General features: G+C 62.0%; 38 protein-coding genes and 1 tRNA gene. 25 read left to right on the forward strand and 14 right to left on the reverse strand.

Going from position 1 to position 44255, the window contains the following annotated elements; genetic code table 11:
- Nucleotides 1–399: 399 nt before the first annotated feature.
- A tRNA-Leu gene (locus C8N32_RS12750) sits at nt 400–486 on the reverse strand.
- Nucleotides 487–630: 144 nt separating this feature from the next.
- Here C8N32_RS12750 and C8N32_RS12755 point away from each other — a divergent pair.
- A complete protein-coding gene (locus C8N32_RS12755) occupies nt 631–1626 on the forward strand; it encodes a complex I NDUFA9 subunit family protein (protein ID WP_107893373.1) in 996 nt (331 codons plus the stop codon).
- Here C8N32_RS12755 and C8N32_RS12760 read toward each other — a convergent pair.
- Nucleotides 1617–2420, reverse strand: a complete 804-nt coding sequence (locus tag C8N32_RS12760) for an undecaprenyl-diphosphate phosphatase (RefSeq protein WP_107893374.1) — start codon at nt 2418–2420, stop codon at nt 1617–1619. The genes C8N32_RS12755 and C8N32_RS12760 overlap by 10 nt on opposite strands.
- A gap of 219 nt (nt 2421–2639) precedes the next feature.
- Here C8N32_RS12760 and C8N32_RS12765 point away from each other — a divergent pair, with 219 nt between their 5' ends.
- The 14 genes from C8N32_RS12765 to C8N32_RS12830 all read left to right on the forward strand — a co-directional run bounded on the left by C8N32_RS12765 (nt 2640) and on the right by C8N32_RS12830 (nt 18663).
- Nucleotides 2640–4073 carry an NAD(P)-dependent oxidoreductase gene (locus C8N32_RS12765; protein WP_107893375.1) on the forward strand — a complete coding sequence of 478 codons (1434 nt, stop codon included), beginning with the start codon at nt 2640–2642 and terminating at the stop codon, nt 4071–4073.
- A 34-nt stretch (nt 4074–4107) separates the two neighbouring features.
- Nucleotides 4108–8649, forward strand: a complete 4542-nt coding sequence (gene gltB, locus C8N32_RS12770; protein WP_107893376.1) for a glutamate synthase large subunit — start codon at nt 4108–4110, stop codon at nt 8647–8649.
- A gap of 66 nt (nt 8650–8715) precedes the next feature.
- Nucleotides 8716–9462, forward strand: a complete 747-nt coding sequence (mtgA, locus tag C8N32_RS12775; protein ID WP_107893377.1) for a monofunctional biosynthetic peptidoglycan transglycosylase — start codon at nt 8716–8718, stop codon at nt 9460–9462.
- A gap of 56 nt (nt 9463–9518) precedes the next feature.
- Nucleotides 9519–10184: an FtsZ-binding protein FzlA gene (gene fzlA, locus C8N32_RS12780; RefSeq protein ID WP_107893378.1), complete on the forward strand. Its 666-nt coding sequence runs from the start codon at nt 9519–9521 to the stop codon at nt 10182–10184.
- Nucleotides 10165–11274, forward strand: coding sequence for a tRNA epoxyqueuosine(34) reductase QueG (gene queG, locus C8N32_RS12785; RefSeq protein WP_107893379.1), 1110 nt, complete (start codon nt 10165–10167; stop codon nt 11272–11274). The genes fzlA and queG overlap by 20 nt, the downstream gene beginning before the upstream one ends.
- 227 nt (nt 11275–11501) lie before the next feature.
- Nucleotides 11502–12737 carry a hypothetical protein gene (locus C8N32_RS12790; protein ID WP_107893380.1) on the forward strand — a complete coding sequence of 412 codons (1236 nt, stop codon included), beginning with the start codon at nt 11502–11504 and terminating at the stop codon, nt 12735–12737.
- A 25-nt stretch (nt 12738–12762) separates the two neighbouring features.
- Nucleotides 12763–13374, forward strand: coding sequence for a ribonuclease D (locus C8N32_RS12795; RefSeq protein WP_107893381.1), 612 nt, complete (start codon nt 12763–12765; stop codon nt 13372–13374).
- A 7-nt stretch (nt 13375–13381) separates the two neighbouring features.
- Nucleotides 13382–14347, forward strand: a complete 966-nt coding sequence (locus C8N32_RS12800) for a KpsF/GutQ family sugar-phosphate isomerase (protein WP_107893382.1) — start codon at nt 13382–13384, stop codon at nt 14345–14347.
- A 3-nt stretch (nt 14348–14350) separates the two neighbouring features.
- A complete protein-coding gene (locus C8N32_RS12805; RefSeq protein ID WP_107893383.1) occupies nt 14351–14950 on the forward strand; it encodes a hypothetical protein in 600 nt (199 codons plus the stop codon).
- Nucleotides 14951–14953: 3 nt separating this feature from the next.
- Nucleotides 14954–15466, forward strand: a complete 513-nt coding sequence (gene lptA, locus C8N32_RS12810) for a lipopolysaccharide transport periplasmic protein LptA (RefSeq protein WP_107893384.1) — start codon at nt 14954–14956, stop codon at nt 15464–15466.
- Complete coding sequence (gene lptB, locus C8N32_RS12815) at nt 15463–16212, forward strand: LPS export ABC transporter ATP-binding protein (RefSeq protein ID WP_107893385.1); 750 nt, start codon at nt 15463–15465, stop codon at nt 16210–16212. Before lptA ends, lptB begins: the two co-directional genes overlap by 4 nt.
- 15 nt (nt 16213–16227) lie before the next feature.
- The gene (locus tag C8N32_RS12820; RefSeq protein ID WP_107893386.1) at nt 16228–17532 is read left to right on the forward strand and encodes an RNA polymerase factor sigma-54; all 1305 of its coding nucleotides are present in this window, start codon (nt 16228–16230) and stop codon (nt 17530–17532) included.
- A 47-nt stretch (nt 17533–17579) separates the two neighbouring features.
- Nucleotides 17580–18143: a ribosome hibernation-promoting factor, HPF/YfiA family gene (gene hpf / locus C8N32_RS12825; RefSeq protein WP_107893407.1), complete on the forward strand. Its 564-nt coding sequence runs from the start codon at nt 17580–17582 to the stop codon at nt 18141–18143.
- Between the two features lie 55 nt (nt 18144–18198).
- A complete protein-coding gene (locus tag C8N32_RS12830) occupies nt 18199–18663 on the forward strand; it encodes a PTS sugar transporter subunit IIA (RefSeq protein WP_107893387.1) in 465 nt (154 codons plus the stop codon).
- Nucleotide 18664: 1 nt separating this feature from the next.
- Here the strand turns inward: C8N32_RS12830 and C8N32_RS12835 are convergent, their stop codons facing one another.
- The 7 genes from C8N32_RS12835 to cysQ all read right to left on the reverse strand — a co-directional run bounded on the left by C8N32_RS12835 (nt 18665) and on the right by cysQ (nt 26750).
- Nucleotides 18665–20080: a sulfotransferase domain-containing protein gene (locus C8N32_RS12835; protein WP_107893388.1), complete on the reverse strand. Its 1416-nt coding sequence runs from the start codon at nt 20078–20080 to the stop codon at nt 18665–18667.
- A gap of 6 nt (nt 20081–20086) precedes the next feature.
- Nucleotides 20087–21778, reverse strand: coding sequence for a DUF5927 domain-containing protein (locus C8N32_RS12840; RefSeq protein WP_107893389.1), 1692 nt, complete (start codon nt 21776–21778; stop codon nt 20087–20089).
- Nucleotides 21775–22785: a glycosyltransferase family 2 protein gene (locus C8N32_RS12845; RefSeq protein ID WP_107893390.1), complete on the reverse strand. Its 1011-nt coding sequence runs from the start codon at nt 22783–22785 to the stop codon at nt 21775–21777. Before C8N32_RS12845 ends, C8N32_RS12840 begins: the two co-directional genes overlap by 4 nt.
- Before the next feature lie 86 nt (nt 22786–22871).
- Nucleotides 22872–23921 carry a glycosyltransferase family 2 protein gene (locus C8N32_RS12850; protein ID WP_107893391.1) on the reverse strand — a complete coding sequence of 350 codons (1050 nt, stop codon included), beginning with the start codon at nt 23919–23921 and terminating at the stop codon, nt 22872–22874.
- The gene (galE, locus tag C8N32_RS12855) at nt 23896–24879 is read right to left on the reverse strand and encodes a UDP-glucose 4-epimerase GalE (RefSeq protein WP_107893392.1); all 984 of its coding nucleotides are present in this window, start codon (nt 24877–24879) and stop codon (nt 23896–23898) included. Before galE ends, C8N32_RS12850 begins: the two co-directional genes overlap by 26 nt.
- A gap of 24 nt (nt 24880–24903) precedes the next feature.
- Complete coding sequence (gene galU, locus C8N32_RS12860) at nt 24904–25794, reverse strand: UTP--glucose-1-phosphate uridylyltransferase GalU (RefSeq protein WP_107893393.1); 891 nt, start codon at nt 25792–25794, stop codon at nt 24904–24906.
- 191 nt (nt 25795–25985) lie between these two features.
- Nucleotides 25986–26750, reverse strand: a complete 765-nt coding sequence (gene cysQ, locus C8N32_RS12865; RefSeq protein ID WP_107893408.1) for a 3'(2'),5'-bisphosphate nucleotidase CysQ — start codon at nt 26748–26750, stop codon at nt 25986–25988.
- Between the two features lie 134 nt (nt 26751–26884).
- On the opposite strand from cysQ, the gene C8N32_RS12870 reads away from it, so the two are divergent.
- Nucleotides 26885–27706 carry an ABC transporter permease gene (locus tag C8N32_RS12870; RefSeq protein WP_107893409.1) on the forward strand — a complete coding sequence of 274 codons (822 nt, stop codon included), beginning with the start codon at nt 26885–26887 and terminating at the stop codon, nt 27704–27706.
- Here the strand turns inward: C8N32_RS12870 and C8N32_RS12875 are convergent, their stop codons facing one another.
- Nucleotides 27707–28327, reverse strand: a complete 621-nt coding sequence (locus C8N32_RS12875) for an alpha-ketoglutarate-dependent dioxygenase AlkB family protein (protein ID WP_107893394.1) — start codon at nt 28325–28327, stop codon at nt 27707–27709.
- Between the two features lie 170 nt (nt 28328–28497).
- On the opposite strand from C8N32_RS12875, the gene dnaK reads away from it, so the two are divergent.
- The 8 genes from dnaK to C8N32_RS12915 all read left to right on the forward strand — a co-directional run bounded on the left by dnaK (nt 28498) and on the right by C8N32_RS12915 (nt 35994).
- Nucleotides 28498–30411 (forward strand): molecular chaperone DnaK, encoded by a 1914-nt coding sequence (gene dnaK / locus C8N32_RS12880; RefSeq protein WP_107893395.1) that lies wholly within the window; start codon nt 28498–28500, stop codon nt 30409–30411.
- A 72-nt stretch (nt 30412–30483) separates the two neighbouring features.
- The gene (dnaJ, locus tag C8N32_RS12885) at nt 30484–31629 is read left to right on the forward strand and encodes a molecular chaperone DnaJ (protein WP_107893396.1); all 1146 of its coding nucleotides are present in this window, start codon (nt 30484–30486) and stop codon (nt 31627–31629) included.
- 38 nt (nt 31630–31667) lie between these two features.
- A complete protein-coding gene (gene radC, locus C8N32_RS12890) occupies nt 31668–32438 on the forward strand; it encodes a RadC family protein (protein ID WP_107893397.1) in 771 nt (256 codons plus the stop codon).
- Between the two features lie 81 nt (nt 32439–32519).
- A complete protein-coding gene (locus C8N32_RS12895) occupies nt 32520–33305 on the forward strand; it encodes a 3-deoxy-manno-octulosonate cytidylyltransferase (protein ID WP_107893398.1) in 786 nt (261 codons plus the stop codon).
- A complete protein-coding gene (gene kdsA, locus C8N32_RS12900) occupies nt 33302–34126 on the forward strand; it encodes a 3-deoxy-8-phosphooctulonate synthase (protein ID WP_107893399.1) in 825 nt (274 codons plus the stop codon). The genes C8N32_RS12895 and kdsA overlap by 4 nt, the downstream gene beginning before the upstream one ends.
- Before the next feature lie 81 nt (nt 34127–34207).
- Nucleotides 34208–35266 carry a DUF2793 domain-containing protein gene (locus C8N32_RS15150; RefSeq protein ID WP_107893400.1) on the forward strand — a complete coding sequence of 353 codons (1059 nt, stop codon included), beginning with the start codon at nt 34208–34210 and terminating at the stop codon, nt 35264–35266.
- 1 nt (nt 35267) lies between these two features.
- Nucleotides 35268–35576, forward strand: coding sequence for a hypothetical protein (locus C8N32_RS12910; RefSeq protein WP_107893401.1), 309 nt, complete (start codon nt 35268–35270; stop codon nt 35574–35576).
- A complete protein-coding gene (locus C8N32_RS12915) occupies nt 35569–35994 on the forward strand; it encodes a hypothetical protein (protein WP_107893402.1) in 426 nt (141 codons plus the stop codon). The genes C8N32_RS12910 and C8N32_RS12915 overlap by 8 nt, the downstream gene beginning before the upstream one ends.
- Nucleotides 35995–35999: 5 nt before the next feature.
- Here C8N32_RS12915 and C8N32_RS15505 read toward each other — a convergent pair whose 3' ends face one another.
- The 3 genes from C8N32_RS15505 to C8N32_RS12930 form a co-directional block, all read right to left on the reverse strand.
- The gene (locus C8N32_RS15505) at nt 36000–38666 is read right to left on the reverse strand and encodes a DUF4214 domain-containing protein (RefSeq protein WP_107893403.1); all 2667 of its coding nucleotides are present in this window, start codon (nt 38664–38666) and stop codon (nt 36000–36002) included.
- A 109-nt stretch (nt 38667–38775) separates the two neighbouring features.
- Nucleotides 38776–39432, reverse strand: a complete 657-nt coding sequence (locus C8N32_RS12925) for an ABC transporter ATP-binding protein (protein WP_107893404.1) — start codon at nt 39430–39432, stop codon at nt 38776–38778.
- A gap of 6 nt (nt 39433–39438) precedes the next feature.
- On the reverse strand, nt 39439–40662 hold the full coding sequence (locus C8N32_RS12930; RefSeq protein WP_244905923.1) for a KpsE/RkpR family capsule polysaccharide export protein: 1224 nt from the start codon (nt 40660–40662) through the stop codon (nt 39439–39441).
- 114 nt (nt 40663–40776) lie between these two features.
- Here C8N32_RS12930 and C8N32_RS12935 point away from each other — a divergent pair, with 114 nt between their 5' ends.
- Entirely contained in the window at nt 40777–41592 is an 816-nt protein-coding gene (locus C8N32_RS12935; RefSeq protein ID WP_107893405.1) for an ABC transporter permease, read from the forward strand.
- Here the strand turns inward: C8N32_RS12935 and C8N32_RS12940 are convergent.
- Nucleotides 41514–43937 carry a glycosyltransferase gene (locus C8N32_RS12940; protein ID WP_107893406.1) on the reverse strand — a complete coding sequence of 808 codons (2424 nt, stop codon included), beginning with the start codon at nt 43935–43937 and terminating at the stop codon, nt 41514–41516. The two genes, C8N32_RS12935 and C8N32_RS12940, sit on opposite strands and share 79 nt — an antisense overlap.
- Between the last annotated feature and the right edge of the window lie 318 nt (nt 43938–44255).

Genomic DNA, 44255 nt, shown 5'->3' on the forward strand with positions numbered 1-44255 from the left:
TGGCTGAACCACTACAACACCGAGCGCCCGCATCTCGGCTACAGAAACCAGGGCAGACGGCCCGTCCAAACCGTCATGTCATTCGTAAGCCAAAAAGGTTAAGTGGACAGCCGACGGAATATGCGGTGTTCATTCATGCCGACGACGCCTCAGGCTTTGGTGTCAGCTTCCCTGACTTCCCCGGCTGCGTGACCAAGGGGATACGATTGACGACGCACTGCATCTGTCCCATAGGGCTTCCTTCCATTCCAGCGAAAGGATCACACCATCAAACCTTGGGATCAAACACCTAGCGTAGCCCAGGCGAAGGCCTCAAATGTTGTTCATGGGGCTGTCATGGGGTCAAACAAGGCGACACATCTACAACCATATGAATATCAAGGGAATTTTTTGGAAAAGTGGTGCCCAGGAGAGGACTCGAACCTCCACGTCCATACGGACACTAGCACCTGAAGCTAGCGCGTCTACCAATTCCGCCACCTGGGCAGGTGTCGTGAGGCGGGGATTTAACGGGGGCGGCGGGGAGTGTCAACGGCCTAATTCACGGAATCCGTGTGGCGCGGCTTCCGGGCTTGTTCACAAGGGGTCTGCGCGATATTTCAGGACAACAGCATTGAGGGGAGCGCAACCATGGTCAAACTTGTCACCATCTTCGGGGGGTCGGGATTTGTGGGGCGGTATGTCGCACGCCGCATGGCGCGGGAAGGTTGGCGCGTGCGCGTTGCGGTGCGCCGCCCGAACGAGGCGCTCTTTGTCCGCACCTATGGCGCCGTTGGGCAGGTGGAGCCGGTTCTGTGCAACGTGCGTGACGCGGAGTCTGTCCGGCAGGCCCTCAGGGGCGCGGATGTGGCGATCAATTGTGTGGGCATCCTCAACGAGGTCGGGCGCAACACCTTTGGCCTGACCCAGTATCACGGGGCGCGTCACATCGCCGAAGCTGCGCAGGAAATGGGGGTTCGCCGGGTCGTGCAAATCTCTGCCATCGGGGCCGACCCGCAGTCAGACAGCGAATACGCTGCCACGAAAGGCACGGCCGAGGAGGTGATCCTCAAGCACGTTCCGGAGGCTGTCATCTTGCGTCCGTCGATTATTTTCGGGCCCGAGGACCAGTTCTTCAACCGTTTTGCCGGTGTTGCCCGGTTTTCTCCGGTGTTGCCCCTGTTCGGGGCGGGGGTGCGGTTCCAGCCGGTCTATGTAGACGATGTCGCCCAGGCGGCCGTGCTGGCCGCGACCGGCAAGGCCGGGCCGGGGGTCTATGAGCTTGGCGGGCCGGAGGTCAAATCCTTCGCGGACATGATGTATGACATGCTGGACACGATCCATCGGCCGGGGCGGATAGTCGTCGGCCTGCCGCTGTGGTTCGGCTCTGTCATGGGGTGGGGGCTGGATCTTCTGCAAAAGCTGACCGGTTCGCTTTTCGTCAACAAGGTGATCACCCGTGACCAAGCGAAAAACCTTGCCCGCAACAATGTGGCGGGTGAAGACACGATGGGGTTTGCCGACCTCGGCATGACCCCTGTTGCACTGGGGGCGGTTCTGCCCGAGTACCTGTGGCGTTTCCGCCCGTCCGGCCAGTACGAGGATGTGCGCGAATCGGTGGGCAACCTGCGCCGCCCTCAACTGTAGGCGATTCCCAGAAGCGCAATGCCCAGGATCACGCGGTAAATCACGTATGGCGTAAAGCTGATGCGGCGTGCCAGCCGCATCATCACCGCCAGCGCCAGCAATGCCGAGACGAAGGCAAATACTGCCGCCAGCGCCCCGTCCCGCGCGGCGGCGGCGTTCGCGCCGACCACCACATCCGCACCCAGCAGAACGCCCGAGGCGAGGATCGTCGGAATCGACATCAGCATTGCCAGTTTTGCCGCGTCCTCACGCTTGTAGCCCAGCGCCCGCGCGCCGGTGATGGTGATACCGGAGCGCGAGGTGCCGGGAATCAGTGCGAGCGCCTGCCACAGCCCCATGAGCGCGGCGTGCCTGAGGCTCCATCGTGCGGCGATCCGCTCCTGCGGGGCGTTCAGGTCGAACCACCACAGCACGATTCCGAAAATCAGCATCGCCCAGCCGATCACGGTCACTGAGCGCAGCGCGTCATCAAGCCCGGTCAGATGCAGCACCGCACCAAGGATCACGACCGGCACCGTGGCAAGGACGAGGCAGAGCGCAAGGAAGGCCTCCTGGCTGTCGACCCGCCCCCGAAGCAGGCACCCCAGGCCGACCAGCGCACTGAAAGCATCCCGGCGAAAATATAGTATCACCGCGCCCAGGGTGCCCACATGCACGGCCACATCAATGACCTGGCCCTGGTCCTCCAGCCCGGTCAGATGTGGCAGCAGGATCAGGTGCCCCGATGACGAAACGGGCAGGAACTCCGTGATGCCCTGCAAAACGGCAACCAGAAGCAGGTGATAAAGGGCCATGGGGGTCTCCGCGGTGATGGAACAGCGGTCAGCATAAACAGGCGATTCGGAAAGAGAAGAGGGCATATATGGCAGTATTACTGACATTAATATGGCGCATGAGGCTGTAAATTCTCCGCCACCCCCGCAAAAAAGCATCTTTTATGTCAGTAATTCTTACTTTTATTCTTGTGGGCCTGCCGTTATACCCCGATCAAAGGCTTCACCCAGGAGGACGACATGGCGAAGCAAAAGATGCTTCAGTTCGTGACCACGGCGAAGGAGATGCCCCAAAAGCGGCAGGCCCGTGACCGTGCCCAGGATTTTAACGAAATCTATGCCGAATTCGCGGACCGAAAGGCAGTGGAGCAAGCCTCACGCTGTTCGCAATGCGGCGTCCCCTATTGCCAGTCGCACTGTCCGCTGCACAACAACATCCCCGATTGGCTGCGCCTGACCGCCGAAGGTCGTTTGCAGGAGGCCTACCAGCTCAGCCAGGCCACCAATACTTTTCCGGAAATTTGCGGCCGGATTTGCCCGCAGGACCGTCTGTGCGAAGGCAATTGCGTGATCGAACAGTCCGGCCACGGCACGGTGACCATTGGCGCGGTGGAAAAATATATCACCGACACCGCGTGGGAAAAAGGCTGGGTTCACCCGATCGAACCGGCTGCGGAGCGGGCCGAAAGCGTGGCCGTCATCGGTGCGGGCCCCGGCGGGCTGGCTGCCGCGGATGCGCTGCGCCGGGCGGGGGTTCAGGTCACCGTTTATGACCGGCACGACCGCGCGGGCGGCCTGCTGACCTATGGCATTCCCGGTTTCAAGCTGGAGAAGGATGTCGTTCTGCGCCGGGTCGCCCAGCTTGAGGACGCTGGCGTGGAGTTTGTTCTCAACTGCAATGTCGGGACCGATATCTCTTTCGATGCGATCCGGGGCAAATATGATGCGGTGCTGATCGCCACCGGCGTTTACAAGACCCGCGATCTGGCCGTCCCCGGCGCGGAAGCCGCCGGCATCGTTCGCGCGATCGACTATCTCACCGCTTCCAACCGCGTCAGCTTTGGCGACGAGGTGCCCGCGTATGAAAGCGGTGAACTGAACGCTTCGGGCAAGCGCGTCGTGGTCATCGGTGGCGGCGACACGGCAATGGATTGTGTACGCACCGCTATCCGGCAAGGCGCAACCAGCGTGAAGTGCCTTTATCGCCGCGATCGCGCGAACATGCCCGGCAGTCAGCGGGAAGTGCAGAACGCCGAGGAGGAAGGTGTCGAGTTTGTCTGGCTCTCTGCGCCCAAAGCGTTCTCCGGCGACCCGGTCGACGCGGTGACCGTCCAGAAGATGCGTCTTGGCCTGCCCGACGTTTCCGGCCGCCAAAGCCCCGAAGTGATCGAGGGGGCCGATTACGCGGAAGGTGCGGACCTCGTCGTCCAGGCGCTCGGCTTCGAACCCGAAGACCTGCCCGCCCAATGGGATGAGCCGGAACTGGAGGTCACCCGCTGGGGTACCGTCAAGACCGACTTTGCCCGCCACGCCACAAACCTGTCCGGCGTTTTCGCCGTGGGGGACATCGTGCGGGGGGCATCGCTGGTGGTGTGGGCCATCCGCGACGGTCGCGAAGCCGCAGACAGTATCCTCGAATACCTGACCCAGCCCGCGCAGGTCGCGGCCGAGTAACATCCGGGCACCGCCCCACCGAAAGGGTTAAGACATGACGAAGTATGATGCCGCCTGGGCGGCGGCCGAAGAAGCCAAGCGCGCATGGATCGCCGGGAACGGCCTTTATCGTGCCGATGATGAGCACGCTTCCTGTGGGGTGGGCTTGGTCGTTTCGATCGACGGGCAGCCTTCCCGCAAGGTTGTGGAAAACGGGATCGACGCGCTGAAGGCCGTCTGGCACCGCGGGGCCGTGGATGCCGACGGCAAGACGGGTGACGGGGCAGGAATTCATGTGCAGATTCCGGTTCCCTTCTTTTACGATCAGATCCGCCGCACCGGCCATGAACCCCACCCCGAACATCTGATTGCCGTGGGCCAGGTGTTTCTGCCCCGTACCGACCTTGGTGCGCAGGAAACCTGCCGGACCATCGTGGAAGCCGAGGTGCTGCGGATGGGATACTATATATATGGCTGGCGCCACGTTCCCGTGAATACCGTGGTTCTTGGCGAAAAGGCCAATGCCACCCGTCCCGAGATCGAGCAGATCATCCTGGCCAACACCAAAGGCGTGGATGAAGAAACCTTCGAACGTGAACTCTATGTCATCCGCCGCCGGATCGAAAAGGCTGCCGCCAGCGCCCATGTGCCGGGGCTTTACATCTGCTCCCTGTCCTGCCGCAGTGTCATCTACAAGGGTATGATGCTGGCCGAGCAGGTCGCGGAGTTTTATCCCGACCTTCAGGACGACCGCTTCGAAAGCGCCTTTGCCATCTATCATCAGCGGTATTCCACCAACACCTTCCCGCAGTGGTGGCTGGCCCAGCCTTTCCGAATGCTGGCCCATAACGGTGAGATCAACACCCTCAAGGGTAATGTGAACTGGTTGCGCAGCCATGAGATCCGCATGGCCTCCACCGCGTTCGGCGACCTGGCCGAAGACATCAAGCCGATCGTCGCGCAGGGGTCTTCGGACTCGGCGGCCCTGGATTCGGTTTTCGAGGTCCTGGTCCGCGCGGGCCGCAACGCGCCGATGGCGAAAACCATGCTGGTCCCCGAGGCATGGTCCAAGCAGGCGACGGAACTTCCGCAAAGCTGGCGCGACATGTATTCCTTCATCAACAGCGTGATGGAGCCGTGGGACGGCCCCGCCGCATTGGCGATGACCGATGGTCGCTGGGTCTGCGCCGGGCTGGACCGCAACGGTCTGCGCCCGATGCGCTATGTCGTCACCGGGGATGGGCTGCTGATCGCCGGGTCCGAGGCCGGGATGGTTCCCACCGATGAAGCGACCGTACGCGAGAAGGGTGCGCTTGGCCCGGGGCAAATGATCGCCGTGGACATGAAGGACGGCACCTTGTTCCACGATTCCGAGCTGAAGGATTTCCTTGCCGCCAGCCAGCCCTTCGGAGACTGGGTCGGCAAGATCGTCGAACTGGACGACAGGCTGGGTGCGTTGCCCGAAACGCCTCTGTTCACCGGGGACGACTTGCGCAGACGCCAGATTGCCGCCGGGTTCACCGTCGAGGAAATCGAACAGATTCTCTGTCCGATGGCCGAAGACGGCAAGGAGGCCATCGCCTCGATGGGCGACGATACGCCCAGCGCGGTACTCAGCACCAGGTACCGGCCGCTGTCGCATTTCTTCCGCCAGAATTTCAGCCAGGTGACGAACCCGCCGATCGATTCGTTGCGCGAATACCGGGTGATGAGTCTCAAGACCCGTTTCGGGAACCTGCGCAACGTGCTGGACGAGGATGGCAGCCAGTCTGAGATTTTTGTGCTGGAAAGCCCCTTTCTCGGCAACGCACAATTCGAGGAGATGCAGAAGAACTTTGCCGCGCCGACGGCCGAGATCGACTGCACCTTTCCTGCCGATGGTGGCAAGAATGCCTTGTACGAGGCTTTGGACCGTATCCGTGGCGAAGCCGAAGAGGCCGTGCGCTCGGGTGCGGGGCACCTTGTTCTGACCGACCAGCATCAGAACGCCGACAAGGTTGCCATGCCGATGATCCTGGCCACCAGTGCGATACACAGCTGGCTGACGCGGCAGGGGCTGAGGACGTTCTCTTCTCTGAACGTGCGCGCGGCCGAGTGTATCGATCCTCATTATTTCGCGGTTCTGATCGGGTGCGGTGCGACCACGGTCAACGCCTATCTCGCCGAAGACACGCTGGCCGACCGTATCGACCGCGGCCTGCTGGAAGGAACCCTGACCGAGGCCGTGGCCCGCTTTCGTACGGCGGTCGATCTGGGGCTGCTGAAGATCATGTCCAAGATGGGCATCTCGGTCATCTCGTCCTATCGCGGCGGGCTGAACTTCGAGGCCGTGGGTCTTTCCCGCGCCATGTGTGCCGAGTTCTTCCCCGGCATGCATTCACGCATTTCCGGAATCGGCATCAGCGGTATCCAGCGCAAGCTGGAGCAGGTCCACGCGCTGGGCTGGGCATCGGGCCCCCGGATCCTGCCCATCGGCGGTTTTTACAAGTTGCGCCGTTCGGGCGAGAAACATGCCTGGGAAGCCCAGACCATGAAGATGTTGCAGGAAGCCTGCACCAATGCCTCTTTCGAACTGTGGAAGAAATACTCCGCAGCGATGCAGGCCAACCCGCCGATTCATTTGCGTGACCTGCTCGACATCAAGCCCCTGGGCAAACCGGTTCCGATCGAAGAGGTCGAAAGCGTCACCGCGATCCGCAAGCGGTTTGTGACGCCGGGCATGTCTCTGGGGGCGCTCAGCCCCGAGGCGCACAAGACTCTCAACGTCGCCATGAACCGGATCGGCGCAAAGTCGGATTCCGGCGAAGGCGGCGAAGACCCGGCCCATTTTCATGCCGAACCCAACGGGGACAACCCCTCCGCCAAGATCAAGCAGGTGGCTTCCGGACGGTTCGGCGTGACGGCGGAATACCTAAATCAATGCGAGGAACTGGAAATCAAGGTCGCCCAGGGGGCAAAACCCGGCGAGGGCGGTCAGCTTCCCGGCATGAAGGTGACCAAGCTGATCGCACGGCTGCGCCACTCGACGCCGGGCGTGACGCTGATCTCGCCGCCGCCGCACCACGATATCTACTCGATCGAAGATCTGGCCCAGTTGATCTATGACCTCAAGCAGATCAATCCGCGCTGCAAGGTCACCGTCAAGCTGGTGGCGGCCTCGGGCGTTGGGACCATCGCTGCGGGCGTGGCCAAGGCCAAGGCCGACGTCATCCTGATTTCGGGCCACAACGGCGGCACCGGGGCCAGCCCGGCGACCAGCATCAAGTATGCCGGCCTGCCGTGGGAAATGGGCCTGACCGAGGCGCACCAGGTTCTGTCGATGAACCACCTGCGCGATCGCGTGACCTTGCGCACCGATGGCGGATTGCGGACCGGACGCGACATCGTCATGGCCGCGATGATGGGGGCCGAGGAATACGGTATCGGCACCGCTGCGCTGATTGCGATGGGGTGCATCATGGTGCGCCAGTGCCAGTCCAACACCTGTCCGGTGGGTGTCTGCACGCAGGATGAACGACTGCGCGCCAAGTTTACTGGAAATGCCGACAAGGTGGTCAACCTGATCACCTTCTATGCACAGGAAGTGCGGGAGATTCTGGCCGCCATCGGTGCCCGGTCTCTGGACGATGTGATCGGGCGCACCGACCTGCTGGGCCAGGTCAGCCGTGGCTCCGCACATCTGGACGATCTCGATCTCAACCCATTGCTGCTTCAGGTCAACGGGGCCGATAACCGCCCCGTTTATGACCGCACACGTGAGCGCAACGCGGTGCCCGACACGCTGGACGCGGAAATCGTCCGCGATGCCGCGCGCTTCCTTGAGGACGGCGAGAAGATGCAGCTGTCCTATGCCGTGCGCAACACCCATCGCACCATCGGCACGCGGGTTTCCAGCCATATCGTGCGCCGCTTCGGCATGCGCAACACGTTGCAGCCCGACCACCTGACGGTGAAGCTTGCGGGCAGCGCGGGGCAAAGCCTTGGCGCCTTCGCCGTGCACGGGCTGAAGCTGGTGGTCGCGGGCGATGCCAACGATTATGTCGGCAAGGGGCTTTCGGGGGGGACCATCGTCGTGCGCCCGACCTTGTCTTCGCCTCTGGAGGCATCTCAGAACACCATCATCGGCAATACGGTTCTTTATGGCGCGACCGATGGGTTTCTCTTTGCTCTTGGCCGGGCAGGCGAACGCTTCGCGGTGCGCAACTCGGGTGCGAAGGTGGTCGTGGAAGGCTGCGGGTCCAACGGGTGTGAGTATATGACTGGCGGGATCGCGGTGATCCTTGGCCAGATCGGGGCCAATTTCGGCGCCGGGATGACCGGCGGGATGGCCTATGTCTACGACCCGGAAGGCGTTGCCGAAACCTTGATGAACATGGAGACGCTTGTCACCTGCAAGGTCACCATTGCCCATTGGGAACGTGAGTTGAAGGACCTGGTTGCCCGTCATGCAGAGGAAACCGGCAGCCGCAAGGCGCGCGGAATCCTTGAACACTGGGATCTCGAAAAGGGGAACTTCCTGCAGGTTTGCCCGAAAGAGATGCTGCCTCATCTCAGCCATCCGCTGGGAGCCGAGGTCACGGCCATCCCGGCGCAATGAGTTTTTCGGGTGCGCCCTTCGGGGCGCGCCGTTCCAAATGCGTGCGCGCTGCGCTAAGACGGTGGCATGGCAAAACAGGCCCGCAAGACAACCACGCGAAAAAAAGCCCCGCCGCGCAGGGCGTCGAAAAAGCCGCCCCGCCAGTGGGGCATGCGGCTGCGGCGCGGGTTTGCGCGGGGGGCGCTGGGGTTGCTTGGCGCGGTTCTTCTGGCACTTTTCGTCATGCGGTTTTTCGGGCCGGTCACCACGCATACCATCTGGTCCGAATCCCGGCGGCTGGACGCGGTGGAGTGGGAATGGGTGCCGATCTCGGAAATTGCGCCGGTCGCGGCCCGGGCCGTGGTTGCTGCGGAAGATGCCAATTTCTGCGCCCATTGGGGCTTCGACATGGGCGCCATCCGCGCTGCGATCGACGCGGGCGCGCGCCGCGGCGCCTCGACCATCAGTCAGCAGACGGTCAAGAACGTGTTTCTTTGGCAGGGTCGAAGCTGGCCGCGCAAGGCGATGGAGGCCATTCTGACCCCGCTGGTGGAACTGGCCTGGCCCAAGCGGCGTATCCTGGAGGTCTACCTCAACGTTGCGGAGTGGGGGGAAGGCATTTTCGGCATCGAGGCGGCCGCGCGCAACCATTTCGGCGTTGCGGCCCGCGATCTCACGCCCGCGCAGGCTGCGGCACTTGCTGTTGTGCTTCCCAATCCGAAGGGACGTAACCCCACCGCCCTGCCGCCAGGGCTGCGTCGCCGGGCGGGGCAGGTGGAGGATGGGGCCGCGCTGATCCATGCGGATGGTCGCGCTCTTTGCTTCAGCGGTTGAAACTTTACATCCGACGCGGCAAGACAAGGTATCTCGTCAGCTTAGGGACAAGGTAGATGAACCGTCTGTTTCACGTTCCGCTTTCCCCGTTCTGCCGCAAAGTGCGCCTTGTGCTGGCGGAGAAGAAGATCGAAGTCGAACTGATCGAGGAGCGTTACTGGGAGCGCGCGGCGGATTTTCTGCGCCGCAACCCCGCGGGGAAACTGCCCATCCTGCGGTTTGAGGGGTTGACCCTGTGCGAAAGTCAGGCGATCTGCGAATTTCTTGAAGAAAGCTTTCCCAATCCGGCTCTTATGCCCCTTGGCCCGGCAGAGCGTGCAGAGGTGCGCCGTCTGGTTTTCTGGTTCGATGACAAGTTCCACAAAGAGGTTACGTCGAATCTGCTTTATGAGCGGGTCAACAAGAAGATCACCGGAGAGGGCTATCCTGACAGCCGGAATGTGAAGGCCGGCGCGCAGGCGATCAAGTTCCATCTCGACTACCTCGGCCGTCTGCTGGAGGAACGTCGCTGGCTGGCGGGCGACAGCATGACCCTGGCCGACTTCGCCGCGGCTGCGCATCTGTCTGCGCTTGACTACATTTCCGACGTGGACTGGAACCGCAACGCCAATCTGCGCGAGTGGTACGCCAAGATCAAATCGCGACCGGCCTTCCGCAGCCTGCTGGCCGACCAGGTGCCCGGTTTCCCGCCGCCGCCCCACTATGCCGATCTCGACTTCTGAGCCCCTGAAGGCCCGTCTTCGGAACAGGGCGCAGCAGGAAGGTTTCGCCGCCTGCCGTGTCTGCTCCCCCGACTCGATTCCCAAGGCCCCTGCACGGCTGGCACGTTTCGTGGCGCTGGGCCGTCATGGTCAGATGGGCTGGATGGCCGATCGGATGGGCTGGCGTGCAAACCCTGCGGCCCTGTGGCCCGAGGCCCGCAGCATTGTCATGCTGGCCGAACCCTATACCCAGGCCCATGATCCGCTTGCCGTCCTGAAGCGCCCCGACCGCGGGGCGATTTCGGTCTATGCCCAGAACCGCGATTACCACGACGTTTTGAAAAAACGGCTCAAGCGTGTGGGGCGATGGTTCCTGGAGCAGGCACCGGGAGAACAGATCAAGGTGTTCGTGGATACCGCCCCGGTGATGGAAAAACCTCTGGCGCAGGCGGCTGGGCTGGGGTGGCAGGGCAAGCACACGAATCTTCTGGCGCGTGATCTGGGCAACTGGTTTTTTCTTGGCGTGATCTTCACCACCGTGGCCCTGCCCCCCGACCCGCCGGAGCATGAGCACTGCGGCTCCTGCACTGCCTGCCTGGACGCCTGCCCGACGGGGGCGTTTCCCGCGCCGTTTCAACTGGATGCCCGGCGGTGCGTTTCCTACCTGACCATCGAACACAAAGGTCCCGTGCCGGCAGACCTGCGCCATCTTTTGGGCAACCGTATCTACGGGTGCGACGATTGCCTTGGCGTCTGCCCGTGGAACAAGTTCGCGGCCGCCGCGTATGAAGTGAAATACAAAGCCCGCCCGGACCTGATCGCACCCCCGCTGGCAGAGCTTTGTGCACTGGATGACGCGGCTTTCCGCGCGCGGTTCTCCGGGTCGCCGATCAAACGGCTCGGGCGGGGGCGGTTCGTGCGCAATGTCTGTTACGCCATCGGCAATTCCGGTGATCAAGCCCTGTATCCCGCCGTTCGGGCGTTGGTGGCAGATGCCGATCCGGTCGTGGCCGATGCTGCTTGCTGGGCGCTTGACCGGCTATCCCGTTGCCCCTCCGCGCGGGGCGTGCAGGGGGGCGCATCTTTTCCGCCTGGCGAGGGAAAGGTCTGAGGTTAGGTACGCCGGGAGGTCGACTCCCGGATGGTCATTTTCGAGGAAGAAAGGGCGTTTGCATCGGCATGGCAATGCCGGGCGGGAATTGTGTCCGGCCGGTGCCCGTGTGGGCGATGGCAGGCACACCCCGTTGGCCCATGGCGCGTGACCGGATGCCGGAGAGATCTTTGGGGTCCGTTAACCTTCATCTCCCATGCTCGCCGGACAGACCAAGGGAGACCCCCATGCCTGAGGCCGGGATCGTGCATATCGGGGCGCCGAAATGTGGCAGCTCCGCCCTTCAGCGCGCGCTGAGTGTTGCGCCTTTGTTGCATGACGGGGCGCGGCATGTGCGCTACGTCGCGTTGCGGGCGGAGCGCGGCTGGACCCGGCTGGAGGGAGAGGCCTTGCGGCGAGCGGCGCAGGGGTCGCCCTTTGGGTATGTCAGTTGCCCGGACCCGGCCCGGGTGCAGGACGGTGCGGGGCTGATGCGGGCCGTGGCAGCCACCTTATGCGCGGGGGCAAAGCGGGGGGTGCGGCCGATCCTGTCTTGCGAAGGGTGGATCGCCCATCCCGATGCCTTTGCCGCGGCGCTGCGCGCCCGCGGCTTTCCGCCGGTCGAGGCCGTGGCCTTCCTGCGTCCACCGGTGGATTGGGTGAATGCCGCTTATTGGCAGTGGGGGGTCTGGGGGGCGCCCACCGCTGCCGCGTGGCTGGCGGGCGGCACGATGCCCTATAGGTTCGGGGCGTTGCTGACACGCTGGGCGCGTATCCCCAACCTGAGCCTTCGGGTTCGCCCTGCGCGCCCGGATGCGGTGGCACGCTTTGCGGCGGATTTCGGGCTGCCACTTGTGGGGGGGGGGTGCAACGCGGCCTCTCCGGCGGCCCTGTTGGGGTTCTTGCTGCGCAATCGGCGGTTCCGGCCCTCAGCCCATGCCAGCCAGGCGGAGTTTGTCGTGCAGCGGTGGTGTCCGCCGGTACCGGGGCGGCTCTGGGCGCTCCGGGCAGAGGATGTGCGCGCGCTACGTCCTGTCGTTGCCGAAACGCGCGAAATGCTTTGCCGCCTGTTGCCCGCCGAAGACCTGGATATCCTCATGGCGGATCCACGCTGGACGCGGGAAGAGCCTTACCATCGCGCGATTCTCTCGGGGATCAGCGTTCTGGACGATCCGCAGGATTTGCCGCACTTGCACATGGCCCTGGCAGAGGGGCTGTGTGCGGCCTGTGCCGCTGCGGGCCGGCCGGTGCCAGATCTTCCCGCCGCCCCATCCCAGTCTGCGCCGCTTGCGCAGTGGGATCGTGCCCTTGCCGCGCAGATGGCCGCGCTGCTGGAGGCGGACCGGATCGTGCGTTGCCGTGTGGCGGCCCGCGCACAGCCCCCCTTGCGCCGGGTTTTGGCGGCCTTCGGCTGGCAGGGGCCTGCCGTCAAGCGGCTTGACATCGGGCGACCGCTGGGCAATCAACTGCGGATCAAACCCTAAACCCCTTTGAACGACAGGGGCCAAAGTGGCGAATTTCCTGCATAAGACCGACCTTCCCGACGGGCTGAACCTTGGTCCGGTTGTGGCGATTGATTGCGAAACCATGGGGCTGAATCCCCACCGGGACAGGTTGTGCGTCGTGCAACTGTCTGACGGCGACGGCGACGCGCATCTGGTGCAGATCGAACAGGGCCAGACCGAGGCCCCGAACCTGACCCGCCTGCTGGCCGATCCGGCAGTGCTGAAACTGTTCCATTTCGGCCGGTTCGATATTGCGGTGATGCTGCACACGTTCGGTGTGCTGACCGCGCCGGTCTATTGCACCAAGATCGCCTCCAGGCTGGTGCGGACTTATACCGACCGGCACGGGTTGAAGAACCTGTTGCAGGAATTGCTGGAGGTGGACATTTCCAAACAGCAGCAAAGCTCCGACTGGGGGGCGGCGGAATTGAGCACGGCGCAGATCGACTATGCGGCCTCGGATGTGCTCTATCTGCACCGGCTGAAAGATGTGCTGGACCTTCGGCTTGCCCGCGAAGGGCGCGCGGAGATCGCGAAAGCCTGTTTTGACTTCCTGCCCGCGCGTGCCAGACTGGATCTCGAGGGGTGGCCCGAGATCGATATTTTCAGCCACTGAGGCCGGAATGAACCGTGAAACCTACATCGCCATTGGTCGGCGTGTGCTGGCAAACGAGGCTGACGCCCTGCGCCGCCAGTCCGAGGCGCTGGATGACAGCTTTGCAGATGCGGTCCAACTGGTTCTGTCCGCGCGCGGGCGTGTCATAGTTTCGGGCATGGGCAAATCCGGCCATGTGGGGCGCAAGATTGCGGCGACGCTGGCTTCAACCGGGACGCCGGCCCATTTTGTTCACCCCGCCGAGGCCAGTCATGGCGATTTGGGCATGCTGACGAAGGGGGATGTCTGCCTTGTCCTGTCCAATTCGGGGGAGACGCCGGAACTGGCGGACATCATCGCCTATACCCGGCGCTTTTCCATTCCGCTGATCGGGGTGGCGAGCCGGGCAGAGAGCACCCTGCTGCGGCAGGCGGATGTGGCGCTGTTGCTGCCTCCGGCCGAAGAGGCCTGCCCGATGAATCTGGCACCCACGACCTCGACGACGATGACGCTGGCGCTGGGCGATGCGCTGGCTGTCGCGCTGATGGAGTATCGCCAGTTCACGCCGGAACATTACCGGGAATTTCATCCGGGTGGAAAGCTGGGGGCGCGGCTTTCAAAGGTGCGCGATCTCATGCATGTCGGTGCCGATATCCCGCTTGTTCCCACCGGGACGCCGATGAGCGATGCGCTGTTGGTTATCAGTCAGCGCGGCTTTGGCGTGGTCGGTGTCACCGACGCGCAGGGCCGTCTGGCCGGTGTGGTGACCGATGGCGATTTGCGGCGCCACATGGAGGGTTTGCTGGGGCGCACCGTGGACGAGGTCATGACCGCCGATCCCCTGACCATCACCCCTGACGATCTGGCCGAAAAGGCGCTGGGTCTGATGAACGCCCGCAAGATTACCTGCCTTTTCGCGGTGGCGCCAGGGGCTGCCGGCCGCCCGGCGGGCATTCTGCACATCCACGACTGCCTGCGCGCCGGAGTCGCGTGAGGCATGGCCTCGCCCGATAATACGTATTCACGGTTTGTGGCTCTGGCCAAGATTCTGCTGCCTCTGGCGGCGCTGGCGTTGCTGTCGACGCTGTTCTTGTTGCCCGGTATCGGTAAGGATTCCGGCGGATTGCCCTATGCGCAGGTCGAGATAGAGGACCTGGCCCGCAGGCCCCGGATATCGGACCCCAGCTATGCCGGTGTCACTACGGATGGGACGGAAATCTCGCTTTCCGCCGAGACCGCCCGGCCGAGGTCGGGCGCCGCGCAAAGTACCGCCGAGAGCCTGGCTGTGCGGTTGGATCTGCCCGACGGAAGCCATGTCACCGTGACTGCGCCTTCGGGAGTCCTGGACCCTGCGGCGGGGCGCGCGGTGTTGAAGGGGGGGGTGCGGGTGACAACATCGACCGGGTACCTGTTGCGGACCGAGATGTTGGAAAACGACCTGACCCGGACCGCTTTGTGGGCGGATGTGCGGGTTTCGGGGGAAGGCCCCGCCGGGCGGCTGGAGGCTGGCGCGATGGAACTGACCCGTTCGGAAGATGCGGGCTATGTTCTGGTTTTCAAGCGTGGTGTTAAACTGGTATACGATCCACAAGACTGAAGGATGGCCCCCGTGCTTTCATTGCGTTCCGCCCTTGTTGCGTTCCTGCTGGGCGCCCTTCCCCTGAGCGTCGCTGCGCAGGGGGCTCAGGTCGGGTTTGGGGGGCTCAGGCTTGACCATTCCCTGCCCGTGGAGATCACCTCAGACGAACTGCGCGTCAATCAGGCCGACGGTCAGGCCGTGTTCACGGGGGGGGTTCTTGTCGGACAGGGGGAAATGCGGCTTTCCGCGGACAGGCTGGTTGTGGATTATGCCCCCGGCGAGGAAGAGCGCGAGGTCGAGCGGCTGAAGGCCACGGGGAATGTGACGCTTGTGAATGGAACGGAGGCCGCCGAGGCCGAAACTGCCGTCTATACCCTGTCCAGCGGCGTTGTCGTGATGACGGGGAACGTGTTGCTGACTCAGGGGGAGGGGGCGATTTCCGGGCAAAGGCTGGTGATCGATCTGGCCTCCGGGACGGGCACGATGGAAGGCCGCGTGCGCACTCTTTTGCAGCCGAAAGGGGGCGGGCAATGAGCTTTGCGGTCACCGAGGGATCGGCTGGCTTGCAGGTAAGGGGGTTGCGCAAGAGCTATCGCCGCCGCCCGGTCATTCGGGATGTCAGTTTTTCGCTGGCGCGGGGGGAGGTCGTGGCGTTGCTTGGCCCGAACGGGTCGGGAAAGACGACGTGCTTTTATTCCGTCGCCGGGCTCGTGCGGCCCGAAGGGGGCAAAGTCAGCATAGACGGACGTGATGTTACCGGTTTGCCGATGTATCGCCGGGCGCGGCTGGGGATCGGTTACCTGCCGCAGGAAGTCAGTATCTTTCGTGGCCTTTCGGTAGAAGACAACATCCGTGCGATTCTGGAAATCGTCGAACCGGACACCCATACCCGCCGGGAACGGCTGGAGGAACTTCTGACGGAGTTTTCCGTCGATCACCTGCGCCGCGCCCCGGCCTTGTCGCTGTCGGGAGGGGAGCGGCGGCGGGTCGAGATTGCCCGTTGCCTTGCCGCCAACCCCGCCTACTTGCTGCTTGATGAGCCTTTCGCCGGGGTCGACCCCATTGCCGTGAACGAGATTCGTACCCTTGTCAGGGAACTCAGGTCTCGTGGCATCGGGGTGTTGATTACCGATCACAACGTGCGTGAAACGCTTGGAATCGTCGACAGGGCCTATATCCTCCATGATGGTCGGGTATTGATGAGCGGCACCGCACAGGACGTGACCCGTGACGAAAACGTGCGCCGCGTCTACCTGGGGCAGGGGTTCCAGATGTCCTGACCGGGGGAGGTCGGCATGTCTTTGAACCAGGGCCTGCACGTTCGCCAAAGCCAGCGTCTTGCGCTCAGCGCAGGGGTGCGCGTGGGATTGTCGCTGTTGTGCCTGCCAATCGTCGAACTGGCGGATGAGCTTCAGGCCCTTGCCGACAAGAACCCCCTTCTGGATTATGTGCCTCCCGAAGGCGGGGGGCTTGGTCAGGCGGAGGCGCTGGCCGCACCGATTTCCTTGGCCGACCGGTTGTGCGAACAGATCGGCTTGATGACGTTGCCCCCGCGCGTTGCCGCGCTGGCAAAATACTTGGCCGGGGATCTGGACGAACGGGGCTTTCTTGGGTCCACCGCTGCGGAACTGGCCGAGACTCTCGACCTTGCGGAAGAAGAGGTGGCCCGTGCCATCGCGGTGCTGCAGGCCTGCGAACCTGCGGGCGTTGCCGCGCGTGACCTGCGGGAGTGCTTTGTTTTGCAGCTTGCCGCACTTGGCGTGAACGCGGACCTTGCGCGTCGGGCGGGGCCGCATCTGGGGGCCTTGGCAGAGGGACGCCTTGCGGGATTGCCTGCGAAACTGGGGGCATCCGCTGCCGAAATCGCGGAGATTCTGCGCCTGCTGCCAGGGTTGACCCCCAGCCCGGCGGCGAATATGGGCGATGCGCCGCCCCCGGCTCTTGCCGATCTGCTGGTGGAGGAGGACGGGGCCAGCGGTTTTGTCGTGACGTTGAACAGCCGCGATTCGCCCAGCCTCAGGGTTGATTCGGCGCTGATGAAGGAGTTATCGCGCCTGCGCAATATTTCGCCCGAATTGCGCGTCCAGCGTACGCAGGCGGAAGACCTGATCCGGGCGCAGACTTTCCGGGGGGAGACGCTGCTGCGCGTGGGCCGGGAGATCGTGACAGCCCAGCAGGGTTTTTTTGCCGAAGGGGCTGCACATATGGTCCCGTTGACACGTGTCGTTCTGGCGCAACGGCTGAATCTGCACCCGACGACTGTGGGCCGCGCCCTGTCGGGCAAGGCGCTGTCCTTCCGGGGGGCGGTATACGCGCTGGCCGCGTTCGTGCCTGCGGCCCTTCCCCAGAGCGATGGGTCGGTATTGTCCGCTTACGCAGTGAAACGGCGTATCCAGACGCTGGTTGCCGGGGAGGATCGCCGGAAAACCCTTTCAGACGGTGCGCTTGTGGCTCTTCTCGCTGCGGAGGGCGTTGACATTTCCCGACGAACTGTCGCCAAATACAGGCAGGGCATGGGTATTCCGCCCGCGTTTGAACGCCGCCGGATCAAGGCGGCCCAGGCGAAAATCAGGATCGACTTTGAGGGGCGCAAGGGCTAAGCGATCCAGGCTGGCGCCAGGCGTCAGCACATCAATCAGGAGGCATGATGCGCTACCAAATCAGCGGAAAACAAATCGACATCGGCGACGCGCTGCAAACCCACGTCAAGACCGAACTCAGTGCCGCAGTTGGCAAATATGCCGAGCGGGCGATCGATGCCAACGTGGTCTTTTCCCGGGATGCTCATGAATATGTGTGCGAGACCGTCGTGCACCTGTCCACCGGTCTGACCGCCAGCGCCAAGGCCCGCGCGACAGAAATCTATGCCGCCTTCGACAATTGCTGTGAGAAGATGGAAAAGCAGCTGCGCCGCTACAAGCGCCGCCTGAAAGACCACTATCGGGAGCGCACCGAGCCCGTTGAACTGATGGAAGGCGCCTCTTACATTCTTTCGACGGGGGAGGACAACGAGGAGGCCGAGCCGGAAACGCTTCAGCCCATGATCATCGCAGAGATGGAAACCCGCGTCCCAACGATTTCGGTCGGGGAGGCCGTCATGCAGATGGAACTGGCGGGCACCAACCTTCTGGTTTTCCGGAACGAAAAGACCGGAAAGGTGAATGTCGTTCACAGCCGCGAAGATGGAAACGTGGGGTGGATCGACCCGTGATCGTCTGATACACGCCCCCGGTCAGCGCCTGCGGGCGTGCAACCGTGAGAAACAGATGCTGCTTTCCAATATCCTTCATCCCCAGAGCGTGCGTGTCTTTGGCACGATGTCCAGCAAGAAGCGCCTTTTCCAGGAATTGGGAGAGATCGCCTCTGCGGTTTACGGGATGGGCGCAACCGATGTGATCGATGCGTTGCAGGAACGCGAAAGCCTGGGGCCGACAGGGGTGGGCCATGGTGTGGCCCTCCCCCATGCGCGGCTCCCGGGGCTTGACCATGTGGTGGGCGCCTTCGTGCGGCTGGACAAGCCGGTGGAATTCGGCTCCGTCGACCGTCAGCCCGTGGATCTGGTTTTTGCCCTGTTCGCACCACAGGATTCGGGTGTGGACCACCTCAAGGCGCTGGCGCTGGTCTCGCGCACCCTGCGGGATGCGGGAATCTGTGAAAAGCTGCGGGCCAACTCGGATCCCGCCACGCTTCACGCCGTCCTGACGGAATCCCGCAACGCCGAGATTGCCTGACCTAACCCCAGGCCCGGTACCCGAACATCATGTAGTCCCGCTGATAGGCGTCGCGCGCGGCGGCTTCGATTTCCTCGTCGTAGATATCGGCCAGGGAGGTACCGGCTTTCTGGGCAGGCGGAGGCTTTACAGAAAGACCGACCTGTGCGGCAAGGGCGGGCAGATCTTCCTGCAGACGCTCGGCGCGCAGGATCATGTCCGGCAGGACGATCTCTGCCATGCCGCGCAGAACCTCCGATTGCGAGGCCCATGTGGCATCCACGCGAATGTTGGTCTGGCCGCCGAGATTGCGCTTGAGAAATTTCAGGAAACCGAGAAACGCCGTGCGATGGGCGGCGGTGTCGAAGTCGGGGCCGGGGTCGCCTTCAGGCAAGGGGACTTTGTGGAGTCGCATCAAAAGACCCCGGATCAGCGGGTATGTGCCCGGCCCGGTCGGGAGGATATGGTCGCAAAACGCCCGGTGCGCGCGTTCCAGGGGATGTGAGACGACACTGAAGCAGCGATGCCCCGGATTCTGACGTTTCCACTGGCGCAGGTCTTTTTGTGAGAAGTTGCGCTTCAGGGCGTCCGGGGTTTTGCCGTCCACTGCCGCAAGCCATTCCTCCACGAAGGGCACCGGCCCGCCCTTGACGGGGAGGTAGAGTATCGGCGCTTGCGCGGCGGCGACCAGGGTGGGCACGGCCGGACCGCGCCGGGGTTCGAAATTCGGTGTGCGCGACAAGTCGAACCGATCGAGCAGCCCGAATGCCTGCTTCATGTCTTCGAAATTCGAGACCTTTTCCGGCAGGGGTTGAGGGTTTTGCTTTTTTAGCCGGCCGGAGATGGATTCCAATTTTTTCTTTACCCCGAGGAAGCGCAACAGCCCGTTCAGGACCTGGATATCCGCGATGTCCTCATAGGCGAGGTAAAAGGCCGTCTGCCCGCTGACCTGCAACGCGTGCATCAAGGTCAGTTGAAAGGATTGCAGGGCTTCGAGGTGCTGCTCGAATTCTCTGGGGTCGAAGACGACCGTGGCGCTGCGGTAGGTCTTGATGTTCGTCATGCGCCATTGCCCGGTTTCGGCCGCGATCTTGCGCGAGACGTAGCTGTCCACCGGATTGCGGGTCAGCACGATCTTGGCACAGTTCCTGTCCGCCAGCATCTCGGTCAGGATGCGGGGGTCATGGTCATGAAAAAACCGGAAGCCGGGCAGGCCGTCGGTTTTGTCCCGCATGGCCTTCAGGAGGCTGTGCGGATTGCGGTCGCGCTCTTCCAGCGTGATGCCCAGGAGCTCCGTCTTGTCCTTTTGTCCCATGAAATGCGGGTTGAAGGCTTCCCCGTAGCATTGGAGCCAGGACGATGTGTTCAGATTCTCTTCGAGGAAGTTGGATCCGGTGCGCATTTCCGCGAAGATGACGAAGCTGGAGAAGGAAGCCATTGAAACCTATTTCACAAGGGTGGGTTTGGCTTTGCGCCGGGTGGGGAGGGTCGTGTGCTCTCGGACCGGGAAATCGCCTGTCAGGTAGGGTTTCATTCCGTCGTTCTTGAGCATTTGGAGGAAGCGCGCAAAGCCTTGCATCGGTACCGTTTCAGGGGAGGAGGCCAACTGTACCGGGCGATGCGGGGCGATATCGTCGATGATGGTCTGCAAAGCTTCCAGGGGGTTGTGCAAGAATTCCGCCAGCGTCCAGATATGCACGCGGGAGGCGGAACTGCGCCGGTGCAGCTGGTCGAGGAATGCGGCCTCGGCTTTCTGGAGATGAACGGCTTCGGTACGAATCTCCGCCAGTGTCCGGTTTGAGCGAAACAGCGGCAGGGCCCACGCGCCGGAGATGACGTTGATCTGGGCGTTCTGATCTGCGGCAAGAAAACGGGTAATCTGTTGCCGGTCCGCCGGACTGAACAGGAAACACTGGCGTTCGCCACGGTTGTTCCAGATCAGATTGCACAGGAATGCCTCGGGGTTGTAGTCGCGCAAAGCGGCGCTGTCGGGCAACCCGCCCTTGTAAACGGCCACGCCGCCCGCGAAATGCGCCCGATCCGGGGCAAAGATATGCCCGTGCACGCTGCCGCCGATGGTGCGGGAAAGCCATGTCCCGAAATCGGGGAAAAGGTCGTTGAACCCCTGGAACACGGAATAGGATGCGGCGGTTGTGTCCTTGCGCTCCTTTGTTGGCCAGCGCCCCGACATGTAAAGCCCTGCCCGCCCGTGAAGGCGCTTATCCAGCGCCGCGCTGAACAGACGATCTATCGCATCGGTTTCCGGCTCTGCCTGCGGGGCCGCCGGGGGGGCATTGAGGAAGGTGTCGTAAAGCGTATCGGCCTCGGGCCAGATCTTGCGCGCGAAGAAACATCCTGAGCGGCGAAGAAGGTCGGTATGGTCGTTGTAGAAGATATGGGGCCGGCCCTCGTGGTCGAACTTCGACAGGGTCAGGGAGTGACTTTCGATCGACCGCCCATGGCAGCGTACCAGGGTTTGGAAATAGCTTTCGTCAGGAATCCAGACGCGGCGGAAATAGCGGTCATACCGGGGCAGGTCCGGATCGGAGAAGATGGCTTCCAGCGTCTTGCGGCTGAGACACCACCATTGCGACCCGAGATGCGGGACCAGCCCTTCGGGAATATGGCGGTTAAGCCCGAGACGGCGTTGAAGCGCCACGTAGCGGTCGAAAAGTTTCCGTTTGCGCCGCCAAGGGAAGGGGAAGTGAAGGGTGAAGCGTTCTTCCTCCAGCCCACCTCTGGCCCAGGGCACGTCAAGCGTGGTGACCGATTCGATAAAGTCCGTCTCCGGGTAACGATCGAGATAAGCCCGCAGATCCGCCACAGGGCGTAGCGGGATGCAGGACCCCGACATCAGGTAGACATGCTGAATATCGGGAAACGCCTCCAGCATTATCCCGGTGGCGTCTTTAGTCGCCTCGATGATCGACCACATGCCCCATTCGCAGCGGTGGCGTGGGGCGAACCGAATCGTTTCATGGCCGCCGGTTTCGCTGCGCAAGGCGGTGTAGTCCGTCTTGGGAACGTTCTGATCGATATGGAGAACGACCGGCGCCTGTGAGCGGGCCAGATGCGTCGCCACCTGGCCCACGCGGTGCAGCGCACTGTGCGCCAGAATGATGAACCCGACGCTCATGCCCAGTTTCCCTTCGACATGAGGCCGAGAATCTCCAGTTGCCGCCAGTTGAGATACCTGTCGGAATACTCAGTCCACAGGTCCGGGCCGGTTTCCGGCATGCGGCTGTAGGCGTGGTATTCCCGCGCGCTGGCGTAATGCTGCCGGCGCTGTGTTTCTTCGACCGACTTTTCCGTGAAATGCTCAAGAAACTTGGCATGGAGCAGACAGCCCGATGCCTTTTCGCCCCCGCCCTGGTCGTAGACCAGGTTCAGCCCGCGCGGCAGCAACATGTGGGTGGAGCTGATATAGGTAAAGGTCGGTTCCCACCGTACCAGCGGGATCTTGTTCAACGCCGGGGCGGTTTGCGGCAAATCCGTGAAAAACATGCGCGCGCGCGCGCCGCCCTGAATCCAGAGGTTGCGGTATTTCGGATTGCGCGAGATCACGTAATTCCCACTGTCGAACCAGCAGCAGGTTCCGAACGGGTTCTCCCCGGCCTTATAGCTATGCGTTCCGATGGGGCCCTTCGGGTACATATCCAGAACAAGCGTGCCGAAGGAGCGTACCCCGGACTGGTCCAGCCAGTCGGTCAGGGCGGGGATCGGGCGGCTGTCTTCAAACGGATAGACGAGGAATTCGTCTGCATCCAGCGTCAGGCACCAGTGACCCGAGCCCTTGCGGCGCAAAAGCCAGTTGAGCCAGTCGACCCCATAGTGGGATTTGCCATAGGGTTTCCGGGTGGACCACAGAGAAATGTCCGGTTGCTCGGCCAGGTACTCTTGTGATCCGTCATCCGATCCGTTGTCGATGATCAGGAAGTGGGCGATCCCCCGCTCACGGTAATAGTTCAGGAAAAAGGGCAGGCGCAGGAGTTCGTTGCGCAAGGTCATGAAAACCAGCACATCGTTCGGCGCGATGGTGTCGGTCCGGTCCGCGACCGGGGTCAGTTCCAGGCTTTTGCGCCGTGCGCGCAGACGCCAGCCCTGACGTTCCAGACGCAGCCGGTATGACTGAATGGCGCCCACCCTGTCCTCATGTTTTGCGACAGATGTTTTCCGTCCTGCTTATCGGCGAAATCTATGCCAGCAGGGGAGCAAAGTAAAATGCCCGCTCACATCCAGCCCCCGCGCGACAGCAACCCCAGGCGTTCGAGCTGCTGCCAGTCTTCGTACTCGCAGGATTGCGGACCCCAAAGAACGGGGTCATCCATCAGGCCGTCGTAGTAACTGTTGTAGAGGATACTGTTGGCGAAGTGTTCGCGCCGGCGTTTCTCGATCCGGGACTTTCCGACGATCTCGGGCAGAAATTTCGTGTGTAGAATAACCCCGGAGGTCGGGTCGCCAGCGATATCGCCCCGGACATGGTTCAGCCAGCGCGGCAGGACCGAATGGGTCGAACTGACATAGACATATCGGCGGTGCCAGCGCACCAGCGGTGTTTTGCTGAGTGTTGGCGAGCGTTCGGGGGCGCTGTGGAAGAATACCCGGCGGCGCACCCCGCCACGCACCAACAGGTTCTGGAGGTTGGGCTGATATTTGTAGAAAATGTTGCCCTCGTCGAACCAGCGCAGGACTTCCAGGGGATTTTGACCCGGACGGTAATTTTGCGCGCCCAATCGCCCTTTCGGGTAGAGATCCAGCATGATCGCCCCGAAGGCGCGGGTGCGGCGGCTGTCGAGCCAGCCGGTCAGATCCTGAAGGGAGCGCGAGTCGTGGTGGGGATAAACCAACAATTCATCCGCGTCGAGCGTCAGGCACCAGTGCCCGTGGCCATGGCGGAATTGCAGCCAGGTCAGCCAGTCCATCCCGAAGCGGGACAGGCGGTAACTGTACGCGGTGTGCCACAGGGAAACGTCCGGCTGACCGGCAAGGTAGTCGCGTGTCTCATCGGTGCTGTCGTTGTCCACCATCAGGAAATGGCGGACCCCCTGTGCCCGGTGATAGTCGAGAAAAAAGGGCAGGCGTGTGGCCTCGTTTCGAACCGTGCTGAAGCACAGGATGTCTGCGGGCCGGATTTGTGCGGTGCGGTCGGTCACCGGCCGGATCTGGCGCCGTTTTCGCAGGGCGCGGGACAGCAGCCGGTAGCGGCGGGCGTGCATGCGCCCCGCTGTCCAGGTGGCCCGCAGCGCGGAGGTCTCAGAACGTGTATCCGCCTTTGTCATACCAGCGCCTGGCATCCGCGATCATGATTTCGAGGGTTGAGCGATCGGCCGTCCAGCCCAGATCGTGCTGTGCGCGGGTGGAGGCCGAGACAAGCGACACCGCGTCCCCTGCCCGGCGGGGGCCGTCTTTACAGGGAACCGGCCGGCCCGTCATGGCGGCCGCTGTGGAGATCACCTCGCGCACCGAAAAGCCCCGCCCTGTCCCGAGGTTGAACACCCGGCTTTCGCGTCCGTCGAGAAGCCATTTCAGCCCAAGGAGGTGGGCTTCGACCAGATCCATTACATGCACATAATCGCGGATGCAGGTTCCGTCATGGGTCGGGTAGTCGGTTCCATGTACCGTAAGCGCCGGGCGGCTGCCGCAGATTGCCTCCAGAACCAGGGGGATCAGGTGGGTCTCGGGGCGGTGGAATTCTCCGATCTCGGCTTCCGGATCCGCCCCGGCGACGTTGAAATACCGGAAAGTGACGGTGCGCAGCCCCGCCGAGACCTCGAAGTCGCGCAGCATGTCCTCGATTGCACGCTTGCTGCCGCCATAGGCGTTCAGCGGCGCCTGTGGGCTGTTTTCATCCAGCAGGATGCCATCTTGCTCGCCATAGGTCGCACAGGTCGAGGAGAACACGATGTTCAGGCAGCCGGCGGCGATGCTCGCTTCGATCAGGTTCAGCGCCCCAACGACATTCGCACGCCAGTACTTCCCGGGGTGGCGCATTGCCTCGCCGACCTGACTGAAGGCTGCGAAATGCATTACGGCGACGGGGCGATGGGCGGCGAATACCTCGTCAAGCCGGGCCCGGTCGGACAGGTCACCCTTCTCGAAGGGACCGAACTTGACCGCCTGTTCCCAGCCGGTGGACAGGTTGTCGAAGGCCACGGGCAGGAAACCGGCGGCGCGCAAGACCTTGCATGCGTGCGACCCGATATACCCGGCCCCGCCCGTTACCAGCACAGTTTTCACTCAATCTCCCCCGGCCTGTACTTGTTATTGCGCGGCGATCTGAAACTCGAGGACGTCCCGAAGGTAGGAGGCGAGCTCGTCACGGAGATCCTGCCGGGCGAGTCCGAATGCAACCGTCGCCTGCAAGAAACCGGCCTTGGATCCGCAGTCGAACCGCTGGCCCTTGAAGCGATAGCCATAAACGCCCTCGCCTTCGATTTCGGCGGCAATGGCGTCGGTCAACTGAATCTCGTCGCCCGCTCCTTTCTTGATTTTCTGAAGATTCTGCATGATCTTGGGCGTCAGTATATACCGGCCGATCACCGCAAGGTTCGATGGGGCGGTGCCCTGTTCGGGCTTTTCGACCATGCCCCGTATCTTTGCGAGGGGTTCCGAGCCTTCCTCGACATCAAGGATGCCGTAGGAACTTGTTGCTTTCGGGGGAACTTCCATCGCAGCGACCATGTTGCCGCCGGTGTCTTCGTAAGCTTCGATCATCTGTTTGAGGCATGGGTCCTGTGCCGCGATCACGTCATCGGGCAAAATCACGGCAAAGGGTTCGTTGCCGACCAGCCGGCGCGCGCACCAGACCGCATGGCCCAGGCCCTGTGCCCGTTGCTGACGAATATAGGCAATCGCGCCGCTTTCCATGTTGGTTCTTTTCAATTCATCAAGGAGGGCGTCCTTGCCTTTTTTACGAAGCTCCGCCTCGAGTATGGGTGAGCTGTCGAAGTAATCTTCAAGCGCACTTTTGCCGCGTGCGGTTACGAAGATGAAGTCCTTTATTCCGGCGGCCCTGGCTTCGTCGATCGCGTATTGGATCAGGGGGCGATCCACCAGGGTCATGATTTCCTTTGGAATGGATTTGGTGGCCGGCAGGAAGCGCGTTCCCAGGCCTGCAACGGGAAAAATGGCTTTGGTGACCTTACGTTTCATAAATAATGCTCTGGGTTTCGATGTAAGTGTCTCGCGCACAATGTGCTGCAAGATGGACGCCGTATACTAACCTGCGCACAGTAGATAAAGTCCACATTCATTATACCTTCATTATTTGTTAAGTCGCGTAAAAATTTTCCATTTTCTATTTCAAATGCATATGACGGGTGCGGGGACATGATCGGCCGGGATTACCTCAGGGCTGCCCCCGGCGCGCAGGCGATGAAGAACGGGTTGGCGTATCCCGGCTTGCCGTAGATCAGCGGCGAATGGTCGTCGAAACGGATCACCTGCCCGCCAGCGCCGGCCAGCACCGCGTGACCGGCGGCGGTATCCCATTCCATCGTTCGGCCAAGCCGCGGATAAAGATCCGCTTCACCCGTTGCCACGAGGCAGAATTTCAGGGACGAGCCGGCGCTGACCAAAGTCTTGACGTCGTACCGGGCAATATAATCGTCGGTGGCCGCGTCACGGTGCGACTTCGAAGCCACGACGCGTAACGCGGAATTGTCGGGGGATGCGACCATGATCGGGGCGATTTCGCCTGGGCTGGAAGGGTCGAGGGGGCCGCTTTCCTCGACCGACTGGCCGCTGGCGCGGGTGTAGAACAGCCGTCCGCGCGCCGGAGCGTAGACAACACCGCGGACCGGAAGGCCACCTTCCACCCAGGCGATATTGACGGTGAAATCCCCCCGTCGGCGAATGAACTCCTTGGTGCCGTCCAGCGGATCGACAATGAGAAAGTTCTCTGCCCGTTCCACATGGCTTTCCGATTCTTCCTCGGTTACGATCAGGGTGCCGGGAAAGGCTTCCGACAGGGAAGCACGGATCAGGGCGTCAGCGGCCTCGTCGGCAGCCGTGACAGGACTTTGGTCCGATTTCACGCGGACCTCGAAATCCTTCGCGTTGTAAATCTCCATGATCCGGGTCCCGGCCTCGAGTGCGGCGCGGCGCATGACCTGTTCGAGAATGGAATAATCCAAGGCTTTCTCCTTCAAGGTACGTTGTAAAATCCGGCTTCTTCGTTATGGTAAAGCCCGCGCCGGACAGCAAGGCCGCTGGGCGCGTTCAGGAAAAGGCGGGACGACCCGTGTTCGAGACATACAAACCCCGAAACCGGTTCAGTGCAGGGCTGCGTACGCTCGGGATCATCCATTACAATGCCGTGAATACCGTTCGCGGGGGGCATCGCAATGCCATTATCGGAATTCTTCTGACGATGATGCAAGCCTTTCTCCTTCTCACCGTCTTCATGGTCATGTTTCAGGTTCTCGGCCTTCGGTCCGCGGCGCTGCGTGGCGACTTCATGCTTTACATGATGACCGGAATCTTCTTGTTCATGACGCATAACGAGGCGGTCAAGAAGACGGCGGGCGCCGCCGGGCCGATCGGGGGGATACTTCTGCACGCGCCGATGAATACGATCATCGCCATCGCGTCAACGGCCTTGTCCGTGTTGTATTCGCGGGTTCTGGCGCTGGGCGCGGTGCTGTTTCTCTATTATGCACTGTTCAATCAGTTCACGATCGAGCAACCTGTATGGGCCTTCGCGATGCTGCTGCTGGCCTGGTTTGCCGGCATTGCCGTGGGCAGCCTTTTTTACGGGCTGAGGCCCTGGTTTCCGAAGCTCGCGCCGATGATGGTTCAGCTTTACCGGCGTGCGAACATGATTTTCTCCGGCAAGATGTTCGTGGCGAATTCGCTGCCCAGCAGCGTGTTGCCCATGTTCGACTGGAATCCACTGTTCCACACCATCGACCAGTGCCGGGGCTTTACATTCTTGAATTACTCTCCGTATTTCACGAACGTCGGCTACCCGTTCTATCTGGGGTGCACGCTGATCATTATAGGGATGATGCTTCAGTTCTTTACCCAGAAGCGCGCCTCTGTCAGCTGGAATGCCGGGCGCTGATCATGTGACCACCCGCAGGGTCAGGTTCAGCCGGCCACTCTTTGGCAGAAGCGAGGAGGAACCGGGCCTGATCCGGTCGATGCCGTGGTGGATCAGCCGTGCGGGGCCGCTCAGCATCAGGACATCGCCTGAGTCGAGCCACAGGCTCTCCGTGGGGCCGCCGCGGTCGACCGATCCGATGCGAAAGCGTCCCGAATCGCCCAGTGAGATCGAAAGAACGGGCCACCGGAAATCCGTTTCGTCCCGATCCTGATGCAGGCCCATCCGGGCGGTTTCCGTGTAAAAGTTGATCAGGCAGCATTCCGGCTGGCGACTCAGGCCGGTGATCTCGGACCAGACGCCCAGAATGCTTTCGGGAATGGGTGGCCAGGCTGTGCCGCGGGGATGATGCGCGATGTAACGGTATCCGCGCCGGTCTGAGAACCAGCCATAGTTGCCTGCCGCGCTCATGCGCACGCTCATTTTCTGGCCGAACCGGGTTTCAGGCTGGAAGAACGGTGCCGCCCGGACAACCTTGCGTACATCGTTCACCAGCGATCGCTGGGCCGCATGGGACAGGTAGCCTCTGAAAACAGGGATTCCCCGGATGATCAGTGTCGGGGCGGGCGGGGAGGGAAACATCGCAACTTCTCACATTTCTGTCATGGGGGCCGCTTGCAGGGGCGCAGACCCCCCCTTATATACCCCGGGACGCCGGTTTGGGGATGACCCCCAGCCTTTTGGGATCGGGGCGGGGAAGCCTTGTGAGGGTCCGTGCCCCATAACATCGCCGAAGAAAGAGGTAGTACAAAATGGCCAAAGTCATCGGGATCGACCTCGGGACGACCAACTCCTGCGTTGCCATCATGGATGGTGCGCAACCGCGTGTGATCGAAAATGCCGAAGGCGCGCGCACGACCCCCTCCATCGTCGCCTTTACCGACGACGAGCGTCTGGTAGGGCAGCCGGCCAAGCGCCAGGCCGTGACCAACCCGGAAAACACCGTTTTCGCAGTCAAGCGCCTGATCGGTCGCCGTGTGGATGACGCCGAGGTTCTCAAGGACAAGGACCATGTCCCCTACAAGATCGTGGACGGTGGCAACGGTGATGCCTGGGTGGAAGTGAAGGGTGAGAAATACAGCCCCAGCCAGATTTCCGCCTTCACCCTGCAAAAGATGAAGGAAACCGCCGAAAGCTATCTGGGCGAAGAGGTGACGCAGGCCGTCATTACCGTCCCGGCCTATTTCAACGACGCCCAGCGTCAGGCCACGAAGGACGCCGGCAAGATCGCCGGGCTTGAGGTGCTGCGCATCATCAATGAACCCACCGCAGCCGCGCTGGCTTACGGGTTGGACAAGAAGGACAGCAAGACCATCGCCGTTTATGACCTTGGCGGGGGGACTTTCGACATCACCATTCTTGAGATCGACGACGGTCTTTTCGAAGTGAAATCCACCAACGGGGATACGTTCCTGGGCGGGGAAGACTTCGACATGCGCATCGTTTCCTACCTGGCTGATGAGTTCAAGAAGGAACACGGTGTCGACCTGACCAAGGACAAGATGGCGCTTCAACGTCTCAAGGAGGCGGCCGAAAAGGCCAAGATCGAACTGTCGTCTTCGTCCCAGACCGAGATTAACCAGCCTTTCATCAGCATGGACGGAAAGACGGGTACGCCGCTTCATATGGTGATGAAGCTGACCCGTGCCAAGCTGGAAAGCCTGGTCGGCGACCTGATCAAGAGATCCATCAAGCCGTGCCAGGCTGCGCTGAAGGATGCGGGCCTGTCCACCTCGGATATCGATGAGGTTGTCCTCGTCGGCGGTATGACCCGTATGCCGAAGGTGATCGAAGAGGTTACCAGGTTCTTCGGCAAGGAACCCCACAAGGGTGTGAACCCCGACGAGGTCGTGGCCATGGGGGCCGCCATTCAGGCGGGCGTGCTTCAGGGCGATGTCAAGGATGTCGTGCTGCTGGATGTCACGCCTCTGTCGCTGGGGATCGAAACGCTGGGGGGCGTCTTTACCCGCCTGATTGATCGCAATACCACGATTCCCACCAAGAAATCGCAGATCTTCTCCACGGCGGAAGACAACCAGAACGCGGTCACCATCCGTGTGTTCCAGGGCGAGCGTGAGATGGCTTCTGACAACAAGCTGCTGGGACAGTTCAACCTGGAAGACATTCCGCCCGCGCCGCGCGGCATGCCCCAGATCGAGGTGACTTTCGATATCGATGCGAACGGGATCGTTTCGGTCAGTGCCAAGGACAAGGGTACGGGCAAGGAGCAGAAGATCACCATCCAGGCCTCGGGAGGCTTGTCGGATGATGAGATCGAAAAGATGGTCAAGGATGCCGAAGCCAACGCCGAGGCCGACAAGCAGCGCAAGGAACTGGTGGAAACCCGCAACCAGGCCGAAAGCCTGATCCACTCTACCGAAAAGTCGCTCGAAGAGCACAGCGACAAGGTCGATCCGACCACGGTGGAAGCGATCGAACTGGCGGTGAGCGCGCTCAAGGAGACGCTTGAAGGCGATGATGCCGGCAAGATCAAGGCGGGCATCCAGAACGTGACCGAAGCGGCGATGAAGCTGGGTGAGGCCATTTACAAGGCCCAGCAGGAGGAGGCCGGAGAGGTCGACCCTGAAGACGACGCACCCAAGGGCGTGGATGACGATATCGTCGACGCCGATTTCGAAGACCTGGACGACAAGAAGCGTTCGTAACGCATCAACGGAACCCTGCTGGCAGGCCCGCACGCCGGGCCTGCCCCCGCGTTCCCCGCAAGAGGGCAGCTTATGGCAAAACGCGATTACTATGAGGTTCTGGGGATCAACCGCGGCGCCTCTGCCGATGAGATCAAGAAGGCCTATCGCAAGAAGGCCAAGGAACTGCACCCGGATCGCAACGCGGACGATCCCAACGCCGAGACGCAGTTCAAGGAAGTGAACGAAGCCTACGAGGCCCTGAAAGACCCCGACAAGAAAGCCGCCTATGACAGGTTTGGCCATGCCGCCTTTGAGGGCGGAATGGGGGGCGGTCCGCGCGGTGCGGGGGGCTTTGGGCAAGGCGATTTCGCTTCGGCCTTCTCCAACGTGTTCGACGATCTGTTCGGCGATTTCATGGGCGGTGGCGGGCCCGGAACCCGGCAGCGGGCAACCCGTGGTTCGGACTTGCGTTACAATCTGGCGATTTCGCTGGAAGAGGCCTATGCGGGGCTTCAAAAGACCATAAAGGTGCCGACATCGGTCGCCTGCGATACCTGTAACGGGACCGGCGCCGAAAGCGGGGCGGAGCCGACGACATGCCCGACCTGTTCGGGGATGGGGAAGGTGCGCGCGCAGCAGGGTTTCTTCACGGTGGAGCGCACCTGCCCGACCTGCGGTGGAATCGGCCAGATCATCAAGAACCCGTGTCGGGAGTGTACCGGGAACGGTCGCGTTCAGAAGGAACGCTCACTTTCGGTGAATATTCCCAAAGGGGTCGAAACCGGCACCCGGATTCGCCTTGCCGGGGAGGGGGAAGCCGGGCTGCGCGGGGGGCCACCCGGCGATCTGTACATCTTTATCCAGGTGAAGGAACACTCATTGTTCCAGCGTGAGGGACAAAACCTGTTTTGTCCGGTACCGGTTTCGATGACGGCTGCTGCGCTGGGCGGCGAAATCGAAGTGCCGACGATCGACGGTGGGCGGGCGCGGGTGAAAGTGCCTTCGGGCAGCCAGTCAGGTCGGCAGATGCGCCTGCGCGGGAAGGGCATGCCTGCATTGCGCGGGGCCGGGCAGGGTGACATGTTCATCGAGTTGAGCGTGGAGACCCCGGTCAATCTGACCGCCCGGCAAAAAGAGCTTTTGCGTGAGTTCGAGGAACTTTCAGAAGAAAACAATCCTGAAGGATCCAGCTTTTTCAAGAAGGTCCGCAGTTTCTGGGACGGGATGAAAAGCTGATTAACGCTTTGTTTACCGGGGACTGAGAAGGTCGGCGCATGAGCCGACCTTCATCTTTTTCGGACAGGGCGATGCCGCTTTTCGAGGGGCCCGGCGGGGCACCCGTGCTGACGCCGGGAATACGCCTGCCGTCGTATATCAAGGATCATCGCAAGCGTCTGCGCACCCGCTTCATGGAAGGGGGGGCACAGGCCGTGCCCGATTACGAGTTGCTGGAACTTGTCCTCTTTCGGGCCCTGCCCCGTCAGGATGTAAAGCCTCTGGCGCGGGAGTTGCTGGATACATTCGGGGATTTCAACCGGGTCCTCTCGGCCCCGCCGGCGCGATTGCAGGCGATCAAAGGTGTGGGGGAGGCCGTGGTACAGGAGATCAAGATCGTGGAGGCCGCAGCACACCGTATGGCGCGGGCGCGGGTGCTGCAACGGCAGGTGATTTCGGGCTGGGACGCGCTGCTGGATTATTGCCATACCGCTATGGCCCACCGGGAGACGGAGCAGTTTCGAGTTCTCTATCTCGATCGCAAGAACGTTCTGATCGCGGATGAGGAACAGGCTCGCGGTACGGTCGATCACGTGCCCGTCTATCCCCGCGAGGTCGTGAAGAGGGCGTTGGAGTTGAATGCAAGCGCATTCATTCTTGTGCACAATCACCCTTCGGGGGATCCGACCCCCTCCGAGGCCGATATCCTGATGACCCGCCAGATCGACACTGCCGCGCAGGCGCTTTCACTGTACCTGCATGACCATCTCATCATCGGGGCCTCGCGGGAGTTGAGCTTTCGTGCCGAGGGATATTTGGACGGGTTCTGACTCTCCGTGCCGGTCTCATCCGGAATTGACATCGGCCCTTGGCCGCCGCTAGGCCTCCTGCAGGCCTGACTGGAGTGTTCCGTGAAAACCATCGTCCTGATCCCGGCGCGCTATGCTTCAACGCGCTATCCCGGCAAACCTCTGGCGGAGTTGCGTCAGCCGGACGGCAGCCGCAAACCCCTTATCCAGATGAGTTGGGAAGCCGCCTGCCGTGTTTGCGGCGTGGATGAGGTGTATGTCGCCACCGATGACGCCCGGATCGCCGATGCGGCACAGCGGTTTGGAGCACGGGTGGTGATGACGGCGGAAAGTTGTGAAAACGGTACCGCCCGCTGTGCCGATGCCCTGGCGCGGGGGCTGGAGGCGGATCTGGTGGTGAATTTCCAGGGCGATGCGCCGCTGACCCCGCCGTGGTTTGTCGAGGCTTTGATTGCGGCGATGCAGGCCGATCCGGCGTTATCCGTGGCCACGCCGGTGTTGCGTTGCGATGCCGACACTTACGCGGCTTTTCTGGATGACCGCCGCAATGGGCGCGTGGGGGGGACGACGGCTGTATTCGATGCTGCGGGAAACGCGCTCTATTTTTCAAAAGAGGTGATTCCTCATGTCGATCCGGCCAGCTTGCCTGACCCGGTGCCCGTGTTTCACCATGTCGGCGTTTACGCGTATCGCCCGGCGGCACTGGCGGATTATACGAAAACCGCGCCCACCCCTCTGGAAAAGCTGGAAGGGCTGGAACAATTGAGATTTCTTGAAACCGGAATACCGATACGGTGCGTGCAGGTGGAGGCGCGTGGCCGGGTCTTCTGGGAACTGAACAACCCCACCGATGTGTCCCGAATCGAAACCGCGTTGAGAACGCTATGACCCGAACAGTGATCGTCAAGGATATTGAAATCGGCGCCTGCCAGCCCTTTGTGCTGATGGCCGGACCCTGCCAGTTGGAAAGTCTAGACCACGCCCGCATGATGGCCGAGCGGATTGCGCAAGCCTGCGCACCCACCGGGACACGGTTTGTTTTCAAGGGCAGCTTCGACAAGGCGAACCGATCGTCCGTGACGACGCCGCGCGGCCTTGGCATCGAGGAGGGGTTGTCGATTCTGTCGAAAGTCGGGGCGGAATTCGGCTGTCCGACCTTGACTGACGTGCATGAAATCGCCCACTGCGCCCCCGCCGCGCAGGCGGTGGATATATTGCAGATTCCAGCCTTTCTGTGCCGACAGACAGATCTGCTGCTCGCGGCGGGCGAAACAGGCGCGGGGATCAATGTAAAGAAGGGCCAGTTTCTGGCGCCATGGGACATGGCCAATGTCGCGGAAAAAATCTCCAGCACCGGCAACACGCGTATCCTGTTGTGTGACCGGGGGACATCCTTTGGCTACAACACGCTGGTGACCGATTTCCGGGGCCTGCCAATCATGGCGCGTACAGGGTACCCGGTGGTTTTTGACGCAACCCATTCCGTGCAGCAACCGGGCGGGCAAGGTGTCACCAGCGGCGGCCAGAGAGAGTTTGCCCCGGTTTTGGCCCGCGCCGCCGTGGCCGTGGGGGTGGCGGCGGTGTTCATCGAGACGCATCAAAATCCGGATAGTGCCCCCAGCGATGGGCCAAACATGATTCCCGTCGACCAGATGGAAGGCCTGATCGGGCGGTTGCGTGCGATCGACGATCTGATCAAGGCTGCCTGATCCGGGAACCGTGCGGCTGTCCCAGCGGCTGTTAACCTGATTTACCTATCTTCCCGCCGACGAAATGGTTGGGAGACCTTCATGCCGGACATATCCGCGAACCTTGCGTTGCCTTTCATATTGTCGGCGCAGGCGCAAAAACACGTTACCCACAATGAAGCCCTGCGTGTGTTGGACGCGGTTGTGCAGCTTGCTGTCGAAAGCCACAGCTTGAAACAGCCGCCTGCGATGGTTGAGGAGGGCGCGCGCTACATCGTGGCGGCGGGCGGTACGGGACCCTGGCAGGGCCGGGACGATTCCGTCGCGGTGTTTGACAACGGAGGGTGGATGTTCCTGGCACCCCGCGCGGGCTGGCGAGCCTATGATCGCGAAACCGGGGCCGGGTTGCTTCATGACGGTGCGGCATGGATCAAGGATGGGGGGAATCATCAGAATCTGCCGGGGGTTGGGGTGAATGCCGCCTTTGATAAGACCAACCGTCTGGCGGTATCTTCCCCCGCGACGTTGCTGACCCATGAAGGTGCGGGGCATCAGCTCAAGGTAAACAAGGCGGGCGCGGCGGATACGGCCAGCCTGTTGTTCCAGACCGACTGGTCCGGGCGGGCTGAAATGGGCACTGCGGGGACGGACGACTTTGCCATCAAGGTTTCGGCCGACGGCACGGCCTGGACCGAGGCCCTGCGGATTTCCGGCAGCAGCGGGCATGTTTCAGGTGCGGCGCTGCAACAGGCACCAGCGGACACCACGCCGGGGCGGCTCGCGCGGGCGGATTTCGTTTATGGCCCCGGAAATGTTGTGGGGCCAGTCAACGATGTCGATGGGGTACCGTCCGGGGCGGTGATCGAGCAGGGGAAAAACGCAAACGGGGAATATGTGCGTTTTGCCGATGGGACACAGATTTGCTGGCATGCGGTGACCTGTGACGCGACCGGAGAAACGCGTTGGGTTTTTCCAGCGGGGTTCCAAAGCTGGCCCGTGGCAAGTGTCACGCCACATACCATCTATGAATCTTTTCTGGCTGGCCGGTTCTTTGAACGCAGCCTGAACTGGATCGACTTCAGCGTGTTTCAAACGGGCGATACACGGCGGCGTTTGTTCTGCCATCTGCTTGCTTTTGGCCGCTGGAAGCGGGAGGCTTGAAATGAAAATTTGCTTTTGTCCCATAAGGCTCGACACCGCCTTCCGCCTTCACCGGGTTGGAGATGTTCTTACCATCAACGGTCAGGATTTCGATTTTTCCGAACTGCCCGAGGGAGCAACCCTGCCCCGCGCAGCAATCGCCTGTGACTGGCTGGCCAGTGATGTCGAACGTCGCGACGGTGTGATTTGCCTGGCACTGATGCTGCCCATTGGCCCTGGGGCCCCCGAGGCGCTGCGCTTTCCCGTCCCGCTCATCCTGTCGGAGGATGGCCCGGTCGACCTGACGTTCAAGGGGGGGTCCGATGATTGATTGGTCGCAGGTGATTACCGCGGATCAGAAGGCTGCCGAGATTGTGGAAGGTGCCCGGCAGGCGGCGCGTGCGCGGCTTTCGGCTTGGCTGGAAAATGCAGGAGTGCCAGAGGTTCCGGTGCGGGAGCGGGCCTCATGGGGGGCGAAGGAGGCCGCGGCGGTGGCATGGCTTGCAAAGACGGCAACCCCGGATCAGGCCGCGATGATCGAAACCGAAGCGGCCCTGACGGGAGAGCGGGCGCGGGACTTGTGTGCGAAGATAGAGCAAAGCGCAAGGACCTTCCGGCACACGGCCGCGCTGGCGGCCGGTGCCCGGCGTGCGCTGGCTGCGGCCTTGGCCCATTCCGAAACCGTGGCCGACTGCGAAGCCGCTGCAGAAGCTGTGATTTCCGCCGCTGCGGCGTTGGACAGGACGTAACAAGATCAGGCCAGTAGAAGCAGGTCGTCCGTGATCTGCGGCAGGGTGACATCGTGCATCCAGATCGTGACCCCCCGGTCCGTGAAGAGGACATCGTCACCCTGCTGTCGCATATGGGTCCGCGCTTGCGCACTGGTTTCATAGCCAAACCCTTCGAACATGAGAATATCCCAGCCTTCGAGATCGACGATGTGGTGGATTCCGCCATCCGCCGCATCGAACCGGAAGGTATCGCTTTGAATTCCCCCGAACAGGATGCTGTCTCCGGGGCCCGGTGCCAGCATATCGTCAGGGCCAAGGCCACGCATCCAGGCGTTCATCTTTTTGCCGGTCATCTCCCGGAACTCGACGCTTTGGAGGAAGCCTTCCAGGACTTCGGGACGGGTCATCCCGTCTGACAAACATGCCAACCATGTCTTCATTCCCTCGGCATCCGGCGCGCGGCCCAGGATATCGGCGTAAAGCCCCCGGACGAATTCTGTATCCGTGCCGTTGTCGCAATTCTTCAGATCGGTGATCGCGTCGGTCAGGCTGGTTCCATCGGCCAGTTGCGCAGACCAGTCCAGCAGGTCGGCCGTGGTCGGATCGCGGCCCAGCGTGGCGTGGAAAAGGCGATAAATCTCGTCACTCCATTGGGCCCGAAGGCCGGCCTCACTGTAGCGCAACGCGTCAATTTCGGTATTGGTTTTCAGGTCCGGGTCCGATGCGAACTGCCACAACAGACTTTCCCGGCTCAGGCCCGCGTCCAGCTGTTCGCTCCACAGATCGAGCGTTTTAGAATCCGGGTGCCGGGCGAAGATATTCGTGTAAATCCGGGTCACATAATCCTCTGTGGAGAGCTCACCATGCGCAGTCGCGAATTCCTCTGAATAGAGAAACCCGCGCACCAGTTCCGGTTCCGACAGGCCATCGGCAAGTTGTTGTATCCAGTAGACGATGCCTTCGAGATCCGGTTTCCGGCCCAGCGCGGCATGATAAAGCCGCATTACCTGGGCTGACTGCGCGTCGAGGTCCGGGTTCAGGTCTTCGGCAATAAGGGTATCATCTCCGTCGCCGCCCCACAGGATATCCGACCCCCCACCCCCGATGATCGTGTCATTGCCGGCACCCCCCTTGAGCGTCTCGCTGGCGGTGGTGCCGGTCAGTTTTTGTCCCGGCCCGGTAAAGGGCGTGGTGTCGATATGCCAGAGATCGCGGAACATGCCGATGTCCAGATCTTCGACCCGGATCGGAACGCCGTCCGATGACAGCAGGCGCACGGTTTCCCCGTTCAGGGTGATTTCGATCCCGTTGGGCAGTTCCGTGAAGTCCAGTGCGTCGAGGGTATAGAACCGCCCAAGTGCTGACAGGTCCAGCCGGTCTTGGCCCGGTGTAAAGTCGTGCACCACGTCCAGTGCGCCATCGGGGGTGAAAACGAAAACATCCGCACCGTCCCCGCCGATCAGGATATCACAGCCGCCGCCGTCGATCAGGATATCGTCCCCCGCCCCACCGCTGAGGGTGTCTTCGCCGTTGCCCCCGACCAGCAGGTCACCCGTTGTCCCCCCCGCCAGCAACCCGCCCCCGTCCGGGGCGTATCGCGCGGGGGAAAGGGGGCCGGGGTCGAAGGTGAACTGATCGATCGTGGCCCCGTTTTCACGGGCCAGGAAGATCTCTATGCGATCCTGCCAGGCGACTGCCGTCAAAGCAGACACATTGCCTGCCGCCATCCCTTCGGCACTGGCGGAGAACGTTTCGATATGTAGCAGCCGCCCACCGGGCAACAGCTCCATCAAGGTGCCGCCGTCGTCCCCGCCGGCGGCAATCACGAAAACGCGACCAGAGAGGGTCACGCAGGTCAGGTCCGTCAGGTCGCCAAAGCGGGTGTCTTGGGTGTCGCCGACCTGATCGATGGCGGTCATCTCGCCGGAACGGGACAGCGCCACCACCGTTACCGTGCCTGAACCTGCGGCACCAACCAGCGCATAGGCCTGTCCATGGGCCTGGGTAACCTCCAGATGCGTCACACCCGATACGGGCATGCCGCCGCTCGCATCGAGATGTCCGATATCGCGGAGCCCCCCGATCGTCTGTCTCATCAGGGTTAGGCTGTCGTCACTGTCGGACAGGACAAGCAGATAATCGTTTCCGCCCAGTGCCACGTGTTCCAGCCCCGCAACGGCGCGCCCGTCGGGCAGAAGCACCAGATCCGCGTCGTTCACAAATGTGGCGGTATCGGGATGTTCCATGCGCCACTGGCCGATCTCGGGTCCGGTACGGGTGGCGCCGAACAGGCTGTCCGTACCCCAGGCCAATGCCTGGAAGGTCGTCTCGCCGGGGATCAGGGTGGTGCCGCCCGACAGCATTTGTCCGGGGTCCAGGCTGTAGCTGCGCACGCCCATCCCGTATTCCCCGGCGCTAAGCAAGATGTCCTTTCCGTCAATTCGGGCGACTTCAAGCCGGACCGGCGCGGAAAGCCCCGCGGCGCCGTCGCCTTGTGCCTGATAGAAGGCCTCGCTTTCGGCGACCGGACCTTCCGGCGTGATGCGCCAGGCCAAAAGGCCACCACCCGCGCCGCTTGCGGAAAACAGCCACAGGCTGTCCCCGGACATCCAGGAAACGAGGTCGCTTATTCCGGTTGTATGCGTCTCCGGCCCGCCGGCAAAAGAGCCGGTGAATCTCAACTTGGGCATCGCCAATCCTCGCAGTATCACCGCAATATCGGTCTCAGGATCGGGGGCGAAGATTAATGGACGGCAAGGGGATTGCCCGGAATGGGAAAACTTGTATCGAACCGGGTGGTCAGGTCTTCATCGTTTCGGTGTGATGAAGGATCGCGGTTTCGAGATCGTCGTAATAGACAAGCTTGCCGTTTTCCAAGACCGCACCGGCCTCGCACAGGTCGCGAACCTGTTGCATCGAGTGCGTGACCACCACCGCGCCGGCGTTTTTCATGCGATCCCGGAAGACATCGGCGCTCTTGGCGCGGAAGGCGGCGTCGCCGACCGCGGTGATCTCGTCCACCAGGTAGGTGTCGAAGGAGATCCCCATCGAGATGCCGAAAGCCAGCCGTGACCTCATGCCGGAAGAGTAGGTCCGGAAGGGCAATTTGAAATGCATGCCAAGCCCGGCAAAGTCCTTGACGAAGGCGACGAGATCATCGGTATCCGCACCGTATATCCGGGCGATGAAACGTGTGTTCTGTGCCCCGGTCAGGTCCGGGTGGAACGATCCCGCAAATCCCACGGGCCAGGAAATCGTGCCCGTCGACTCGATCGTGCCGGAGGTGGGCTGCATCGTGCCGGCGATCATCTTGAGCAGCGTGGATTTGCCCGCACCGTTACGCCCCAGGAGGGCCACGGATTTGCCTGTCGGGAAGGTCACGTTTATGTTGTCGGCAACGACCTTGCGCTTGCCGTCAAGCAGGAAGGTCTTGCACAGGTTCTGCATCCGGATCATGGGATCTCAGCGCCGATCCTTGATGGAATAGGCGACCAGAACACCGGTCGACCAGGCCAGCAGCAGAAACAGCGTCATCAGACCAAGCTGAATACCGCGCTGCGGATACCGGGACGATTCGGCCAGCGTGGGCCTGATATAGGGCGCAAGATACCTGCTCTTGCGGCGCGCTTCGGCCAGGGAGGAATCGTAAGACGCCAGTGCCGATGTGTAGGATTGTTCGGCAAATTCCCGATCTACGGCCAGGCGCTCGTATTCCCCCACGATCGTGGCGAACACGCTTTCGTCTTCAAGCCCCCTGCCGATACCCAGCTTTTGGCGTTCGGCGGCGATCCGTTCCCGGATGACGTCAACCCGGCGCTGAAGCTGGCTCAGACGTGGATCGTCGTCGCGGGTGGTAATCCTCAGCAGGTCGAGTTCGATCAGGGTTTCCGCGAGCTGGGTCTCCAGTGTTCCCAGAAGGCCGGCCTGCGATTGCAGGTCGATCGAGGGGTCAACAAGTTGATAGCGGTTGCGGAATTGTGTCACTACCTGCCGTGCAGCTTTCAGCCGCTCGACAGCTTCCTCGAGATCCTGACGCGAATAGCGGATTGCATCCTCGCGGGCGATCGCGCTGAGGTCGTTGATCATTGACTGGCTTTTTTCCAGCATCGCCTGGGCGATCTTCTGGGCATCCTCGGGGGAGAAGGCCAGAACGCGCACCTCGATCAGCCCGCCGCCGGCGTCGTAGTAAATCTTGACCATGTTCCGCCAGTAGTCCAGCAGATCCTCGATCGTGCCATCGGTGTCATAGGCGAAGATCGGGTCGAAACGAGGCCTGGACCACATCGCGCGCAGGTCGAGCTCCGCGTCGATTTCGGCTACGAGCTTCTGGCTTTTCAGGTATTCGTAAAGAATGTCCGTATCCTTGGAGCTGGACCCGGACAGGTCGGTGATGCCGCCCAGAACCTCCAGCGGCGAACTGGCTTCTTCGGTCCGGACCGAAAACCCCACCGTGGAGGCGTATTGGTCGTCAGCGACCAGCCAGAGATACAAAGCCGCCAGAACCGTCGGCAAGGCGACGCAGATCAGAAAGCTTCCCAGTACGAGCTTGTGCCGCAGCTTGAGTGTCGCGAACCCGACCGGCGGCAGGATGCGCGGCTTTGCGGCGGCTTTCAGGGGCGCCGCCGGGCGTACGGGTGCAGGCATTTTCGGGGCGGCTTCGGAGGGCTTGGGCGCGTTTTGGGTCACTGTCTGGTCGCGATACTGTTGGAACCTGTCTTGATGTTGCTACACAATCCTTGACCGATGTTCCATAAGTATCGGGTCCGTTTGCGGCACGCCGAAAATTCTTGCAGGACTACCATGAGCCAGACCGATATCCCCCGTGCGGCCCCCCCGTCGCGAACCCGCAGCCGGAGCTTCCCCAGCTTGCGCACGATTTCTGCGCTTGTTCTGCGCGAGATGTCGACGACGAACGGCCGCTCTCCGGGCGGATATCTTTGGGCCATACTCGAGCCGACCGCGGGAATCGCGCTGTTGTCGATCGTGTTTTCGCTCGCCTTCCGGGAGCCCGCCCTGGGGACAAGCTTTCCACTGTTTTATGCGACCGGGCTGATTCCCTTTATTCTTTTTCTGGATCTGTCCAACAAGATCGCGGCCTCGCTTCTGTTCTCCAAACCCTTGATGAGTTATCCGACAGTGACATTCGTCGACGCGCTTTTGGCGCGCTTCCTGCTTAACGCAGGGACACAACTGATGGTCGGGTATGTCGTTTTTACCGGCCTTCTCGTACTCCAGAGAACCCGTGTCGTGACCGACCTTATCACCATTGCCGAGGCATATGTGATGGTGTCCGTGCTTGCTTTCGGCGTTGGAACCATGAACTGCTTTTTCATAACGCGCTTTCCGGTTTATCAGCGGCTGTGGTCGATCGCCATGCGGCCGATGTTTATCATCTCCTGCATATTTTTTCTATTTGATTCCATACCTTTGCCTTATCGGGATTATCTGTGGTTCAATCCGCTCGTGCATGTCGTGGGCCTGATGCGGCGCGGGTTTTATCCGGGTTATGACGCCACTTATGTATCGCACGTGTATGTTTACGGGCTGAGCCTTGGCATGTTGCTCGTGGGGGTATTCCTGCTGTGGCGGTACGGACGGGAATTGCTGGATCGCTGAGTCCATCTTGCCTGGGGCAGCGGCCCTTCCCGCGCGATTGCGCCGAACAGCGCATCCAGGTCCGGCTCCCCGTTTTCAAACGGAATGAGGCCGCCGGGTGCCCCCCGGGACATGGCGTGCGATACGGCCTCGGCCTGCGCTCCAAGGTCGAAACAATACACGGGCAGCCCCGTCGCAAGGGCCTCTTGCGTGGTATAGGAGAAGGTCTCCGGCCAGATGGAGGGGATCAGCCACCTGGCGATTCCGTACCGGCGGGTGAGAGGGCCGATCTGGGCATGGGTGTAGGGCCCGTGGACCCGCGATGGCCATGCCAGATGCCAGTGCGGGTCGATTTCGCCAATCACGACCAGCCGTGCCTCCCCCGAATGTGCCAGCCGTCGGCTCAGGGTGCTCAGCACGGCTGCCCCCTTGGGTTCACCGATATTGCCTAACACACCGATGGTTCTGACGGGATCTGGCGGGGGCGGGATCCTTGGGATCGCGGCCAGCGGGCGGTGGGGGATTACCGTAATCTTTTCTGCCCAGAGCGGATAGGCCCTGGCTGTGTGTGCCCGGCTGTCTTCGGAAAAGGTGACGATACAGTCGGCCGCAGCCAGAAGGTGTCCCCAGGCTTCTTGCCAGGCGCGCAGTCCGGCCCGCCCTCCTCCCGGTCTGAGCACGCGATGCGCGGGGTCGGATGTCTCCGGGTCGGGAAGACCGTGGAACCGGCGGTCCGCGTTCAGCAGGGTGTAGGCGGGGCTGATCGGAAAGTAATCGTGGAACAACACCTCCAGCCGGTGTGCGGGGCCGGATGCCAGACGCAGCAGAAGTGCGGGCAGGGTGATCGGGTCGGGGTCGCCGACGGCGCAGGAGTAGACGACATGCCGACGGCTGAGCAGGCCCAGAAGCTTTTGCACCAGTTCCGGATCGTCCGTGCAGGCGGTTGTCCGGCCCTGTGGGCTGTGTAGCTCGAGTTCGAAGCGATGTGTCCCGCCCACGCGCAATACCACGGCCGCGTTGTGATGGGACAAATCGCGGCGCAGGCGATCTTGCAGATAGAACTCCGCGCCACCGCCCATCGTGTGGGCCAGGTAGACCGGCACCGCCCGGCCTGCGCGGCAGACCCGTGCGTCTGCCCATGCAAGGGCAAGCGCCAACCGGCCGCTGCGCAGGGGGTCGGTTCGCAAGAATGCCTGAACTTCGGCGTCGAAGCCCGGATAACGCGAGGCGATTCGCGCTCCGTTGCGGCGAAGCAGGTTTTGTTTGCGCGCAGATCCGAAGGAGTGTCCGCCGCGATGTTCCACGAACAGGTTGCACACATAAACGTGCTGTGCGCCCGTGGCGCCCAGAACCTTCTGACACCAGTCCACTTCCTCGCCGTAGCCGGGCCCGAAGCTTTTATCGAAAGCGGGAAAGCGTTTCAGGACCTGCGGGTTGAGGGCCATGCAAAAGCCGACCCCGGTCGGGGCTGTTGCCTGGGCGACGCCCGGGTTCAGGTGTCTGGCGATGGTGTCGATGTGGTCCGCTTCGCCGGGGTACAGGTCGTTGCGGCGGCAGATGACCGGGACCGTGCCAAGCTCGGCATCGTTCGACATGGGTGTGACCGAGGCCACATTGCCCCCCCGGCGAAGCGGGGCGATAAGGCGGCTGGCCCATCTCGCGGGGACGAGGGTGTCGGAGTTGACCAGAACGACCGGGTCGTCCCAGCACAGCGCCTGCGCAAGCCCCCGATTTGCGGCGCCGACGAAGCCGATGTTGGTTTCGGTTTCCAGAAGGAACACCCTGCCCGGATGCCGGTCCTTTTGGGTTTGTATCCATTTGCGGACCCATGGTCGGACGCGTGTGTCGGTCGAGTGGTCTTCGATCACGATCAGCCGCCACGGCAGGTCTGTGTGGTGAATCAGGCGGTCAAGACATTCGGGCAGAACATCGAAGGCATTGTAAACGGGTACGATCAGCGTGACACTTCCGCCGGTTTGCGGAAGTTTCCGCCAGGACAGGATTTCGGGGTGCAGCAGGTGTGGGGGTAGGGCGGCAAGGCCCAGGGCAGATTTCACGCGGGCGCGGTCTGCCGGGTTTTTGTGGCGCATCCATCTCAGCCCCGCCGGTGCCGCGCGGACCATGGCTTTCACGAAGCCAGGAACAAGCCGCACCTGGCGTATCCGAAGCCGCCAGCCGGCCAATACTGGCCGGGCAGGGTGCAGGTACCCCTGTCCCCAGGGGGAATGCGGGCCGATGCCCGGTGAGCGGAACGGTGTCATGATGGCCTGCCGCTTGGTCCCGGCCACCAGCGGCTGGTCCGGATCTGCCGGCGAAAGGTGGGCGTGGCAGTAGTGCCGGAACAGTTGAGCGAGTCGAGCGAGCATGCACTGCTTCCTTGTATGGGCTGCCGCCTGCGTTTTCCCGAGTTTGGCGCGGACATGCTTACTGCCCGGTGAATCGCGGATAAGGCGATTCCGGTGGGGAAGACTCCCCGGATTCTGTGAATACCCCTGTGGATAAACGCTTTGCGCGTCTGGCTGCGCCGCCTGGACAACTTCCAGCCATCAGGGCCCACATTTAATACATTGTTTTCATGGTATTTTTTTCGACCATCAAAAAACTTTTGCATTTTTTTGGATTGGGGGTTGCGGAGGTTTGCGAGTCTCCGTAAACACCCCTTCACCGGCGGCGCTGAGGGGTGC

It is taken from the genome of Rhodovulum imhoffii (assembly GCF_003046545.1).
In the GTDB taxonomy this organism is placed as follows: Bacteria; Pseudomonadota; Alphaproteobacteria; order Rhodobacterales; family Rhodobacteraceae; genus Rhodovulum; species Rhodovulum imhoffii.

Bases quoted from the DNA above. Each gene is read 5' to 3' on its own strand.
- lptA (WP_107893384.1), top strand. From the start codon at position 14,954: ATGGCCCCCGTGCTTTCATTGCGTTCCGCCCTTGTTGCGTTCCTGCTG.
- C8N32_RS12925 (WP_107893404.1), bottom strand. From the start codon at position 39,432: ATGATCCGGATGCAGAACCTGTGCAAGACCTTCCTGCTTGACGGCAAG.
- radC (WP_107893397.1), top strand. From the start codon at position 31,668: ATGAGCCGACCTTCATCTTTTTCGGACAGGGCGATGCCGCTTTTCGAG.
- C8N32_RS15505 (WP_107893403.1), bottom strand. From the start codon at position 38,666: ATGCCCAAGTTGAGATTCACCGGCTCTTTTGCCGGCGGGCCGGAGACG.
- cysQ (WP_107893408.1), bottom strand. From the start codon at position 26,750: ATGCGCCGCGCCGCACTCGAGGCCGGGACCCGGATCATGGAGATTTAC.
- C8N32_RS12830 (WP_107893387.1), top strand. From the start codon at position 18,199: ATGCTGCTTTCCAATATCCTTCATCCCCAGAGCGTGCGTGTCTTTGGC.
- C8N32_RS12835 (WP_107893388.1), bottom strand. From the start codon at position 20,080: ATGGCTTCCTTCTCCAGCTTCGTCATCTTCGCGGAAATGCGCACCGGA.
- C8N32_RS12790 (WP_107893380.1), top strand. From the start codon at position 11,502: ATGCCTGAGGCCGGGATCGTGCATATCGGGGCGCCGAAATGTGGCAGC.
- C8N32_RS12850 (WP_107893391.1), bottom strand. From the start codon at position 23,921: ATGACAAAGGCGGATACACGTTCTGAGACCTCCGCGCTGCGGGCCACC.
- C8N32_RS12910 (WP_107893401.1), top strand. From the start codon at position 35,268: ATGAAAATTTGCTTTTGTCCCATAAGGCTCGACACCGCCTTCCGCCTT.
- C8N32_RS12760 (WP_107893374.1), bottom strand. From the start codon at position 2,420: ATGGCCCTTTATCACCTGCTTCTGGTTGCCGTTTTGCAGGGCATCACG.
- gltB (WP_107893376.1), top strand. From the start codon at position 4,108: ATGACGAAGTATGATGCCGCCTGGGCGGCGGCCGAAGAAGCCAAGCGC.
- C8N32_RS12940 (WP_107893406.1), bottom strand. From the start codon at position 43,937: ATGCTCGCTCGACTCGCTCAACTGTTCCGGCACTACTGCCACGCCCAC.
- galU (WP_107893393.1), bottom strand. From the start codon at position 25,794: ATGAAACGTAAGGTCACCAAAGCCATTTTTCCCGTTGCAGGCCTGGGA.
- queG (WP_107893379.1), top strand. From the start codon at position 10,165: ATGCCGATCTCGACTTCTGAGCCCCTGAAGGCCCGTCTTCGGAACAGG.
- C8N32_RS12800 (WP_107893382.1), top strand. From the start codon at position 13,382: ATGAACCGTGAAACCTACATCGCCATTGGTCGGCGTGTGCTGGCAAAC.
- C8N32_RS12755 (WP_107893373.1), top strand. From the start codon at position 631: ATGGTCAAACTTGTCACCATCTTCGGGGGGTCGGGATTTGTGGGGCGG.
- kdsA (WP_107893399.1), top strand. From the start codon at position 33,302: ATGACCCGAACAGTGATCGTCAAGGATATTGAAATCGGCGCCTGCCAG.
- C8N32_RS12875 (WP_107893394.1), bottom strand. From the start codon at position 28,327: ATGTTTCCCTCCCCGCCCGCCCCGACACTGATCATCCGGGGAATCCCT.
- mtgA (WP_107893377.1), top strand. From the start codon at position 8,716: ATGGCAAAACAGGCCCGCAAGACAACCACGCGAAAAAAAGCCCCGCCG.
- C8N32_RS12820 (WP_107893386.1), top strand. From the start codon at position 16,228: ATGTCTTTGAACCAGGGCCTGCACGTTCGCCAAAGCCAGCGTCTTGCG.
- C8N32_RS12915 (WP_107893402.1), top strand. From the start codon at position 35,569: ATGATTGATTGGTCGCAGGTGATTACCGCGGATCAGAAGGCTGCCGAG.
- fzlA (WP_107893378.1), top strand. From the start codon at position 9,519: ATGAACCGTCTGTTTCACGTTCCGCTTTCCCCGTTCTGCCGCAAAGTG.
- C8N32_RS12765 (WP_107893375.1), top strand. From the start codon at position 2,640: ATGGCGAAGCAAAAGATGCTTCAGTTCGTGACCACGGCGAAGGAGATG.
- C8N32_RS12935 (WP_107893405.1), top strand. From the start codon at position 40,777: ATGAGCCAGACCGATATCCCCCGTGCGGCCCCCCCGTCGCGAACCCGC.
- C8N32_RS12840 (WP_107893389.1), bottom strand. From the start codon at position 21,778: ATGAGCGTCGGGTTCATCATTCTGGCGCACAGTGCGCTGCACCGCGTG.
- C8N32_RS15150 (WP_107893400.1), top strand. From the start codon at position 34,208: ATGCCGGACATATCCGCGAACCTTGCGTTGCCTTTCATATTGTCGGCG.
- hpf (WP_107893407.1), top strand. From the start codon at position 17,580: ATGCGCTACCAAATCAGCGGAAAACAAATCGACATCGGCGACGCGCTG.
- dnaJ (WP_107893396.1), top strand. From the start codon at position 30,484: ATGGCAAAACGCGATTACTATGAGGTTCTGGGGATCAACCGCGGCGCC.
- dnaK (WP_107893395.1), top strand. From the start codon at position 28,498: ATGGCCAAAGTCATCGGGATCGACCTCGGGACGACCAACTCCTGCGTT.
- lptB (WP_107893385.1), top strand. From the start codon at position 15,463: ATGAGCTTTGCGGTCACCGAGGGATCGGCTGGCTTGCAGGTAAGGGGG.
- C8N32_RS12805 (WP_107893383.1), top strand. From the start codon at position 14,351: ATGGCCTCGCCCGATAATACGTATTCACGGTTTGTGGCTCTGGCCAAG.